Raw genomic sequence first — 56,196 nt, forward strand, 5'->3', positions numbered from 1 at the left:
GTTGGATTTTTATTTAAGAAAGAAATGATTAAAATAAGGGTTTCTCCTCATGTAAAGGAGGTTAAAAAAGGCGGTTTTGAAATTAAAATTGGTGATAAAATTTGTGATAAAATTTTAGAATTTGTAAAAGAAATGCTAATTAAAATGGGATATTCTGTACATTTGGCAATAGAGCCCAAAGAAGGTGGATATGTTAAGATTTCTATTGAAACAGATAGCCCAAATATTTTGATTGGACGAGAGGGTAAAAATTTAGATTCTTTACAGCTTTTAACAAATGTTTATGCCTCTAAGCTTATTGGTGAAAATGGTGCTTTTAATAGGGTTATATTGGATATTGGAGATTATAGAGAACGATTTAAATCTAGATTTATTAATTTAGCAATAAATTCTTTTCATAAAGTCAAAAGAACCAGGCGTTCTATTTTGTTGCCATCAATGAATCCTTTTGAAAGAAGGATCATTCATACAACTTTAAATCGTTATAGTGACATAAAAACTGAAAGCGAGGGAGATGGAAATATAAAAAGAATAAGAATTTCTTATATTAGAAATAATAGGTGTGGTATCAACAATTCTCGCAGTTATCAGAAAAGAAATATTGGCTTTAAAAAATAGATCGATGATGTTTCTTTTTATTGAATTTTAAAGGGGAATAATAGTATGAAGATTTTTTTAACCGGAATTGCGGGGTTTATTGGATTTCATGTAGCTAAAAAGCTTGTAGAAGAAGGGCATGAAGTTTTAGGCATAGACGTATTAAATGATTATTATGAACTCAAATTTAAGCATGAAAGGTTAGAGGCTTTGGGATTTTGTTCTAAGGATGTCAAAACGCATAAAATTATTAAGAGTGAAAAATATAATAATCTATCTTTTTTATATCTTGATATCTTAAATAAGGATAAACTGCTAGAGCTTTTTAAAGATCATAAGTTTACACATGTTTGTCATTTGGCTGCTCAAGCAGGCATTAGAGATAGTCTTGAAAATCCCGATAGCTATGTTTCAATAAATATTGTTGGGTTTTTTAATGTTTTGGATGTGTGCAGGGTTTATAAAGAAAAAATCGAACATTTTGTTTATGCCTCTACGTCATCGGTTTATGGTATAAATGAAAATATGCCGTCTAGTGAAGATTTTATTACGGATCACCCTTTAAATTTATATGCAGCTAGTAAAAAATCTAATGAGATGATGGCGCATGCTTATAGTGCGTCTTTTAATATTCCCACAACAGGGCTTAGATTTTTCACGGTTTATGGGACTTATGGAAGGCCTGATATGGCTTTATATTTATTTTCAGATGGAATTAAAAATGGCAAGCCCATTAATATTTTTAACAATGGAAATATGGCCAGAGATTTTACATATGTGAGTGACATTGCAGAAGGTGTTTACAAAGTGTTGAAAAATCCGGCTAAGAGTGATTGTAATTTTGACGCTAAAAATCCAAATTCGTCAACATCTTATTTCCCTTACAGAATATATAATATAGGAACCGGGCACGCAACCAAACTGCTAGATTTTATTAGCGAGCTTGAAGCAAATTTTGGTAAAAAGGCCTTAAAAAATTATATGCCTATGCAAAAAGCAGATGTTGTGGAAAGTTGTTGTGATATTTTAAAGCTTAAAAATGATGTTGGGTATGAGGCCAAAATTTCTATTAAAGAAGGGATAAAAGAATTTTCACAGTGGTATAAAATGTTAGATTCTACCAAAAAGGCTTGATTTTAGTCTTTTTTATGCAAAATGATAGATTTTTAATAAATTTTATGTTTGTTTTTGATTTAATAATTATTTATTGATTTAAATTCAATTCAACTTCTTAGGTGTATAATTTATTATAGGCATTTGATAAAAGAAAAAATAAAGAAAAGGAGTGATATAAATGGGCGTTTTAGACAAGATTAAACCAGGTGTGGTTTATGGGAAGGAGCTACATTTGTTATATGAAATATGTAAAAAGGAAGGATTTGCTATACCTTCTATTAATTGTATAGGAACAAATTCTATTAATGCAGTTTTGGAGGCAGCAAAAGAAATTAATTCTCCTATTATGATACAATTTTCTAATAGTGGTTCTGCTTTTATTTCTGGAAAAGGCTTGAAGATTGAAAAACCACAAGGAGTTTCAATAGCTGGTGCTATTTCTGGTGCTATGCATGTTCATTTAATGGCAGAGCATTATGGTGTTCCTGTTGTTCTTCATACTGATCATTGTGCTAAAAATTTGCTTCCTTGGGTTGAAGGACTTTTAGAGTATGGAGAGAAGTACTATAGTCAGCACAAAAAACCATTATTTTCTTCACATATGCTAGATTTATCAGAAGAACCTATTAAAGAAAATATTGAAATTTCTAAAAAATTCTTAGAAAGAATGGCAAAAATTGAAATGTTTTTAGAAATAGAGCTTGGAATTACTGGTGGGGAAGAGGATGGCGTTGATAATTCAGATAGGGCTATACACGAACTATTTTCTACTCCCGAGGATATTTATTATGGATATTCAGAACTTTTAAAAGTTAGCCCAAATTTTCAGATTGCAGCAGCTTTTGGAAATGTTCATGGAGTATATAAACCAGGAAATGTTAAACTTACTCCAAAAGTATTAAAAGATGGTCAAGATTATGTCATATCAAAAACAGGGGTAAATATTACTAAGCCAGTTTCTTATGTTTTTCATGGAGGGTCTGGATCTACAATTGGTGAGATCAATGAAGCGCTTTCTTATGGTGTTGTAAAGATGAATATTGACACAGATACGCAGTGGGCTGCCTGGGAAGGAGTTTTAAATTATTACAAAAAAAATGAAAATCGTTTGCAAGGTCAATTAGGAGATGGTAAGGACAGCGATATTCCAAATAAGAAATTTTATGATCCAAGGGTTTGGTTAAGAGAAGCCGAAGTTTCTATGAAAGAGCGTGTAAAGATTGCATGCAAAAATCTTAATAATATTAATAGGAATTAAATAAAAATTAGTGAATTTTTATTTGCAAGCTGCTTTATGAGCGGCTTTTTTATTATTCTAATTATATTTTATATTGAATTGCAAAATTATTGATTGTTTAATATATTTTTTACTATTTATTAGGTATTTTTGTATATTTTTTCAGAACTTAAAATATATTAATTTATTTTTAAAATTATTATTATTATTAAATTAAATATTTTGTTTATGAAACTGTTTTGATTAAAGATTAAGCAATTAGCAAAATTGTATTTAAATTTTTGAAAATGCATTTTGTTTTAGATTGACTTTATGTGTTTTTATATCACTTGTTGTTTGTAAGAAATTAAACTTTGAGATTTAATTTCTTACAAAGAATATACGGGTTAGCTTATTTTTATAATTTTAAAGGCATCTGGCATAGTTGCATTATAAATTAAGTATCATCAGCAATAATGCTGATTCCAAGTTCTTTGAGTTGCTTATTTGAGATTTTAGAGGGAGAATTATCAAGAGGGCTTGCTGCAAAAGAATTCTTGGGAAACAGTATTACATCTTTTATTGAAGCTGATTTTGTCATCAGCATTAGTAGTCTATCAATGCCAATAGCAATGCCACCATGATTAGGGGGCCCGTATTCTAATGCTTTTAGAAAAAATCCAAATCTATCTTCTGATTTTTCTTTTTGAAATCCTATTATGTTGAAAATTCTTTGTTGAAGTTCTTTATTATGTATTCTAATTGAACCTGAGCCAAGCTCTACACCATTTAAAACAAGATCGTAAATTTCACCTATAGTTTTTTTTGGATTTTTTTCTAAATTGGCAATATATTGTTTTTTGGGAAGAGAGAACATATGATGAGCTGGTGAATAGGTTTTTGTATTTTCATCATATTCAAATAGTGGAAAATCGTAGACCCATAGAAATTCAAATTTATTTTCATCTATTAGTCCAAGATCATTTGCAATTTTTAGTCTAATTTGACCCATTGCTTTACAGGCAGTTTCCCAGTTATTATTAGCTGTAAAGAAAATTATGTCATTATTTTCTAGAGAATAGGTTTTTATTAAATTCTGCTCTTCTGTTTTTAAAAATTTTGCAATTCCTCCAGAAAATTTATTGTTTTCAATTTTTGTAAAATAAAGCCCTTGTGTTTTATAAAGCTTTGCAATTTCCTCTAAATTATTTATTTTTGTTCTTGAAAACTTATCGGCTTTATTTTTTACTATTAAAATTTTAATTGAGCCTTTGTTTTTTAGAGTATCTTTGAATATATTAAATTCTGAATTTTTTAGATTGCGACTTATATCTTGTAATTCAAGTTCAAATCTAGTATCTGGTTTGTCGCTTCCATATTTGTTCATTGCCTTTTTGTATGTTATTTTTTTGAATTTTTTAGGTAAGTTAACATTAATGCAATTTTTAAATATTAAAAAAAGCATATTTTCTATTAATTTAAAAACATTTTCTTTTTTGACAAAGCTCATTTCAAGATCAAGCTGTGTGAATTCTGGCTGTCTGTCTCCTCTTGAATCTTCGTCTCTATAACAACGAGCCATCTGAAAGTATTTATCAAATCCTGCTATCATTATAAGCTGTTTGTAAAGTTGCGGAGATTGAGGTAGTGCATAAAAAGATCCTTTGTGAATTCTTGATGGGATTATAAAATCTCTTGCACCTTCTGGTGTTGATTTTACAAAAGTTGGAGTTTCTAGCTCTAAAAATTTTCTTTTTACTAAAAAATTTCTAATAAGATGAGTAGCTTGGGATCTTAAAATGATTTTATTTTTCAAGGAATCTCTTCTTAAATCTAAGTATCTATATTCAAGTTTTGAGTTTTCACTTGCATTATTGTCATCTTCTATCATAAACGGTAATTCATTGCACTTTGAGATAATTTCAATATTTTTTGCCAATATTTCAAAATGTCCTGTTTTCATATTTGCATTTATCATGTTAGGAGGTCTTTTGATCAACAGTCCTTGAATTTTAATACAATATTCAAGTTTTATTTTTTCTGCGATCTTTAAAAGGTATTCTTCGTTTACCAGAACTTGGGCTTTTTCATATCTGTCTCTTATGTTTAGAAAGATAAATTTCCCATGATGTCTAATTTTTTTTACCCAAGCATTTACTTCAACTTTTTTGTTTATTAATTTTTCATTCAATTCATTACATTTGATAACTTTAAACATAATTCAGCTCACTATTATATTATAAATTTCTTTATCTGTTTTTGCATTTAAAATTTCTTTTTTGTATAAATCAACTTTACCCACAACAGATGCTAAAATTCTAGGGTAGCTAACGTAATCTTTTGATGGGCACAATATTAATATAAAAACATGACTTAAGTTTTTGTCAAGAGCATTAAAGTCAATTCCCTCGTGACTTATTCCTATTGCAATATGTATTTTTGATATTAAATTTGTTTTTAAATGGGGAATGGCAAAACCTTCTTTTAGTGCAGTAGTAATTAATTTTTCTCTTTCCATTAAATCTTGGAATATTCTTTCTTTGTCAATTTCAATGTTTATTACGCTTAGAAGCTCTCTTATTACATCAGCCTTATTACTTGATTTTAATTCTAGAATAATGTTCTCCTTTTTTATTCTTTTATTTAGTTTGATATTGCTAAGGATTTTATCATAATTTATTGAGTAATCTAGTTTTTTTGCTCTTAGGGAGACCGTTTCAACTTCTTTGGTTATTTTTTCTAGGTTTAAGATTGTTTCTCTAAAAAGATCTTGTATTATAATTAAGTGATTATTTGGGCATTCGAATGTGATTTTACTACCTTCTCGCTTTATTGAGAAGGATATATTGTTTTTTCTTGCATTAATATATTGTGAAGAATCATTTTTAATTTGTTGTGTGTAAAATCCTTCTTTTCTTAGCTCATTTTTAAAGTCCCATATAAGAATTTTGGCTAAATTATCATATTCAAATGATACGCACATGTGTGTATTTTGATCTGTTGGGAGTTCTTTTTTAAGTCCACTTTTATTTATTTTAAATAAAAAATTTATTATGGGTGTTGCAACGATTGTTGGCAGAAATACCATTATTATTATGATTCCAAATATTTTTTGGCTAATAAATCCTGAAGATAATGCTACATTTGCCATAATAAGTGAAACTTCTCCTCTTGGGACCATTCCGGTTGCAATTTTTAAGGCTCCAAGTTTGTTAAATCCCAAAAAGAGTGCTGGAATAAAGCAAAATATACTTTTAGTAATTATTGCTATTGCGCTAATTGCTAATCCTAAAATAAGAACTTCTTTTGAGAGTATTTCATTAATATCTGACATAAGTCCAATTGATGTAAAAAAGATCGGTATAAAAAATCTTTCAAAGATTGTTAGTTTATCTTGAATTACATATACAATGTCTGTTTTTGACATGGCAAGTCCGAATACATAAGCTCCAACAACAAAAGACATTCCTAAATTTTGGAAAATGCTTGCAATAGTAAGGGCTAAAGAGAGTGTTATTACGGTTGCTAAGGTGACACTGTTTAATTTTTTCAACAGGCTTGAGAGTGTTTCTGATATGTATATTAAAGAGAAAGTTAAGCATAGCCAAATTACTATGTTTTGAATTATGGTTTTGATCGAGCTTGCTATATCAAGATCTGATATAGATCTTGATATAGTTATTACACTTGTAAGCATAAGCATTGAAAGAACATCATCAATAATTGAGGTTGAAATTATTGTCACTCCTTCTGAGGTGCTCATTTTTTTCTTTGCCGAGAGTATGCTTGCTGCGATTCCTGCTGATGTTGGGGTTCCAATTATCCCAATAAAAAGTGAGGTTGGACTTATTAAAGGAACTTTAAAAATTATGCTTGCCATTAGTACGAAACTTGTGAAGGTGCCAACAACTTCTGTTATTCCAATAATTCCTCCGCGTGGCAAAAATTTGATAAACAATTTTAAGTCAGTTTCAAGGCCTGCTGTGAAAAGCAATATTATTGAAGCTATGGTAGAAATTGCAAATATTTTTTCATTAATTAAATAATTTTCTCCAATTTGAGTTATTCCTAATGGGAATAATAAAGGTATTTGAATTTTTCCAAAGGCATTTGGACTTAGAATTATTCCTGCTGTTATTTGTCCTATTACTTTTGGAATTCCTATTTTACCTACTAGATTGCCTATTGAAATAGATGAGATTACAATGATTGCCAGACTCATGACAAAAGCTGACATGTTTACCTCAATGTCGTATTTTGTTGAGTATGAAAATAGAAGATTGGGCAAGTGCATCAATATTGTTATGTAAAAAATTTTTTTGTTCATTTTTCAAGCTCTTTTGAAAAGGTATATTTTAGCAAATTTAATAAATTTACAATTGCCAGTTTTTCTTTTTTTTCTTCGACTGTTATTTTTACTTTTTCTTTGTATATTATTCCCAATATGATAATTTCGATTGTGAACTTTGTGTTAGCTTTTCTGCCATCTTTTGTTGTTATTTTTATATCGCAGGAATAGTTTTTATTTGCGAATTCAGCAATTATGTTTGCCGATCTTGAATGTATTCCATTTTTATTTATTATCTTAATTTCTGCTTTTTGCATTTTTTACTTATCTTATTTGTTGTTTTTTTTCTCTTTCTCTTTAGTTGCTGTTTTGTAAAGTCTTGCTATTGCGCTATCAATAAGATTAAGAAGTATTTTTCCATCTTCTCTTATGTGTATTATTTTTCCCCAATTAAAGTGAATATGTGCGTCCAATTCAAAAAGCTCATGTTCTTTTTTAATTGTAATTTTTAAATTATCAATATGTTTTTTAATATGAATATCAAATTTTTCTAGTTTTTTGAGAATAAAAATTTTTTCATTCTCATTTAAGCTATAATTAACCGCTTGAATTTTAGGTTCCATAATATGTTCTCCCTTTCTCAGATTTCAATTCATTTCTATACTTGTTCACTGTTCTTCTAGAAATAGAGATTCCTTTGGATTTCAGTATAGCAGAAATCGCTTCATCTGACATCTTTTTATTTGTTTCTAACAACTTTTTTACTGTTATCTTAATGCTTAATTTTGAAAATTCATTTGTTTTTGCTCCACCAACAGAGCTAAAAAGCTCTTTGATTAATATTGTACCCCATTCGCATTTTAAGTATTTATTTTTTATTGCTCTTGATATTGTTGATTTTGACACACTAATTTTTTCTGACAAAATGTTCAAGTTCATTGGTCTTAAGCTTTTAAAACCTCTTCTTAGAAATTCTTTTTGCAATGTATATATAGCTATTCCTATTTTTGCAAGTATTTCATCTCTATATCGTAGAGATTCGATTAACCACTTTGCTTTTTTTTGTTTTTGGGGATTTTCAGCTATCTTTTTAAGTTCTTTTTTAAAGATACTAACTTCTTTGATTTTAATTTTAAATTTGTTATTGTGATTAATTATTAATATATCTGGATCGACATAGAAATTAGTGTCGTTTGGATCTTTAAATTCGAGTGTTGGGTTGGGGTTAAGTTTTTGTCTGATAATTTCTAAAGCTTTGTTAAATTCTTTGCTTCTTATTTTGAGCTCTTCTTTTAACTTTTCTTGAGTTTTTTCAAGAAGGTCTGCTTTTTCAAGAATTTTAATAATATTAGTTTCTAATTTATGATGCTTTGCTTGCAAAATTAACGATTCTATTATGTTGGGGACACAAATTCCAATTGGATCAAATTTTTGAATAAGTTCAATTATTTTTTTTACTTTTTCTTTTTCTTCCTTTTTAAAAAGATCGTAAGGGTTTATTATATGGAAACCTTTGCTGTTTAGATTGTTTATTAGTATTTCACCTATTTTAAGTTCATCTTCATTTATTCTTTGAATTCTTAACTGTAGTAAAAGGTGTTCTTTTAAAGAAGTATTTGTTTGCGTTTTTTCAAGAGCTATGTCGTGTTGATTTTTTATCAGGCTATCTTCTTTATAAAAAACTTTTTTAAACTTATATGTTTTCAATGTTTCAAAAAATATTTTATTTGAGTCTATTTCTAGGCATTCGTTGTTTTCGCTTTCGTTTAGTATAAGCTTTATTAATTCTTTTTGATTAAGTCCTAATATTTTTATTGTTTGTATTTGAATTGAGGTTAAATTTTGGGATAATTTTAATTTTTGTTTAATCATATTTATATTAATGTATAAAAAAATCCACTAAGTATAATTACTAATGCGGGACTTATTTTATTATAAAAAAATAAAATAAAAAAATTAATTCCCACAATAGCCAAGGTTCTCAAAAGTTCTGTGTTGTTGTTTTCTATCTTTAAATATGTGTGTTCAAGCAAAATCATTATTGTAATTATCCACAGTGCAACAATAATAGGTTTTAGATTCTCTAGGCAATAATTTAAAAAGCCGATTTTGTGTAGTATTAGAAGAATTATAATCATTATTATTATTGGAGCTGTTATTAACGCCACTGTAGCAGTTATTGCTCCTGCAATTCCTGCAGTTTTCATTCCAACATATGTTGCTATGTTTGTTGCAATAGGCCCAGGAGTTATTCTTGATATTGTAATTATATTGACAAATTCTTTTTTTGTTATCCAATGTTTATTATTAATTATTTCGTTGTTTATTATTGCGGCAATACCATTGCCGCCTCCGAAATTTAATAATCCGATTTTTAAAAATGTAATGAATAAATTTATTAAAATCAACCGATATCCTTTTCTTATTTAGTTAATATTTTTTTTATTGTTATATATTTAAATGTGTATACTAAAAAGAAAATTAACAATATGTATGATATTCTTATTTTTAATTTAAAAATTGCAAAAATTACAAGAAAACATATTGTCCATTTTATTATAGAATTATTCAACATTTTTTTGGAAAATTTTAAAACAACGGTTATCATTATGATAATTGAAGATATTTTTGCACCTTCGAGAAATTTTTCAACATGTATGTTGTCTGGTACTAATTTTAGGTAAAGGAAAACCATTATTATTGCAACAATGGAAGGTAAAATTCCAGCAACAACAAGCAAAAGTGCGCATGGAAAGCCTCCAAATTTTTTTCCTACTAGGAACACAAAATTAATCGCTGTAACCCCAGGAATTACATTTGATGTTGCTAGTATTTTGTTAAAATCGTCCTCAGATATTATTTGTCTTTTTTTTACAAATATTTTTTTAAGCTCAGATATAATTATTAATCCTCCGCCAATTGTAAGTGTTGTTGTTTTAAAGACAAGTAAAAACAAGTCCAAAATTTCATATATTTTTTTTTGTTTCTTTTTATACATTTGTTTTGTCAAATTTAGTAAAAACCTTTGAATACTAATTCTATCACAAATATTGTTGTAATGTTCATTTTATTGTTAAGTGGTAGTGATGAAAACATGCTATATTGTGGCTTTAAAACATTGCCTTATTGTTTTTATTAGGGTTTTTCTTTTAAGGCTTGTTTGTTTTTTGTGCTATAATTCAATTAATTTATGTAAAGCTTGGAAGGAAAGTTTAATTTGTTTAAGGAGTTTTTTATATTTCAAGATTATTTTAATTATATTATTGAGGGTGTGGTAGGTTATGGTTTAAAAGTTACGATTGCTATAGCGCTATGGTATTTTTTAAAGTTAATTGTTAATAAAATGGGAAAAATTTTATTTAAGACTTTAGAAAAGTCTAGATTAGAAGAGAAGTTAGAGGTTACGGTTTTTAACTTTTTAAAATCTTTTTTCAAAATATTAACAGATTTTGTTATTATTTTAATAATATTGCCATATATTGGGGTGCCCATAACATCTATTATTGCTGTATTTGGATCATTGGGGATTGCCATTGGGCTTGCTGCTCAGGGTATTTTATCTAATTTTGTTAGTGGATTTATTGTTTTGAATTCTAATTTTTTTAAGTGTGGAGATCATATTCAATGTGGAGATGTTGAAGGTTTGGTTGAGGATGTCCAAATTTTTTTTACTACACTTAAAACATTTGACGAAGAAATTATTAAAATTCCAAACAGCAAGCTTACATCCAATTTTGTTGTTAATTTTTCAGCAAATCCCAGAAGAAGGGTTGTGTTTTCGTTTCAAGTTCCCTATGATACGAATATTGGTTTATTAAAAGATAAAATAGAGGATTTAATGATTTTCAATAATAAGAAATTTAATGTTGAGATTTGTTCTCCTACTCTTATTGTCAAAAAATACACCCCCTATTATATAGTTTTGCAGGTTCGATTTTTTGTTAATACAGAGGTTTTTTGGGATTTTAAATATTTTATTGGGGAGTCTATTAAAAATATTTTATTGGATATGAAAATTAAGTTTCCAATTTGTTTTATACCTTTTGATAAGCTATATTAATGATTTTTTCCTGCAATAATTTCTGAGTAATAATTTTCAATTTTTTTTGTGAAAAAATGACTTGAAAATTTAGTAGAGTATTTTTTTGCATTTTGTTTAAATGTTTTTAATATTTCATCGTCTTTTATTACTTTGTCTATGTACTGAGATAAGTTTTCGTACTTTTTTATTAAGAATCCGTTTACTCCTTCTTTAATTACGTCTTTATATATATAATCATTTATTAAAATAGCAGGTATTCCAGCCGTTAGTGCTTCTATTACTGTCATTGGATATACTTCGCTTCTTGATAGACTGGCAAAAATATCAGAAATTTTGTAGTAATAGCATATTTCTTCCCATGGAATTGTTCCTATTAACAATATTTGTTTTTCAAGTCCATGTTTGATGCTAAAATTTTTTATTTCCTTTTCTTCATTTCCTTTGCCAATAATGATAAGCTTGTAATTTTTATTTTGTATTAAAAGGTCTTTTAAGTGTATTACTAATGAATGTATGTTTTTTTCTTTATTTATTCTGCCAACAAAGATGATTATTTTGTCTGTTTGCTTTATGTTGTGTTTTTTTAAAATTTCATCTTTTTTTTCTTTGCTTAGAGTTTTTATAAAAAGCTTTCTGTCAACTCCATTTGGAATTATTTTATAGTTAGAATTATTTGAAAATTGAAAATACCTTTCTTTTGCCTTGCTTGATGGGTAAATAAAATGTTTTATTTTGTTATAATGTTTTTGCATCATTTTATCGGGTTTAATAAAATATTTAAAAATTCCCAAGTAATGCAAATAATAATCCCACATTGTATGGCTCGTGTGAACTATTGGTATGTTTTGTTTTAATGCAATTTGTTTTCCAATTTTACCCATAGAAAACTCGGAGTGAGTATGAATGATGTCTGGTTTGTAGCTTTGAATTATTTTAGATATTTTTCTTTTGTTGGGAAAAGCTATGACAGCATCAAGTTTTTTATTTATTTGAATAGATGAACATCTGTAAACGTTTTTTTCGTTTAAAGGTGCTTTGGATTTTGGACAAAATATGTAAACTTCATATCCATTTTTTTCTAATCCTTCTTTAATTTGTTTTATTGACGTTGCCACTCCATTTTTTTCTGGGATATACGTATCTGTAAATATTGCAACTTTCATATTCTCCTCCTAGCTTAAGTATAATATATTTGGTACTTGGATTATAATTTACTTTAATGCAAGTGGTTTATTTGTTGTTGGGTAATGAACAAGGTTTGAAAGAAGCTTATTTAAAAGAGCTGTTAATCAAGATGGATGCTTTTAAATCCAAAGTTTCAGTTACTAAAATTTTTTTGTCAGAACTATCGGCTGTAGGATTTGCTGAGAAATTATTTTCTAATTCTTTTTTTTCAAAAAAAGAAATTTTTATTGTTTATGAGTCTGAACTTTTAAAAGCAGGAAAAGATTTAGAGCTAGTATGCAATGCAATTTTAAAGTCTAATAATAAAACTGTTATTTTTGTTTCTAATAGTAATACATGTAGCATTGATTTTAAAAATAAACTTAAGATTATAAAAAAAGTTTTTTATGAGATTTCTGATGATGATAAATTTACATTTGTAAGAAGAAATTTTTTTAATCTTAATATTAAAATTACAGATTCTGCAATAAACTTAATGCTTTTAATGTTAAATTCAGATACTAAAATTTTGAAATTTTATATAGATTCTTTTGCGCTTTTTGCTAAGAACAATACCATTGATGAGGAAGATATAACTTCTTGGATTAGTTTTATTCGCTTTGAAAACACCTTTTCCTTATTTAATTCAATTTTGAAAAAAGATATGACGCATTCTTTGATCAAGATTAAGTCTATTTTGGATCAAGGAGAAGATTTGCTCAATGTTTTAATGAGTCTTATTTGGCAATTTAAAAGATTGTTAAAGGTGCAAATAGATTATAGTGTATGTGGTAGCTTACAGAGTGCATTGAATAAAAATAAAATCTTTTTTTCATTAAATAAAATTTATAGAGTGGGAATTAAAAATTATTCAATTCCAGAAATTAAAATTGTTTTGAAAATTTTATATAAGTTTGATTTATATTCTAGAATTTATTCTAAAAATATTCATCAAAATTTGTCGTACTTTTTGATATTTTCAATTTTAAAGCTTAATGATAATTTTTTAATGCAATATTCTGCAGAATCAAAATTTAATTTTTAATGTATGAAGCAAAAATTAAGTTGGATTGTATTGTTTTGTTTTTTGTCTTGTAGATCTGAATCTAGATTGGCAGAAATTGTTTTAATAGAGTTTTTTGATTCTATTAAAAGTTTTCAAAGCAGTCCTGAAATATTTTTTAATTATTTAAATATTCCAAATGATGATGATCTGAGAGCAAAAATTCGTGGGTTAAAGTCTCAGGCAAAGGATGATTTCATTTTTTATCCTTTGTTTTTTAATAATCTAAGATACGAGATAATAAGTAGAAAAAATATTTTTAAGGGTTTTGAATTTGAAGTTGTTATTAAAAATATTAATTTTCAAAATGGGATAAAAAAATTTTTGGCCAAATTAAATAAAATTGAAGAGAAATCTTTAAACATTAAAAATTTAGAAAAAAAAGAGCGTAAAAAAATATTTGACAATTTAATAAATGAAGTTATTGAAGAATTGGATAATTTTGATTACACTGAAATTGTTCATTTTTTTAGAGTAGTTAAAAGTTCTTCTAAAAGTTATAAAATAGAGCTTTTAGGAGATGTTTTAAATATGCAGGTTAGAAATAAGCTTATTAATGATCTTTTTTTGGTTTTATCACCTGGGATTTCAAATGGTATTTTATTTTAAAAATATTAATAAAAAATAATCTAGTTTAAAATTTTATAATTTTACCGTTAATTTAGAATTTATATAAAATTTTAATTAAATTTAAAATTTATTTATCTTGATTATAATTTTTTATTGCGTTTTCTTTTGCTGCAAATTCTTTTATTCTTTTTGCAAGTCGCATATTTACTTTTATTTTTTCTGAAATTTCGGCTTCACTTAAAGGTAATATATCCTTATAGGTTCCAATTGATTTTAATATTTTTTGGGCTGTTTTTTCTCCAATTCCGTTTATTTTTGTATAAAATAGGGTGATTTTTTCCCTTCTTTTTTTGTTAAATCCGTTGGCCTTTCTGTGTGCTTCATCTCTTACATTTTGCAGTATCCTAAGTGCAGGATGTCCTTGGGGCAGATTTATTCCTTTTTTATTAGTTGTTAAGAATATTGTTTCTTGTTTTTTTGCCAACGAGCAGACTTTAACTTTGTTTTCTATTTTTAAGCCTTTTAAGATAGAAAAAGCAGCATTTAATTGTCCCTTGCCTCCATCAATTAAAATTAAATTTGGTAGTTCTAAGTTGTTATTGATTATTTCTGAATATCTTCTTGAGATTACTTCTTTTATTGCTTTAAAGTCATCAATTTCTCCTTCCAATAGCGAGTTTAGCTTGTAAAGCCTATAGTTTTCTTTAAAGGGTATTCCCATTTTAAAAGTAACCATAGAAGCTACTGTTTCTTGTCCTTTAAGATGAGCAATATCAAATCCTTCAATTATTTTGGGAAGTTTGTCCATTTCTAGGAAAATTTTCAAACTCTCAAGTGCTTTGGTGCTTTTATTTTCATATTCTCTTAAAGATAGTTCGGCATTAGATATGGCCATTTCCATTATTTTTAAAATTTCTTCTGTTTCTTTGTAAATAATTTCTGTTTTTGTATTTTTAATTTCATTTATTAGTTTTTCAACATTTTTAGTGTCGATATCTTTGATAAAAATATGAATTTTGTCTGGTACTATCATATTAATAGATGTGTAATATTGAGTCAAAAATTGTAAAATCAGTTCATTTTCTTTGCATATACTCTCATCAAAGTTTGCATCTCTTTCAACCAATTTCCCATTTCTGTATTTTAATACTATTATTGTATTTACATTTTCTCCTGGATGAACATGTACATAGTCTATGTTTAAATTGTTGGTTTTTGTAACGATTTGTATTTGATTGATTTCTATTAAAGAACTTTTAATTTCTTTTAATTTGATAGCGTTTTCAAAATCTTCTTTTTGTATGGCAAGTTTTAATTTGGTATCAATTTGGCTTAATGTTTCGGATATATTGCCGCTTAGTATGGATTTTGCCTTATCTAGTTCTTTTTGATATTCTTTTTCAAGGTTTTCCTTGTAGCATACTCCAAGGCACTGTCCCATATGGTAATATAGACAAGGAGCATTGGATTTTTTTTTGCACTTTCTAATTTTAAATGTTTTGTTAATAAAATCTAATACTTGGTCTAATTTTTTTACGTTGGTAAATGGTCCAAAATATTCGCTTTTGTCATTAATTATTTTTCTAGTTTTGAAAATTCTTGGATATTTTTCATGGGTTACTCTGATCATGGGATAACCTTTCCCATCTTTTAATTTGACATTGTAATCAGGTTTGTGAGTTTTTATTAGATTGCACTCTAGAAGCAATGCTTCGTATTCGCTATTTGTTGTAATAACTTCTATTGATTTTACATTTTTCATTAATATTTTGATTTTATGGCTATTTTTTTCTAAAAAATAACTTTTTACTCTTGATCTTAGATTCTTTGCTTTTCCAATATAGAGTATTTTTTTATTTTCATTTAGCATTTTATAGCAACCGCTTGTGGTTGGCAATTTTATTACTTTTTCAAATAAATTTGTTAGGCTCTCTTTCATAATGTCAGGTAGTTTTTAGATTTTAAAAATCATCTTATGATATAATATTGTATCATAATGCAGCTTGTTTTATGTTTTGAAGCATTTAAAAATATAAATAATAACAAATAAAAGGTCAAAAATGAGATTAATTTTAATGCTCTTGCTATTTTTTTTGTGCTTTTCTATTCTTTTATCTCAAGAATTGAAGTTAATACTTGATTCGAAAAAAAATTTTAAATTTATTCAAGATTCTAACAATGTTACTTTTGAAAGGGATATGAGAGGTTTACTTGGCATTTATTTGGATAGATATAAAGCTGTTTTAGATTTGAATAATATTGATTTACGCTTAGAAATAGGAAGGGATAGTAAATTAAAAGACACATCTTTAAATTATTTAGTTAGTGCAAAAAGTTTGAGAGTTTCAAATGAATTTCGCAATGTTTCTAATGGGTCTTTAATTTTTTATTCAAATCAAAATCCTGTTAAGTTTAAGCCGCTGACAAAGAAAGCTTTCTTTTTTTCAGGCAACACTGTTTCTGATTTTACTATTAAGTTTTGGGTATATAGAACAACTTCTGTTACAGGGGAAATTATTTTTAGTTGGGATGGTTATAAAAAGATTAATAATTCGTGGGTAGATCAGTCTATTAGATTAGAAAGTGATGAGGGAAATTTTGTTTGGGTTTTAAACAATGTCTTTTTAAAAGATAATCAAAACCCTATCAAAATTAGAATGAAAAGTAATGATGATTTTATTCCAAAGAAATGGCATTTGCATACTTTAAGATATAGGCAAAAGGACGGCATGCTTGAATATTTAATAGATTCTAAACCGCAGGCAATAGAATATATAACGGATAATAAGAAAGAAGGATCAGGATATTTATTAAGTATTGGCAATTTTATTGATTTTACCTTGGGAACTTATTTTACTGGTGCGGTTGAAAATTTGGAAATACATAAAAGCTTTGAAGAAGTTAGTAATGCTTTTTTTTCAAAGAATATGGGATACATTATTACAGAGCCTATTAAACTTTCTAAATATTATTCTCAAGTATTATCCTTTGATGTTGATTCCAATGTTCCTAAGGATACAGAGATTGTTTATTATTACAGATTGGATAATAAGGTATTTTATGATACAGATAGTCATGGGAATATTAAAAAAAATTTAACTGGGGCATGGATTCATTTTGATCCTAAAAAAGATTTTCCAGATTCAAAGATATCAAAATATATTCAAATAAAAGTTGAATTTTATCCTAGTGGAGATTCTGTAAGTAGCCCTTCTCTTTATAGTATGTCAATTACTTACGTTCCTGAAGCAGCGCCATTTCCTCCTGTGATAACAAAAGTTATTCCAGGTTCTAGAGAGGTTTTTATTGAATGGATTCCTGTTGTTAATAGCAATGTTGAAGGGTATTACATTTATATTGGCGTTGCTTCTGGTAATTATCATGGAAAAACCAGCGGCGTTTTAACTTCTCCTATTGATGTTGGAAATCAAACTTCTTTTAAGATTACAGGACTTGAAGATGGAAGGCTTTATTATATTAGTATTGCTGCTTACAATTTGGATAAAAGTGTTAATAATACTTCTTTTTCAAAGGAAATTTCTGTAAGGCCTATGGAGATTTTTAAAAAATATGAATAACTTTAGTTTTGAGAAGGCTTTAAATTTTTATAAAGATGGTGATTTTAAAAGTTCTCTTGACAATTTAGATGTTTTTGATGAGAATTTTGATTCTCTTGCACTTAAAGCACTTGTTTATTTCAAAAAAAAGGATTATAAGGCTCTTTTGTATGTTTTAAATACTTATCCTGCTGTTTTGAGTGAATATAATTTTTTAGTTAAACTCATAGATTATGGCAAAATTGAAAAAAATAAAGATGATTTAGGTCCTTTTGAGAATTATAATTTAGGTGTTTTTTATTTTAATTTAAAAGAATATGAGCTTGCTTTAAATTGTTTTTTAAAAGCTAAAGAGCAAAAATCTGATTTTGTACAAGCTTTAAACAATAGTGCTGTCTTATTTGAAATGCTGGGCAACAGGGATGAAGCTTTAAAATTATTTTTTGAGGCTAGAGATTTGGATCACAACAATTCTCTAGTTAAGCTTAATATTTGGATTTTAAAAAAAAGTGAATCTCTTCAAGCAGCAAGTTTTTTAAAAGTAGATAAAATTTTTTTTGATGCCAATCTTGCTCTTGTTGTTAATTATTTAATGTATTATTTCTATTCTGTTGGGGAAATAAGCAGAGCAATTAGGCTTTCTGAGAAATTTTTAACAGATTCTCATTATTCTAAGTATATTTGGCACAATAGGGCAACTATTTTTCATAAAATAGGCAACATGACTCAAGCAACAACATCTTATGTTAAAGCCATTTTAAATTTTCCCAATATTTATACAATTTACAATATGCATATTGCAACAGTTGAACTTTTAAAATTTTCTCCTAAAAAGTCTATTGAGAGAATGGTTGATGATTATTCTAACCTAGATTTGATATATTTATATGCAACCTTATTTTTTCTTAGGAATCGCGATCTTGAAGATGCCTATTTTTACATGAAAAAACTTTGTGAGCTTAATCCAGAGCCGTATTCAAAGTTTTTAAAATTACTTGAGTCTAGCGAAGATATGTTGATTGAAACTCTGCTTGAAGAATTTGCGGTATCTTTAAGAGTAAATTGGTATTTAGAGTATTTATTTTTTATTGATAATTCTTTAAATTTAAGAGATCCCATTTTTGTTTTTGATCACAATATAAGAGTAAATACATATATTTGGAGAATTAAAGATGAGTGCATTGAATTAAAATTTAGCAACAATGAAGAAAAAATGGTTCAAGAGATTTTGCACGAAGCATGTATTTTGCCCGAAATTGACATTTCTATTGGGGATTTGCAAAATTTAATAGAAGCTTATAAAGAGTTTAGAATAAATTGCTAATATTTATAATTGATTTGGTTGACAATAATAATATCTCTAAGATAATATGTATTAATGTTATAGGAGAGATGCCAGAGTGGCCGAATGGGGCTTCCTGCTAAGAAGTTGTCCTTTTAAAAGGGGACCATGGGTTCGAATCCCATTCTCTCCGTAATTATTTAATCTTGACAGCGTGTACTTTATTTATTAAAATTTGTTTTAGCTCTGGAGAGGTGGCAGAGTGGTTTAATGCTACGGTCTTGAAAACCGTTGTAGGTGTAAGCCTACCGTGAGTTCGAATCTCACCCTCTCCGTAATTAACATTTGATCTTAAGTGTTAAGAATGAAAGTGAAGTTTTTTATTTGTCTGATATTCATTTTCTGTGTTTTCATGTATAGGGAATTGAAACTCAATTTTATCGCAACTATTGCAGTCAATTGAGAATGGATCATAAAAAACTATAATTTGGTTATTTTTAAAGTAATATTTATATCTTGGAAAGATTGTTGTGAATTTTTTCCCCAATTCTTTTGGGCTGTGTTGTTCTTTAACATAAAAATCTTTAATTCTGCCTTTTAACTGTTCTTTTAATACGTTTATTAGAGAATCTAGCTGGTCTTTTGATATTATTTCTGAAATTTCTATTTTTTTATTTCCTTTTAAGTTTAAAGAATAATATCTCAAGAGAGTGTTTGATTCTTTTTCTCTTAAAGATTCTTTGTATAAAATAGATGTAATTCCAATATTTTCATTTTTAAATATTGTAAAGTTAGAAAAATAAAAATATTCATTTTTAGAGTTTTCGGGTTTTGATATTTTATTCTCGACATCTTTTTTCCATTTTTTTATGAGATTTTCAAATTCAAAGTTTGTATTTTCCATAAAGGGAATTTTTGCATCTATATGGATAATATTATTGTTTTTTAGTATTTCATTTTCTTTAATATTTTTGGTTTTAATTTCAAATTCAAAATTAACTTTACTTGAGACTGATTTAGAACATGATAAAATAGACAATATTGAAAAAAAAATGATTATTTTAGTTTTCACAACTTCTCCATTTTCTGTTGAATGTTTTTATTGTAATAAATAGTAATTTTTATTACAATAAAAATTAATTGTTTGTGTCCATAGCTCAGTTGGATAGAGCGTTAGATTGCGATTCTTAAGGTCGGAGGTTCAAGTCCTCTTGGACACGAAAAGATTGTTAGTTTGGAGAGATGGCCGAGTGGCTTAAGGCGCACGCTTGGAAAGCGTGTATACAGTAAAATGTATCATGGGTTCGAATCCCATTCTCTCCGATTCCTAGGACCCGTACTATCAAGTATTGCCGAATCCCGTCAGGACTGGAAGGTAGCAGCGGTAAGCAATTTCTTTGGTGAGTACGTAAGTCTTAGGTTTAATTTTGAGCCAAAATGCCGTGCTTTGCTTTATGCTAAAATGTAGATTTATCTTTTTGAAATTTTCAGTTTTATTCTACTTTTTAGAAAGCTTTTTTTTGTTAAATATTTTTTATGTTTTGTAAAATTCTTTGTTAGCTCTTTTAAAGCAGTAGTTTTGAGATATAAATATGTTGTATATTATATATTTACTAATATTTTACTTATTAAAGCATAGGGAGGTAAAAAGTTAATGGCGTCTTCAAGAGGCACTGCTCTTAAGAAGCGACCCAGAGATTTCAACTCTCTTGAAGGACAAGACTTTGTTGTTGAAACTCTAAAGCATTCTATAGAGAAAAATAAAATAGCCAATGCTTATATTTTTTCAGGGCCAAGAGGTGTTGGCAAGACCTCATCAGCTAGGGCTTTTGCCAGATGCTTAAATTGCAAGAATGGTCCGACAGTTATGCCATGTGGGGAGTGCAGCAATTGCAAATCTATTGAGAATGACAGCAGTCTTGATGTTATTGAAATTGATGGTGCTTCAAACACTTCGGTCCAAGATATTAGACAAATCAAAGAAGAGATAATGTTTCCTCCTGCAATTTCTAAATATAGAATATATATTATTGATGAAGTTCACATGCTTTCCAATTCCGCTTTTAATGCTCTTTTGAAGACAATTGAAGAACCCCCAAATTATATTGTTTTTATTTTTGCTACTACAGAATCACACAAGCTTCCAGAGACAATAAAAAGCAGATGTCAACATTTTAGTTTTAAACTTTTATCTTTAGAAAAGATTTATAATATGCTTAAGAAAGTTTGTTTGGAAGATCATATTAAATATGAAGATGAAGCTTTAAAATGGATTGCATATAAAAGTAGCGGTAGCGTAAGAGATGCGTATACCCTTTTTGATCAGATAGTTTCTTTTAGTGATTCTAACATTAAATTAGATCAAATAAGATCCAAGATGGGTTTAACCAATGATGAATTTTTGGAAAAGTTGTCAGTTAGCATTCTTAGTGAAGATGTAAAAGAGTTAATTTGTATTCTTGATTCTATTTTTTCATCTGGAGTATCTTATGAGCAATTTCTTTTAGATTCAATTGAATTTTTTAGAGAGGCATTATTTTTAAAGATAGGTATTAAAAATTTTGAGTTTATTGGAATTAAATCTGAGGATTTGAGAAAAAAATTAATTGAGTTTGATTTGAACTATCTTGAGAGAATTATTGTTGTTTTGCTTGAAACTTACAGGGATTTGCAATTTTCGGTTAATCCAAGATATGAGCTTGAGATTAATTTTATTAAAATTTTAAGACTTAAAAATTATATTCCAAATCATATTTTAATAAATCAAATTCAAAATCTTGAAGACAATTTGTTAGAAAATATTGCTGTAGATTCAAACAATTTTGATGTTTTAGCAAATAATAAGAGCCAAGATGATTTAGCTTTTATTCCAGCAAAATCTAGCTTAAAATGTGAATTTTTCGAAGCCGGATCTTTAGGAAAAGAGGAAACCGATCATGATGAAAATTTGTCAACAAAAATTGATAAAAATTTTATAGAAACCAATAGTATTGACGAGATTGATGAGATTTTTATTGAAGATGATAATCCAAGTAAAGCAAATGATTTTATTGATATAAGAGATAAATTTATTTATATTGTTTCAAGATATGTTCAAACTTTAATTCATTCAGGAGAAGTTGCTATTGATGACAATGTTCTTTATTATAAGGTGTTTAGCGAGTTTGAATATAATGAGCTTCAAAATTATAAAGGTGAGATAAGATCTGAATTTTATAAAGAATTTCCCAATTTAAGCATTGTATTTCAGAAAAATTTTCAAAGCCTTGAAAAGGATTTTGAAAAATTAGAAACTGTAAAAAATATTTTTGGAGCAAGTGAAGTTCTGGAGGGATAAAATATGGCAGTAAATCCATTAGATTTTTTAAAAAATATGTCTAGTGTTAAGGATAATATTGATAGTATTAAAAAGGAAATTTCTAAAATTACGGTTTGTGGTAAAGCGGGTAGCGATATTGTTATTATTGAAATGGATGGCGAATTTAATGTTAAAAAAGTTTCAATCAATAAGGAATTTTTTGATGATTTAGACAATGATGCTTTTGAGCAAATGATTAAATCTGCTTTAAATGATGCTGTTTCTAAGGTTAAAGAAGAGATAAAATTAAAAACCATGGGAGTTCTTCCTTTTGGAATGTAGTTTTTAATTTTGTAAAAGTTATATTTTGATTTTTCAATATAATTTTAGGCGCTTTATAACTTGTAGTATTCCATATAAATGTAATTAATCAGATATAATTTTTGTATTGAGCAAGTGTTTTTATTTATTTAATTATTGTAAAATAAATACCCTAAATTTTAGGAGGATTTATGTCAATGTTATTACAAAAAACTTTATGTATTATTAAGCCAGATGGAGTTAGGAGAGGTTTAATTGGTGATGTAGTTTCTAGATTTGAAAGAGTAGGTTTAAAGATAGTTGCTGCTAAAATGCTTATTGTTGATGAGGGTTTGGCAAAAAAACATTATTTATATGATGATATTGTCTTTAGGCATAGTGAGGCGGTTTGGAATTCTTTAATTAAATTTATTTCAAATTCTCCTGTTTTTGCATTTATTGTTGAAGGGGTTGAAAGCATCGAGGTTGTTAGAAAGCTTTGTGGTGCTACTGAGCCAAAATTAGCTATTCCTGGAACAATACGGGGAGATTTTTCTTATCATAGTTTTAAGTATTCAAATGAAAAAGGTTTTTCGATTTACAATGTGATTCATGCATCTGCAAATGAGGCAGATGCTATTCGCGAAATACCAATTTGGTTTAAAGATAATGAAATTTTAAACTACAAAAGAGATGATGAATGTGAGCATTATTATTGTTAATTTTTATAATCTATTCCTTAAAAGGAATAAAATGTAAATTGCTTTTATGCTAATCTAAAGTAAGAGCAATTTTTGTACTTTTGTTTGAATTTTTGCATTTTAAAGAGAATTCTTATGCTGAAGATTGTTCTTAAGGGCGGTGTTTTTACTTTGGTTTTGTGTTTTACATTATAATTGATTATATAAATAAATTTTGTTTGATAAAGTTTTTAACATCGTGTTGTTACGTTTAACATATTATCAATTAAAATAGGAAAAATTTCTATTCTTGTGAAAAATATTTATGAAAATACTTAGACTTTATTCGTTATTTTTATTTTTTTCTTGTACTTTCGATTATGATGAATATTCTAATAGATCTGATGCTGCCAAAAAGTTTCCTTCGATACAAATATTAGGAATCAAGTATTATGATGTTGTATACAATAAAGAGCAAACCGTTTTAGATTCTTTAAGTTTTAGCTATTTTAATGACTATAAAATTTATAAGGCAGAGAATGGAAGATTTTTGTATCATTCACTAGATAATGAAATTTCAGGGAAGTTTAACAATTTAGAAAGTTCTTATATTACAAAGGATTTGGATATGAGAGATTCTGTAGAATTTAAAATAGAAGATAAAAATAATTATTATTTGCTTAATTCAAATAGGCTTTTATGGAAGAATAAAGACAAGAAGTTGCAATCTCCCCCAAATGAGCTAGTATTAATTAGATTTAATCATAGCAAAATAAAAGGAAAAGGATTTTCTTATTTTTTAAAGAGCAATGTTTTTTATTTTGATTCTGGAGTTGAAGGAATCATGAATTGAGGGATTTAATTTTAATATGGATTTTTATTATTTTTGTTAACCATATTCAAGCAGTACAGATGGAATCTAGTCTTAAGCCCAAAAAACTTAAGGAAAGCGAAGAGAGAAATATTAATTTCACCTTTAAGTCAGATTTTGCACAAGGCATAGTGTCTTCTTTTTATAAAAAAATTGTTTTAAAAGGAAATTCAGAGGTTATTTCCTCAGATTTTAATCTTAGGGCAGATGAAATTGAAATTTATGGAGAAAATGGCTCTTATCTTGAAGCTAGAGGAAATGTTTTTTATAAAGATTATAAGAATAAAATGCACGTTAAAGCTCAATTTTTGTTTTTTAATAGAAAATTGGATAATTTTTATCTGCAAAAAGGGGTTGAACTTGAAGACTTAGAAAATAATATGCTTATTAAAGCAGAAAGAGTTGAAGGCAGCAATAAAGCTAATGTTTATATTATGCAATATTCTGTTAAAATATATAAGGATGATACTTTTGCAAGGGCTGAGAATGGGACTTATAATAAAGAAGAAAAGGAAATGATTCTTGAGGGTGTTCCAGTAATTTACCAGAAAGACAACTATTATTCTGCTTCAAGAATAATTTTTAATACAAAAACTAATAGGTATAAACTTGAGGGAAGTGTTGAGGGAGAGTTTACTCAAGTTGAGAATGATGTTTCTGAAGAAAAAAAATAAAATAAAAGAGATTAAGGAAAGTCTTAACCTTAATTCTATCAACAATGTTGTTTTAAAAGCAGACAACATTATTAAAAAATATGGTGAAAAGTTTGCCGTTAATGGCATTACGATTGACATTCATAAAGGTGAGGTTGTGGGGCTTCTTGGTCCAAATGGGGCTGGCAAAACAACAACATTTTATACAATTGTGGGCTTTATTAAGCCTAATGCAGGCAAAGTTTTAATAAATGATTATAATATTTCATCTCTTAATATGTATGAGCGTGCACGAATAGGAATTGTATATCTTCCCCAAGATGCTTCAATTTTTAGAGAACTTACGGTTGAAGAGAATATTATGGTTGCTTTAGAGAGAAGAGAAGATCTATCTAATGCTGAGCGCAAGATAGAACTTGTGAATTTACTTAAAGAATTTGAGATAAAAAGAATACAAAACCAAAAAGCTTATACTCTTTCTGGCGGAGAGAGAAGGCGAGCAGAGATAGCAAGAGCTTTAGCTGTAAATCCCTATTTTTTACTATTAGATGAACCTTTTGCTGGTATTGATCCTATTGCTATTGGGGATATAAAGAATATAATAAAAATTTTAAAAGAGAGAAACATAGGTGTTCTTATCACTGATCATAATGTAAGAGATGCTTTTGATATAATTGACAGAGCTTATATTGTTTATCAGGGGCAAGTGCTTGATGCGGGTGGTGTTGATTATATAATAAGTAGTGAAAAAGCCAAAAAGCTTTATTTGGGAGAAGAATTTAGATTATGAAAACAATAGATCATGAACTTTATTATGAATTTAAGATAGCCGATGATGTTAAAATGATTTATACTAAAAAGCCCTTTAATCTAAATTTAAAAGAACTTAGTAATGATAATTTCAACTTTGTTCCTAAGTCTAAGAAAATAAAATATTTAAAGCAATTGCATACAGATATTATTTATAAAGTCGAATATGATTTTATTAATTTTCAAGAAGGAGATGGTCTTATATCTACTTCTTTAGATGTAGCTCTTGTTGCTTACTTTGCAGACTGTCTTCCGATATATCTTTACGATTCGGTGAAAAAAATTATAGGACTTATTCACAGCGGATATAAAGGAAGCTTTAATTTGATTATTTTAAAAATGTTGTTTATGTTTGAAAAGATGGGATCAACTTTTAAGGATTTAAAAATTGTTTTTGGGCCTTATAACAGATCTTGTTGTTATGAAGTTTCTGAAATTTTCTTAGAAGAAGTAAGTAATAAATTTAGCAAAGGTTTATTAAATGCTTCTTTTGTTACAAGAGATGGTAAAATGTACTTTGATAATGCTAATTTTAATTTAAATTTACTTTCTAGTTTTAATTTAAATATTTATAATTCAAAGCTTTGTACGTATTGTTTGAAAGATCTTTATTCTTATAGAAGATTAAGAGAAAGTCAAAGTTATGCTTTAATTTGGAGAATTTAGTTTGAACGTAAGAGATTTATCTTTTAAGCTTAATTCAATTTTTGATATAAATAAATATGAGCATATTGATAAAAGTTTAAACGGTCTTCAAGTGGGAAATCTTAATGCCAAGGTTAACAAGGTTGCTTTTGCTGTTGACGCTAGCTTTTCAACTTTAAAAGAAGCGAAAGGAAATGATTTTTTAATTACCCACCATGGTATTTTTTGGTCAAAAAAAGAACGCATTGTTTTTAATATGTATGATAAAATCAAGTTTTTGATTGAAAATAATTTAGCTCTTTATTCGGTGCACTTACCTATGGATGCTCATTCTGTTTATTCGCATAGCAAAGTGTTCTCAGATTTTTTAGGATTAAAAAATTCTTTTGTTTTTGCAAATTATGGGGGTGTTAATTTAGGAATTATTGCTGATTCTGTTTTTAGCTTTTCTGAAATTTTAGAAAAAATCAAAAATCAAAATAAGCATATTCTTTTTTCGAAAAAGTTTAAAGAATCGATAAATAAGGTTGCGATTGTTAGTGGTTCTGGGTACTCTTTTTTTGAAGAAGCCTTATGTTATGATGTAGACTTATTTATAACTGGTGACACTTCTCATCAAATATATTCTTTGGCAGAAGAATTCGGTGTGAACTTGATTTTTGCGGGTCATTATTTTACTGAAACTTTTGGCTTAATTAAATTAATGGAAGATTTCAAAATTCAAGAAAATTTAGAAGTTAAATTTATTTATAAAGATACTAATTTATAAGGATTTTTGTATGGGCGCTAGAAGTAAGCAATATTTCAATATTTTTATATTTATTATTAGTTTGATTTTTTTTGATCAACTTTCTAAGTATTTGGTTGTAAAGTATGTCAAATTGGGTTCAATATATTTTTCTCTTTTTGATGATTTTTTTAGGATAATACATGTAAGAAACACAGGTATTTTATTTTCTATAGGTTCTAATATCCATTATAGCTTGAAAAAAATTTTTTTTCTTGCAATGCCTATTTTCATTTTAATATTTGTTTTTTATCTTTCTTTAAAAGAAAAAAACTGTATTGCTAAAATCTCACTTTTATTAATTTTTTCAGGAGGAGTTGGAAATGTTATTGATAGATTGTTTAGACCTTCTGGGGTTGTAGATTTTTTAGATTTGAAATTTTATGGAATTTTTGGACTTGATAGATGGCCTACTTTTAATTTTGCAGATAGCTATGTTGTTATAGGCATGATTTTATTTTTGGTTTATGATTTTTTTATAAAAAGAAAAGCGCTTAATAAATGAAGATTTTGGGTTTTATTTTATGCATGTTAATGAACTTATTTTTTATGTTTTTAGTGTTCTTTTTCGAGTTTTTTTTAGTTGTTAAATTTAGCATTATTGTAAAGCCTTATTTGCAATTTATATTGATTTTTATGATGATTGTTTTTGCTGTTTTTGCGGGGTATTTTGTGTCAATTTTTATTGTAAAAAGTTTTCTTATTAAGTTGTTTGAACTAGATCAATAAAAAGAGAGGCTTTGTGTCTTTAAGGGTTTTAGTTGCTGGGGAGATTGTCGGCAAAGCTGGGATTATTGTTATAAAGTCCTTTTTATCATCCTTTAAGGCTGAAAAAAAGATCGATTTTGTAATATCTGGCAATAATTTTACTACAGGTTTAAGGGGTCTTGGCAAGAGACATGCTTTTTTATTAAAAAAGTATGGAATTGATGTTTTGACTTTAGGTGAAAATGCTTTTGCAAGGGCTGATTTGTCTGATGATCTTGATAAGTATAATTTTATTTTAAAACCTTTAAATTGTCCTGCAAAATTAAAAGGATATTCTTATTTTATTTATAATATTAATGGCAAAAAATTGGCTGTGATTAGAATTGTAGGTCAAACAGGAATAACTAAATATAAATTTAATCATCCTTTTTATAGTTTTGATTTTTTTTATCAAAGAATCAAAATGCAAACAAATAATATTATTGTTCTTTTTGATTCAAATACTACAGCCGAAGTTAATGCTTTGTTTTTTTATTTAAAATCAAAAGTTAGTGCTTGTCTTGGAACCGGGAAAAGGATCTTAACAGCTGATTTAAGAATTTTAGATAATACTGCTATTATAACTGATTTGGGCAGAGTTGGGAGTTTGAACAGTGTTATTGGATATTCTCCTGATTTAGAGGTAGATAAATTTTTGAAAGGATTTTTAAATCAGAGATTTGATGAATCTTGGGAAGGTCTTGGTTTTAACGGCGTTTTAATTGATATTGATGAAAATGGACATTCTTTTTCTGTAGAGACTGTCAGAGAATATATAGATTGTAAGTTGAGTTTAAAAGATATGGATATTGTTTGATATTTATATTTTTAGATATTTTTAAATTTTAATAATCTTATCTGTGTGATTTAATTTTATTAAGTTTTTATGTATAGGAGGATGTATTGTGTATAGCTATATTGTAGAAGGTGGTTATAAGATAGGTGGTCAAATTACAGCTAGTGGGAATAAGAACGCTGCTTTGCCTTGTATTTTAGCTGCTTTGCTTACCGATGAAGAGGTTATTTTAGAAAACATTCCTAATATTAATGATGTAAAAGTTGTTTTAGATATTTTAAGTGATATAGGGGCAGATATTGTAAGAGAGGGGAATACTTTAAAAATAAAAGTTTTAAATATTGTAAAAACAGAAATAGATTCCTCTCTTACGGATTTAATTAGGGCTTCCATACTTTTATTAGGACCTTTTGTTTCTCGGTTTGGGGAAATAGATATGGCGCTTCCAGGAGGGGATGTAATTGGAAAGAGGCGGCTTGATACTCATTTTTACGGACTTTGTAAGTTGGGGGCCAAATTAATTACAAAAGACGGAAGAATTGTTTTAAAGGCTAACAAGCTTGTTGGAGCTGAAATGTTTTTAGATGAAGCTTCAGTTACAGCTACAGAAAATATCATTATGGCTGCAGTTCTTGCTGAGGGAAATACTGTTATTATGAACGCTGCTTGTGAGCCGCATGTTCAAGACTTATGTAATATGTTAAATTCAATGGGTGCTAATATTTTAGGAATTGGTTCGAATATTTTAGAAATAAGAGGTGTTAAAAAATTAAGTGGGACTGTATTTAGAATAGGGGCCGATTTTATGCAAGTTGGTTCTCTAATTAGCCTTGCTGCATTAACAGGGGGTGAGCTGGAAATTAAAAAAGCAGATCCCCATCATTTCAGATTAATTAGGTATGTATATTCAAGGCTTGGAATTAATTTCGAATATGACAGGGAAAATGTATATGTAAAAGATAAACAAGAATTAAAAGTTAAGTTAGATTTTGGTGGACATATTCCAAAAATTGATGATGGTCCGTGGCCGGCCTTTCCAACAGACCTTATGAGTATTATTATAGTCACCGCAACTCAAGTAGAAGGCACGGTTTTAGTTTTTGAAAAAATGTTTGAATCTAGGATGTTTTTTGTAGACAAATTAATAAAAATGGGTGCTCAAATTGTGCTTTGCGATCCGCACCGTGTAGTAGTTACGGGTAAATCTTCTCTTAAGGGCAATGTTTTGTCTTCTCCGGATGTGCGAGCGGGAATGTCTCTTCTTATTGCGGCTTTTGTTGCTGAAGGTCGCAGCGAAATTCAAAATGTTTATCAAATTGAAAGAGGATATGAAGATGTAGCTAGCAAATTAATTAATTTGGGTGCAAAAATCAAGAAAGTTAAAAGTCAATAGCTTGTTTTGGGCTTTATTATATGTATGATTTATGGACAATGTTTTTAATAGAAGATAAAGATAAAGTATTAAGAGATTGAATTATGAATGAAAATATATTACATTAATTTTTATTGTTGGGATTTTTTGTTATTTTATTTAGTTCATCTGTAATTTAAAAGATTATTAGATTTTTAGTATTTTTATCTAATATTGTTAATTTTTTTATTTTATAGTTTAAAGATCTTAGCGTAAAAAATAATATTGAAAGATTGATAAAAATTTGAATAGAGGTGTTTCTGATTTTGAATTTTTGTTTTTATAATATTAGTTAATTTTTAAATAAAGTATTTATTTTTCTGCTTTAATTTGTAAGAATGGTTTTAATTTTTCTGTTTTTGGTTATGATTTTTTTGGTGTTGCAGGTTAATAGGTTTTATTTATATCTTAGTCATTTAATGCATACCATATTGACTGTTAATGGTTTTAACATTGTATATTAATATTTAATTTTTGAAATTAAATATTAAATACTTTTTTCTTACTGATGAATAAATTTGAGTTTAGATTTTTTATAAAAAATATTTTAGATAAGGATAAAATTTTATGTCTACAAATAAGATTAAGACTAGAGAATTAATATTAAATGGCAATTTATATAAGGTTCTTTTTTTAATAAGTTTTCCTATTGTTATAACCAATATTATTCAAGCTTTTTATGATCTTACCGACATGTTTTATGTTGGCAAGCTTGGAGCCATGCCTTTGTCAGCACTTTCGCTTGCTGGTCCTGTAAATTTTTTTATTATGGCTATTGCTATGGGAATGGCTACAGGAAGCATTTCTTTGATGTCAAAATGCATAGGAGAGGGAAATTTTTCTCGTTTTTCAAGGTATGCAGGGCAACTTATTGCTTTAAACCTTGTTTTATCCTTATTTGTTACTATTTGTGCTTTTTTTTTTATTGATCATCTTTTAGATTTGTTGGGTGTAAAAGGTGGGCTTAAAGAGCTCTCAAGAGTTTATTTTTATGTGACAATTTTTGGAATACCTATTATGTTTTTGAGTATTTCAATTACATATATTTTAAATGCTCAAGGAGAAACTATCCTTTCAATGATAATAGTTATATTTGCTAATATTGTCAATTTTATTCTTGATCCAATTTTAATATTTAGTTTTAATATGGGCATTACTGGGGCTGCTTGGGCCACTTTATTTTCAAAATTGTTAACCGTTGCTTTTTATTTATTTTTGACTTATAGGCTAAATTATGGATTAAAAATTTATCTGAAGGACTTAATGATAGATATAAGATCCATTAAAGAAATTGTTAATCTTGGATTACCTTCAACTTTTGGACAAATAATGGTTTCGTTGTCTTTTTTTATTTTCAATTATATAGTTATTGATATTAGCTCGAAATTTCTGGCTGCGTATGGACTTACAAACACCATTATTTCTTTTTTATTTCTTCCTGCTATGGGAATCGGTACCGGAGTTATTTCAATTGTTGGTCAAAATCTTGGTGCCAAGAAAATCAATAGGGTGGGAGAAGTTTTGAAAAAAGGGTTTTTTATTTCTTTAGCAATTTTATTAATAATAAATTCAATTGTTATTTTTAATAAACAGTTTATACTAAGGCTGTTTACAAATGATTTAGAAGTTTTAAATTATGCTAATAATTATTTATTGTTAACAACTATTGGTACTTTTGGATATGGATTGCAGCAGGTATTTTTTGGAGGACTTATTGGGTCTGGCAGGACAAAAATTGCAATGATTGTTATTTTTATTAGGTTGTGGCTTATTCGTCTTCCAGTAGTTTTTATTTTTCAATATTTTGGCATAATTGAAAATTCCTTAGGTTATGCTTTTATAATTTCAAATTATTTAGCAATTATAATTTTAGTTGCAGTTACTTGCACTCGTTATTGGGCTAAGCCTATTTTAATTAAAAAATATAAATAGTAATGAAGATTTATATATGTATTTTACCAAAGTAAATAGCTGATTTGTTTTCAATAATTTTAATATTTTAGTTTTAAATCATTTATTTTTGTTATTGTTTTTCAAAGATATATAATGTGTTTTTTCTTTTGGTGTTGATTTTAGTTTTTAAATGGAAAGTTTTTGTCTCAAGTCCATTAAGTTTTTCTCTAATTAATTCACCTGTTTTGCTGCCTTCTTTAAAAATTGCCAATGAATTTGCATTTATATCTTCTGTGCTTTTGTTTTTAAGAGTAATTATTAGATTATTTTTGCTGTCGGATTTGTAGTTTACTATTTCTATTTTTTTGTTGGTTTTTATAGTGCTAATAAGATAGGTAATTTCTTTTGCATTTTCTTTTGATTTTATTGTACTTGTTTTCATGCAAGATGCAAAAACAATTAAAATGCCAGAAATTGCAAGTATTAGTAGTAATTTAAGCTTAAATTTTTGAGCTTTCACCATTTTTATTATATTTTTTTATTTGAGTAGTGTTAACCTTTTTGATAAATAAATGTGTGTGATCAATTTTAAATAGCTGCTAGATTTCAAAAACTATTTACTATTGCTTTGAATTTTGTGCTTTTCTTTAATGAATATAAAGTTTATGTCAATTTTTGATGCTATTGTATGTGTGGTTAATTGAGTTTAAAAGTTCAAGCGTATTGACTATATTTTATAAAATGTGTAGAATTTTAAAGCTATTAAAATTTTTTAGAAAAACACGTGTAGTGCGGGTCAATTTCTAAAAATTGATTTTTTTATTTTTTTGATTATTTGTAGCTATTTTCTTATTTAAATAAGAAAAAATTCGTTTAAAATTTTTTAAAGAAATTAAATGTAAGTAGCTATTTAGAATGTGAAATTTAGGAGGTTAGTCATGGCAAAAGAAGTTTTTCAAAGAACAAAGCCACACATGAATGTTGGAACAATAGGTCATGTTGATCATGGTAAAACAACATTAACAGCGGCTATTAGTATTTATTGTTCAAAAGTAAATAAAGATGCAAAAGCATTAAAATATGAAGATATTGATAATGCGCCCGAGGAGAAGGCAAGAGGAATAACAATTAATGCTAGACATATTGAGTACGAAACAGCTAATAGACATTATGCTCATGTGGATTGTCCAGGCCATGCTGATTATATAAAAAATATGATTACAGGAGCAGCTCAAATGGATGCAGCTATACTTTTAGTTGCTGCCGATAGTGGTGCTGAGCCTCAAACAAAAGAACATTTGCTTCTTGCTCAAAGAATGGGAATAAAGAAAATAATAGTTTTTTTAAATAAATTAGACTTAGCAGATCCTGAACTTGTTGAGCTTGTTGAAGTTGAAGTTTTAGAGCTAGTTGAAAAATATGGTTTTTCAGCTGATACTCCAATAATAAAGGGTTCGGCTTTTGGTGCTATGTCAAATCCAGAAGATCCTGAATCTACAAAATGCGTTAAAGAGCTTCTTGAATCTATGGATAATTATTTTGATCTTCCAGAAAGAGATATTGACAAACCATTTTTGCTTGCTGTTGAAGATGTATTTTCTATTTCAGGAAGAGGTACTGTTGCTACTGGGCGTATTGAAAGAGGTGTTATTAAGGTTGGTCAAGAAGTTGAAATAGTTGGTATTAAAGAAACCAGAAAAACCACTGTTACTGGTGTTGAAATGTTCCAGAAAATTCTTGAGCAAGGTCAAGCGGGGGATAATGTTGGTCTTCTTTTAAGGGGAGTTGATAAAAAAGATATTGAGAGAGGACAAGTTTTGTCAGCTCCGGGTACAATTACTCCACATAAAAAATTCAAAGCTTCAATTTATTGTTTAACTAAGGAAGAGGGCGGTAGGCACAAACCATTTTTCCCAGGATATAGACCACAGTTCTTTTTTAGAACAACCGATGTTACTGGAGTTGTTGCTTTAGAAGGCAAAGAAATGGTTATGCCTGGTGATAATGTTGATATTATTGTTGAGCTAATCTCTTCAATAGCTATGGATAAGAATGTAGAATTTGCTGTTCGAGAAGGTGGAAGAACTGTTGCTTCAGGAAGAATCCTTGAGATATTGGAATAGGTTAAGAAACTTTAAGGATATATTAAATACTCTCTAAAGTTTAGGAGAATAAATTGATTGCTAAAGATAAGATACGCGTAAGATTATTTAGTTTTGATGTTAAAATATTAGACCAGAGTGCCGAATCTATTGTTAAAGCTGTTCAGAAGGCCAAGGCTCAGATTAAAGGCCCAATTCCTTTGCCGACAAAAATAAAAAAATATACTGTTTTACGTTCTCCTCATGTCAATAAAAAATCAAGAGAGCAATTTGAGATGAGAACTCATAAAAGGCTTATTGATATCTTAGAGCCCACTTCTGCTTTAATGGATTCTTTAATGAAATTAGAGCTTCCAGCGGGTGTTGAAGTAGATATTAAGCAGTAAATGATATTTTAAGTATATGAATTTGAGGTGTTTTAATGTTGGGATTGATTGGAAAAAAAGTTGGCATGACTCAGATATTTCAGAAAAATGGCATTGTGGTTCCTGTTACTGTTATAGAGTTTCAGCCCAACTATATTATAGGGAAGAAAACAGTCGATAGAGATGGTTATAGCGCTCTTATAGCAGGTTCTGTTGATCTTAAGAATTCTAAAGTTTCAAAGCCTATAAAAGGTCAATATAAAAGTTTAAAAGATATTGAGCCTAAAAAATATGTGATAGAGCTTAAGGGGCTTGATGGGTATGATGCTGGTGATGAGATTAAAGTTGATGTTTTTAAGTCAGTTAAGTATGTAGATGTTACAGGTACTACTAAAGGCAAGGGTTTTCAAGGGGCTATGAAAAGACACAATTTTAGTGGTGGGCCATCTTCTCATGGATCAAAATTTCATAGACATCTTGGTGGAACAGGACAAGCTACTACTCCCGCAAGAACATTTAAAGGAACCAAAATGGCTGGTAGAATGGGTGGAAATCAACAAACTATTCAAAATCTTGAAGTTGTTTTAATTGATGAAGAAAATAGAGCCCTTCTAGTAAAAGGGGCTGTGCCTGGTGCTAAGGGTTCTTTTGTTGTTGTTAAGAAATCTAAAAAGTAGGTATTTAGTATGGAAAGAAAAGTTTTTTCTAAAGATGGGAAAGAGATTGGAACTATAAATTTGGATGATAGAGTTTTTAATATAGAAATTAGTCATGGGTCTATTTATAATGCTATAAAAAATGAGTTGTCTAATCTTAGGGTTGGAACATCTTCAACTAAAACCAGATCAGAGGTTAGGGGGAGCTCTAAAAAGCCTTGGAAGCAAAAAGGAACTGGTAGAGCTAGAGTTGGTACAAAGCGAAATCCAATTTGGATTGGTGGAGGCATAGCATTGGGACCAAAGCCTAGAGATTATAGCTATAGACTGCCTAAAAAGGTGAAAAAGCTTGCATTTAAGTCTGTATTAAGTTTGCGGGCTGCTGATGAAAATAGTTTTAAAGTTATTGAGAATTTTAATATTGAATCTGGAAAAACTAAAGATCTTGCCTTAATAATAAAAAACTTTGCAAGTTTTAATGGTAAGGTGGTTGTTCTTTTGGGCAATGATGATCAGATGATAAAAAGGGCCGGTAAAAATATAAGAGATTTAAAGATTTTATCTTTTGATAAACTTAGGGTTGTTGATTTGTTTTATGCTAAGAATTTAATAGCTTTAGAATCTGCTGTTAACAAGCTCAATGAGTTTTACATTAAATAAAAAGGATGTTGAGGATAAGTATGAAGGCTTATGATATAATAATTTCACCTATGCTTACTGAAAAAACTAATACTCAAAGGGAAAGTATTAATGTTTATGTTTTTAAGGTTAATAAAAGGGCAAATAAAAAAGAGGTTGGTGCAGCAATAAAAGAACTTTTCAATGTTACTCCAGTATCGTGTAATTTGCTCAATATTAAAAGTAAAGCCAAGGTTGTGGTGTCTAGAAAAGGGTATCCTATAGGTAAGGGAAAAACTTCTTCATGGAAGAAGGCATATGTTTATCTCAAAAAAGAAGATAAAATAGATATTTTTTAGTGGTTTTGGAGAAAAATAAATATGGGTATTAAGACTTATAAGCCAAAAACTTCTTCTTTGCGCTATAAGACGACTTTATCTTTTGATGATTTGAGCAAAGGTAATGATCCTTTGAAATCTTTAACAAAAGGTAAAAAATTTAAATCGGGCAGAGATTCTTCTGGTAGGATTAGTGTTAGAAGAAGAGGTGGTGGGCATAAGAGAAGGTATAGGTTGATTGATTTTAGTCGAAGGGATAAATTTAGCATTCCTGCTCGAGTTTCGTCTATTGAATATGATCCTAATAGAAGTGCTAATATAGCTTTACTTGTTTATAAAGATGGAGAAAAAAGATATATTATTTCTCCTAAAGGCATTAAGGTTGGAGATGTTTTGGAAAGTGGTCCGAATGCCCCAATTAAAATTGGCAATGCCTTGCCTCTTGAAAATATTCCTATTGGAAGAACTGTTCACAATATTGAGCTTAATGTGGGAAGGGGTGGGCAGCTTGTAAGAAGTGCTGGTGGATATGCTATGATACTTGCTTCTGACGGGAATTATGTCACTGTAAAATTATCATCTGGTGAGATGAGGTTGATTTTTAAAAAATGTATTGCAACAATTGGTGAGATTGGAAATGAAGATTATGCCAATATTTCTATAGGGAAAGCTGGTAAAAGTAGGTGGCTTGGTAGAAGGCCCAAGGTTAGAGGTGTTGCTATGAATCCTGTTGACCATCCACATGGTGGTGGTGAAGGAAAAACCTCTGGAGGTCGCCATCCCGTGTCTCCTTGGGGACAGCCTACTAAGGGCTATAAGACTCGTAAGAAGAAGAGATATTCAGATAAGTTTATTATTAAAAGAAGAAATAAATAGGAGAACATAGTGGCAAGATCTATTAAAAAGGGGCCTTTTATAGAAAAGAGTCTTTATCAAAAAGTTTTATCATCTTTTGGAAGTGATAAGAGGGTTGTTATTAAAACTTACTCCAGATCTTCAACAATAATTCCTGAAATGGTAAGTCTTACTATATCTGTTTACAATGGCAAAACTTTTATACCTATTTATATTACTGAGGATCTTGTGGGGCATAAGCTTGGCGAGTTTTCACCTACAAGGATTTTTAGAGGGCATGCTAAGTCAGACAAAAAGGGAAGGAAGTAGGTAGTTATGTTGGTAAATAGAAGATATACAGCAAGGGGCAAAAATTTGCCCTCTTCTCCAAAAAAAGTTAGGCCAATAGCTGACAATATACGGGGAGAGTCTTATATTAAAGCTATTGCAGTGCTTTGTTCTATGCCTAATAAAGGAGCTAAGCTTTTAGAAAAAGTTGTTAAATCAGCAGCATCAAATGCGATGTATCACAATAAAAATCTTTCCGAAGACATGATATTTGTTAAAACAGTTATGGTTGATGATGGGCGTCGTCGTAAAAAGATTTGGCCTAGAGCCAGAGGTAGGGCTGACAGGCTTGTTAATAGAAATTGTCATATTTTTGTTGAAGTTGATGAAAAAAAAGATATTAAAGGATAAAGCATGGGCCAAAAAGTACATCCATATAGCTTAAGGGTAAAAATTAATAAAGATTGGAAATCAAAATGGTATTTTGATAAAAAATTGTATTCTGCAATTCTTCATGAAGACTTTTTAATAAGGCGAGAAATTATGAAGTTTCTTAAAGGGATTAAATTTGATATTTCTGATATAGAAATAATTAGAAATAATCCTCAAAAAGTAACAGTAGTAATTGTTACTCCAAGGCCTGGTTCTGTGATAGGGCTTAAAGGTTCTAATCTTGAAAAAATTGGCCAATTGTTAACTAAAAAAATTTCTAAAAAGATTAGCATTAAGATTAAAGAGGTTAAAAGACCAGAGCTTGATGCCCAAATTATTGCTAATGGAATTGCAAAGCAAGTAGAAAATAGAGCGTCTTATAGAAAAGTTTTAAAATCATCCCTTGCTTCTTCTATGTTAAAAGGTGCTCAAGGGCTAAAAATTAAGATTGCTGGTAGACTTGGTGGGGCAGAGATTGCTCGAAGCTTTGAGGTTAAGGAAGGTCGGGTTCCTTTGCATACTCTTAGAGCTAATATAGATTATGGATTTTCTGAGGCTCAAACCACCTATGGCATTATTGGAGTTAAGGTTTGGTTATTTAAAGGTGAAGTTTTGGGAAGGCAAACTAATTCTGATGCTGGTCAGGTAATAAATAAAAAGCCTTTTAGGGAAAGAGGCGATGCTGTTAAAAATTTTGATAAAATTTTAAATAATAAAGAAAAGACTAATGAAAAGCAAACCAGGCTTTTGAATAAAAAAGATGGACCATCTAAAGATGAAGTAGATCTTTTGAATAAAAAAAAACCTAATTCGTCTTTTTCTAAAGAAAGAGACGATTTTAGTGAGCAGGATATTGGAGGATAATTAGATGTTAAGTCCAAAAAAGGTTAAATATAGAAAGAAGCAGAGAGGAAGATTGTCTAGAGAGGCTCAGAAGGGCAATAAAATTTCTTTTGGTGAATATGGACTTGTTTCTTTGGAAACAAATTTTATTACTGCTCGTCAAATTGAGGCTGCTCGTATTGCAATGACTCGTAAAATAAAAAGAGGTGGAAGGGTTTGGATAAGAATATTTCCCGATATTCCTTATACTAAAAAGCCAGCTGAAACTAGAATGGGTAAGGGCAAGGGGGGTGTTGATCATTGGAATGCCCCTGTTAAGCTTGGTACTGTTATGTTTGAAATGTCAGGAGTTGTAGAGGAGCTTGCTCAAGAGGCTATGTCGCTTGCGAGTTCTAAACTTCCAGTAAAAACCATGTTTGTTGTAAGGCGAGATTTGAGGTAATTATGTTAAAAAATTTTAAAAATTTTACTCTTGAGGACATGAAGGCTAAAAGGCTAGAATTAAAGAAAGAATATTTAGATTTAAGGTTTAAATCTGTTGTTGGGCATGTTGAAAATCCTTTAAAGAAAAGAGAGATTAGACGTGATATTGCAAGGCTTAATACAATAATTTATGAATATGAATTAGGTATTAGAAAGGTTTAGATATGGCAAGAGAAAATAAAAAAGAATTAATTGGTAAAGTTGTTAGTGATAAGATGTCTAAGACTATAGTAGTAGAAATTGTTCAAAGAAAGATGCATCCAATTTATCACAAGTATTTAAAGATTAGTAAAAAAGTTAAAGCACATGATGAAAAAGAAGTTTCAAAGGTTGGCGATAAAGTAAAAATTATTGAAGTTCGACCTATTAGTAAAGACAAAAGATGGTCTCTTGTTGAGGTTTTAGAAAAATTAAAATAGTTTTGATTTTTCTAAAGGAGGTTGATTATGATTCAGATGCAGACTTATTTAACAATTGCGGATAATACTGGTGGCAAGGTGGCTCAATGCATTAAGGTGCTTGGTGGTAGTAAAAGGCGTTATGCCAAAATTGGGGATATAATAACTATTGTAGTAAAACAAGCAATTCCTAATTCTTCTGTTAAAAAAGGAGATGTTTATAAAGCCGTAATTGTTAGAACTTCTAAAGAAGTAAGACGCAAGAACGGGACTTATGTTAGGTTTGATGATAATGCTTGTGTGATACTTGATGCTAATTTAAGTCCTAGGGGCAAAAGGGTATTTGGACCTGTTGCAAGAGAGCTTAGGGATGCTAATTTTATGAAGGTAGTATCATTAGCCTCAGAGGTTATATAGCAAAAGGGGGTTTTGTGAAGACAAAGTTGAAGATAGGAGATAGCGTAAAAATTCTTTCTGGAAAAGATAAGGGAAGAATAGGTAAGATTGCTAGTATAAATAGAAAAAAGAATAAAGTTATTGTTGAGTCTTGCAATATGGTTAAAAAAGTCATTAAAGCTAGGACGCCCCAAGAAAAAGGCAGAATAATAGATAAAGAGGCCGCTATAGATATTTCAAATGTGATGATATTTGTTAAGGGAACTTCTTCAAGATTAGGCATTAGATTTGAAAATAATGAAAAAATAAGGTATCTTAAAAAAAATGGACAGAGGATATAGAGTTTATGAATTATGTTCCTGAATTGAAGAGGTATTATAAAGACAGCGTTATAAAAGAGCTTGTTAAGGAATTTGAATATAAATCTATAATGCAAGTTCCCAAGCTTGAGAAAATAGTAGTTTCTGTAGGCGTTGGAGAGGCCGTTAGAAATAAGAAGTTATTAGATTCTGCTGTTTTAGAGCTTGCTCAGATTACTGGTCAGAAAGCGGTAAAGACAAAAGCAAAAAAGGCAATAGCTGGGTTTAAAATTAGACAAGGACAAGAAATAGGCGCTAAAGTTACACTTAGGGGTAATGCGATGTATGAATTTTTATATAAGCTTATTCATTTAGCATTGCCAAGAGTTAAGGATTTTAGGGGAATCAATGGGGATGCTTTTGATGGTAATGGAAATTATTCTTTTGGGATAGCGGAGCAAATAATATTTTCTGAGATAGACTATGATAAAATAGAGAGAATATCTGGTTTGAATATTACAATTGTGACAACAGCTTCAAATGATAAAGAAAGCAAAGCTTTGCTTTTGAAATTTGGAATGCCGTTTAGTAATTAGGGGATTTATAAGGTATATGGCAAAAAAATCAATGATTATTAGGGCTTTAAGAAAGCCTAAGTATAAAACAAGGCAAAATAATAGATGTAGGTTGTGTGGTCGTCCAAGAGGATATTTGAGAGATTTTTGTATGTGTCGAATATGTTTTAGAAAGTATGCGTCTGAAGGATTAATTCCTGGCGTTTCAAAATCAAGTTGGTAAGGGAATTTTATGGCGATTACTTATTCAGTAGGAGACATGCTAACTAAATTAAGAAATGCAAGTAGAGTTAGGCATGGATCTGTAGATTTAAAGATGTCTAATATGAATAAATCAATATTAAACATTCTTAAAGAAGAGGGTTATATTAAGGATTTTAATTTTTTAGAAAAGGAAGGAATTGCTTTTATTAGGGTTTTGCTAAAGTATGACAGCAAAAGAAATCCTGTTATAAATAAAATAGATGCCATTTCCACTCCTGGTAGAAAAATTTATTCTTCATATAAAAATATGCCAAGGATAAAGAATGGATATGGAATATTAATTATATCTTCTTCTCAGGGTGTTATTACTGGCAAGGAAGCTAAAGATAAAAAAATAGGTGGTGAGTTGATTTGCTCAGTTTGGTAGTTTAATAGGGGGATGTATGTCACGTATTGGAAGACTTCCAATAAAGATTCCAGATACTGTTAAGGTTGATGTTAAAGACAACTTAGTAATAGTTGAAGGTATTAGGGGAAGATTGGTTCAAGATATAAAAGACAGTATTAATGTTAAAGTTGAGAATGGTAGTGTTATTGTTGACCGAGTTGTTAGTGATAAAAAAGCAAAAGCTTACCACGGTCTTTATAGAAGTTTAATTTTTAACATGGTAAAAGGAGTGACTGAAGGATTTTCTAAGTCTCTTACTATAAATGGTATAGGATATAGGGTAGAGCAACAAGGCAATAGCCTTTTTTTAAGCCTTGGTTATTCAACTCAGTTTGAATATGTTGTTCCAGATGGTATTAGTGTAAAGCTTGACGGAAATACTAAAATTTCTGTTGAAGGGATAGACAAGTTTAAGGTTGGTCAGGTTGCTGCTGAGATTAGAAGTTTAAAAAAACCAGAGCCATATAAAGGAAAGGGCATTAAATATGATAATGAACTTATTAGAAGAAAAGTTGGAAAATCTGGTGTAAAAAAATAAATTTTGGGTTGGTAGTTATGAAAAAAATAAAAGAAGCAGAACAGAGAAAGCTTAGACGTAAAAAAAGAATAAAGGACAAAATAGGGCGTGGAATAGCTAGTAGGCCGCGAATTACCATATTTAAATCTAATAGGTATTTTTATGCACAAGTTATAGATGATACTAAGGGGCATACTGTTGCAAGTATTTCTACTATTGAAAAAAGTCTTAATTTAGGCAAAAATATTGATGATGTAAAAAAACTTGGAGAAGTTCTTGCTAAAAGGCTTAAGGAGAAAAATATAAATAATCTTATTTTTGACAGAAATGGTTATAAGTATCATGGGCTTATTGCAAGTTTTGCAACTTCTTTGAGAGAGTTTGGTATTAATATTTAAGGGAGTGTATTTATGGTAGATGTTCAGGCTCAGAGAAAGCAGATAGAAAAATTAATATCACTCAATAGAGTTACTAAGGTTGTTAAAGGCGGGAGAAGATTCTCTTTTGCTGCTTTTATGGTTGTTGGAGATGGAGAAGGACATGTTGGTTGGGGCTTTGGTAAAGCTAATGATGCTAGTGATGCAATAAAAAAAAGTTTAACAAGTGCTAGAAAAAATTTAAGATTTGTTCCTATTAGAAAAGGAACATTGCCACATGAGGTTCTTGGTTGCTTTAAAAAAGCTAAAGTTTTAATCAAGCCGGCTACTCATGGTACTGGTGTTATTGCGGGGGGTCCTGTTCGTGCTGTAATGGAGGCTTTAGGAGTGCATGATATTTTGAGCAAATCTCTTGGCTCTAATAATTCTATGAATGTAGTAAAGGCGACTTTTAAGGCATTTGATTTAGTTTTGAATGCTGAAAAAGTGGCAGAAATGCGAGGAAAAACTTTGAAAACTTTATGGGGTTAATGTATGATTAAAAGGAAATTAAGATTACAACTAAAGAAAGCTAGGTTTAATGCTTCAAGGTCTAGGTCTAAGAATAAATGTTTTATTAGAAGAATGGAAAATAATAGAAAAATTATTTCTAAAAATAATATTAATGTGCAAGTTTTTCTTGTAAGAAGTCTTATTGGGAAATTAAATAAAAAAGTCAAAGTTTTAAAAGCATTAGGTTTGAATAAAATAGGCGATAAAAAGGTGCATTTTTTAAATGAATCTATTAAGGGCATGCTTAACGAAACTATTAATATGATTTTAATAAGCGAGGTAATGTAATGTTTAACCTGTTAAAGCCTAAGGGAGCTAGCAAGCGACGTAAAATTGTTGGCAGAGGTCCGGGTTCAGGACTTGGTAAAACTTCTGGGAGAGGTCAAAAGGGTCAAAAAGCAAGAAATACTTCGCCAAGACTTGGATTTGAAGGTGGACAGACTCCTCTTTATAGAAGGTTGCCAAGAAAAGGTTTTTCTAATAATGATTATAAATTGGAATATGCAATTGTTAGTCTTGGAGATATAGATAAAAAATTTAAGGATGGACAAGTTGTCAATTATGATACTTTGCTTGAAAATAAACTTATAAAAAAGAAAAATAAAGAAATTAAGATTTTGTCTAATGGTAGGCTTACAAAAAAAGTTTCTTTTGAGGTTTCTAAAATTTCTAAATCGGCTGAAAGCCTTGTAATAAAAATTGGCTGTACTATTAAATTGGTTTAAAGTGGAATAAAAATGAAAGAATTGTTTTTAAGTTTATTTACCGTTAAGGATTTGAGAAATAAGTTCTTATTTACTTTGTTTGTTCTTTTTCTTTTTAGAGTTGGTTCATATTTGCCGATACCGGGAATAGATTCTGTAGCTCTTAAAAGTTATTTCAAGTCGCAATCAGATTTTTCAATTGCTAATTATTTTGATTTTTTTTCAGGGGGAGCTTTTAGTAATTTTTCTATCTTTATGCTTAGTATAGGGCCCTACATTTCAGCATCTATTATTGTTCAACTTCTTATTTATTCTTTCCCTTCTTTGAAAAAAATGCAAGAAGGGGATGGTGGGAGACAAAAGACTAAAAAATATACAAAATATTTAACAATAGTTGCAGCTGTAGTTCAAGGATACGCAACAAGTCTTTATGCTAAAGGTATTCCGGGTGCTGTTACCATTCCCTTTTATAGATATATATTTATTGCTATTTTAACAGTTACTACGGGAACATTTATCCTTTTGTGGTTTGGAGAGCAAATTAATCAAAGAGGTGTAGGCAATGGAACATCTTTGATAATTTTTTCTGGCATAGTGGTTAGACTTCAAGCAGCTTTGTTTAATTTATTCCAAAGTATGCAGGATCCCTCTCAAAATGTTAATCCTGTTTTTGTTATACTTATTATAAGCATATTTGTTTTGGTTGTTATATTAATTATATATGAATACAAGGCTCAAATGCGAATTGCTATTCATTATGCTAGGGCAAATTCTAATAGCACAGTTAGTTCGTATTTACCAATCAAGTTGAATCCATCGGGCGTTTTGCCTGTTATTTTTGCCTCTGTTTTAATTACCTTGCCTTTACAAATTTTAAGTGGTTTCGCAGAAACTTCTTCTATAGCTAGGCAAATTTTATCTTATTTAAGGCCCAATGGTTTTTATTATACTTTTTTGAATGTAATTTTGATAATTGGATTTACATATTTTTATTCTAAGATTCAGCTAAGTCCTAAAGATATAAGCAATAATATTCGTAAGAATGGGGGTGTTATTCCAGGAATAAAGTCTGATGAGATGGAAAAGTATTTAGATGAAATTATGAATAAAACTTTATTTTCAGGATCTATTTTTTTGTCAATTATTGCAATTATTCCATTTTTAGTGCAAAATATTTTTAGATTTCCACACGATGTTTCTAGGATAATGGGGGGGTCTTCTTTGCTTATTATGGTAGGAGTTGCTCTTGACACATTAATTCATATTGATGCTTATTTGAAAACTCAGGGATTTTCTCATGGAAATAGAAAGAATTATGCATTTTTGCAAAAAATTTAGGAGTGTTTGATTATGAAAGTTAGAGTAAGTGTGAAGCCAATTTGTGAAAAATGTAAGGTTATAAAAAGAAAAGGTGTATTAAGAATTATTTGTGATAATTTAAAGCATAAACAAAGACAAAAGTAAAAATTAGGAGAAATGAAATGGCTAGAATATCGGGAATAGATTTACCAAATAATAAACAATTAAAGATAGCGCTTACTTCTATTTATGGTATAGGTAGAACAAGAGCTTTGGAAGTTTGCAATAAATCAAGTATTTCTCCAAGCAAAATTGCTAAAGATTTAGACAATGATGAGGTTAATCGACTTAGGAAGGTAATTGAGAGTGATTATGTTGTAGAAGGGAAACTTAGAAGTGAAGTTGCAATGTCTATTAAAAGACTTATAGATATAGCGTGTTATAGGGGTGTTAGGCATAGAAAAGGACTGCCTTTGAGAGGCCAGAGAACTAAAACGAATGCAAGAACTAGAAAAGGAAAAAGAAAGACTGTAGCTAATAAGAAAATAGCTAGCAAATAAAATAGTTTTTAAGATTTGGAGGGTAAGTTGAGCGCAAAATTATCAACTAATAGTAAAAAAAAAATTAAGAGAAATATCGGAGAAGGAAACGTTTATATACAAGCTACTTTTAATAATACCATAGTTACTGTATCTGATATAAAGGGGAATGCTTTAGCGTGGGCAAGTGCTGGTGGAATGGGTTTTAAAGGGGCTAAAAAGTCAACCCCATATGCTGCTCAAATAACAGCAGAGTCTGCTTTAAATAAAGTTAGAGATTTTGGAATTAATTATGTTCATGTGTATATAAAAGGGCCAGGCATTGGCAGAGAATCTGCAATAAGAGCTATTGGTTCGATTGGTATGACTGTAAAATCGATTTCAGATATTACTCCAATTCCTCATAATGGATGCAGACCGAAAAAAACCAGACGAGTTTAGCTAGAAGGAGTTATGATGTCTGTGGAAAAATTTTTGAAAGATTTCACTATACCTGAAAAAATTGAATTTTTGAAAAGCCAGGGTGATGGATCTTATGGTAAATTTACGATATATCCTTTTGAAAGAGGCTTTGGGATTACTATAGGTAATACTTTAAGGCGAGTGTTACTTTCTTCTATTGAAGGATATGCTATTACTGCTATGAGAGTTCAGTCTAATAATAAAGACTCTTCGTCAAAGGTTGTTTCAAGTGAATTTGATTTGATTCCTGGAGTTTCTGAGGATACTCTTGAGGTTATTGCTAATATTAAAAATATCCATTTGAAACTTGGAGAAGGAGAGCAAAGCAAGACAATAAGCTTTAGTGTTAGTGGCAAAGATACCAATGTTTTGAAAGCTTCTCATTTTGAAAGAGATGGAGTTGAGGTTTTTAATAAAGATTTAGTTATAGCCACTTTATCACATGATGTGAATTTAGATCTTGAATTTCAAATTAATTATGGTAGAGGCTATGTGTCTTCTGAGCAAAATGCTAAGTATTTAGAAGAAATTAATGTTATTGCTTTAGATTCTATATTTTCTCCTATAGAGAAAGTTTCGTATTCTGTAGAAGATACTAGGGTTGGGCAAAGGTCAGATTATGACAAACTTGTAATGGAAATTTGGACTACTGGTGTGATTTCTGCCAAAGATGCCATCAAAAAGGCTGCATCAATAGTAAGAGAGTTTTTATTTCCCCTTGTTGATTTTGAAGACAATGTTAATACATCTTTTGAAAAATCAAAATCAGAAAGTTCTGATTTACTTGATATGAGTATTGAGAAATTAAATTTGTCAGTCAGATCTTTAAATTGTTTAGCCAAAGAAAATGTTAGAACTTTGGGGGAACTTATTAGCAAAAGTGCAGAAGAGCTTTCTAAAGCTAGAAATTTTGGGAAAAAAAGTTTAGAAGAAATAATTGAAAAACTTGGTTCTTATCGATTATATTTGGGAATGTCTAAAGAAGATGCTCTATCTGTATTGAGTAAAAATGTTAAAATATCTGAATAAAAGGAGAGTTTAGACTGTTTCATGAAAACAAAATTAGGTTTTAATAGATTAAGTAGGAAGGCCAGTCATAGAAGAGCACTTTTAAAAAATATGGTAATTTCTTTTTTTAAGTATGAAAAAATTTCTTCTACTAAGGCAAAATTGTTTGAAGTTAAAAGATTTGCTGAAAGATTAATTACAAGGGCAAAAGTTGATACTGTGCATAATAGGCGAGAATTATCAAAATTTATACATGATAAGTATATTTTAAATAAGCTGTTTACCAAAATTTCTCCTGTTTTTAGACAAAGAAGTGGTGGGTATACTCGGATGATTAAATTAGGAAAAAGATATGGAGATGCGGCTGAAATGGCTATCCTAGAATTAGTTGAAAAGCCTTTAAAAGTTGAATAATTAATAAATTTGAGCGCACTGTTTTAAAGATTAAATTTTAAATTGCTTTTAAACAGCATAGGAGTTAAATGATATGATATATATTATTTTTTCTTCTATTTTTGCTGGCTTTATATTAGGATTTTTAGTAAGAGTTTTTTTAGGTAGATTGTCTTTATTGGATTTAGAAAAAAATCTGAAAAAAGTAAGAGTAGAATCACAATTAGAGATAGAAAATGAAAGAAGGCAAATTATTGCTAATGCAAAATCTCAAATGCTTAAAGAAAAAAACCAGCAAGATAGGGATATAAGAGATCGGAAAAATGAAATTGTTAATCTAGAAAAAAGATTATTACAAAGAGAAGAAACCTTAGATAAGAGAATATCTGCTCTTGATAAACAGCAGTCCAGAGTTGATTTTAAAATTAAAGAATTTGAACAAAAAGAAAAAGTAATAAGAGAAAAAGAGGCCGATCTTGTTAAAAGATTGGAAAATATTTCTGGTCTTACAAGAGAAGACGCAAGAAAAATTGTAATTGAAAAAGTTGAACATGAGTCTAAAAGAGATGCTCAAGTTATTATTAATAAAAGTGAACAGGAAGCTCAGCTATTAGCAGATAAGGTTGCAAAAGATATTTTAGTGTCTACCATGCAGCGTATTGTTACAGAGGTAAGTTCTGAGTTTACAGTGGCTTCTGTTGAACTACCTAATGATGAGATGAAGGGTAGAATTATAGGTAAAGAAGGGCGTAATATTAGGGCTCTTGAGACTTTAATAGGAGCAGATATCATTATTGATGATACGCCTGAAGCTGTTGTTATATCTTGCTTTGATCCAATAAGAAAAGAGCTTGCTAAGAGGACTTTAGAAAGACTTGTTACAGATGGCAGAATTCATCCTGCTAGGATTGAAGAAGTTGTGTATAATGTTACCAACGAAATAAATAGCATTATCCAAGAAGAAGGTGAGAAGGTAGTTTTTGACCTTAATATACATGGGCTTGATAAGAGACTTATTAGAGGTTTGGGAAGGCTTTACTTTAGAAGTAGTTATGGTCAAAATGTTTTAAGTCATTCTAAAGAAACGGCTATAATAGGAGAAATTTTAGCTAAAGAGATGAAGTTAGATCCTGTTGTAGTAAAAAGAGCATGTCTTTTGCATGATATTGGTAAAGGGATGGAAAGTATTTCTGATAATAGCGAGGGACACGCTATTACTGGTGCTGAACTTGCTCAAAGTTGCGGAGAGAGCGAGATTGTTGTTAATGCAATTGCTGCACATCATAATGAGGTTAAACCAGAGAGTCTTGAAGCCATTGTAGTTCAAATAGCAGATGCTATCTCTGCATCTCGTCCTGGAGCAAGACGGGAAAGTTTAAATAACTATATAAATAGACTTAAAAGACTTGAAGACATTGCTTATAGTTTTGAGGGTGTTCAAAAATGTTATGCTATTCAAGCTGGTCGTGAAGTTAGAATTATTGTTGACAATGCTGTGATTAATGATGAAAAATCAATTTTACTTGCAAGAGATATTGCTAAGAAGATAGAAGCTGAAATGAGATATCCTGGGAAAATTAAAGTTACAATTATTCGCGAAACCAGAGTTATTGAATATGCAAGATAGCACTATTAAAACTTTGATAATTGGGGATATAATAGGCGAGAGTGGATTAAAAAAAGTTTTTTTTAATCTTAAAAACATTAAGAACAAATATAGAATAGATTTGGTAATTGCTAATGGAGAAAATTCTTCAAAAGGCTTTGGAATAACCCCAGAAATAGCAAATAATCTTTTTAGATCGGGTGTTAATGTCATTACTACTGGCAATCATGTGTATTCTAATTGCAAAATAAATGATTACCTAAATAAGCAAACATATATCTTAAGACCAAATAATTTTTCAAATTTGTTAGATGGGCATGGCTATTGTTTTTTAACTATTAAGGATGAAAAGGTTGCTGTTGTTAATGTTCAAGGGGTTTTAAATATGAATTTTATTGTTAAGAATCCTTTTGATAATACAAAAAAATTGGTTAATATGCTTAGTAATAAGACCAGAACCATTTTTGTAGATTTTCATGCTGAGAGCAATTATGAAAAGGAAAGTTTTGGATATTTTTTAAATGGTTTTGTAACAGGTGTGGTTGGCACTCATACTCATGTTATGACTCAAGATGAAAGAATATTGTCAAAAGGGACAGCCTATATTAGTGATATTGGGATGACAGGTGGATTAAATTCTGTAATAGGATTTAATCCCGATATTTCTCTTAAAGGCTTGCTTGAATATGCCTCTTTAAGAGCCGAAGTTGTAGAAGATGACATAATTTTACAAGGAGTTATTATTACTTCTAATTTAAAGACAGGCCGTGCTTTAAAAATTGAAAGGATTCAGAAATAATTTATTAAATATACTTTGCAAAAGGTATCCAGAAAAAACACGAGAAGAATTAATGATCTTAATTCTAAAAGGGAATATATATGTAAATTCTCATAAAGAAAAAAATCCTAAAATGTTAATAAACAAAACAAGTAAAATAGATTTAGTTGAGGATGATTGTCAAACATTTGTATCAAGGGGAGGATACAAGCTTTTAGAGGCTCTTAAAGATTTTGAGATTGAAGTTAAAAATAAAATTTGTGTTGATGTTGGCTCTTCAACTGGCGGTTTTACCGATTGTTTGTTGCAGTGTGGGGCTAATTTTGTTTATTCAATTGATGTAGGCATTAATCAACTTTCTTATAAATTAAGAATTGATCCAAGAGTTAAAGTTTTAGAGAGAACTAATATTTTTGATGTTACAGAATTTAAGATTGTTCCCAATTTTGCCGTTGTAGATGTTTCTTTTAGATCATCAATAAGTATATGTGTAAATTTAATAGATAAACTTTTTGATAATTTTATTATAGTTTTGATTAAGCCCCAGTTTGAGTTTAAAGGTTTAAATTTAGATATTAAAAATTTTAATGGTGTTGTGAATGGCAAGTATTTAAAAATAATTTTGCAAAGTGTAATTGAAAAATTCTATAAAAATAAATTACAAGTTAAAAATATATTAAAGTTAAAAACCAAAGGCAAGAAAGGTAATCAAGAATTCATGTTTTTAGTTGTTAAGTCAAGTGTTTTAAATATTGCAAGTTCTATGCAATTGCTTAGCAATATTGAATTTTAATATTTGTCTAAAGTCTTTTTATTTAATATTCCTGAGAAATTCAAATTTAATTCTTCAAGTATTATTGGATTATTTTCTATTGTTAAAATTATTCCATTAATTCCTTTAATTTCAAGACATGTTAAAGTTATTTGGGCGATTTGATTAATTATTCCTTCAATTCCGAAACTATTTTCATAAAATTCTTTAGATAAGTTTATTTTGGCAATTCCTTCGCTTAGGCTTAAATTTAAAAGCTTAGTTTTTATAGGGATTAAGCTTAAAAAATTATTTTTTAGCTCGTATTCATTTGGCCCTTTGATTAAAGATTTTAGTGTTTCTTCAAGAATATTTTTATCGTAATATATAGCTCTTTTTACAGTTTGTCTTAAAAAATAACCTTCTGGGGTTACTTTTATAAAATAAAGTTTAATAAATTTTTTGTTTTTAAGGTTGTTATTTCTTTGGTTTTGCTTGAGTTCTTCTTCAAGTTTTTTTATTTCTGGTGGTTGGATTAAAAACCTTTCATTTTTAAGTATTTTTATATTTGTATTTTTATTGGTAGTTTTTTTGGCTTCAATTAATTTATTGTCTTGTGTCTGGCTTGATTCGAATAAACCGCTATCATAATTTTTTTCTTTAAAAATATGCATAATAAGTGAATTTTTGATTATTAATAGCACACTAATTATTGTTAAAACAATAGCAATTAAAATTAAAAATATATCTGATTTGGTTGAGCTTGATTTTTTTTTTCTTTTCAATATAAACACTCACGTGTAATTGGCATAAATATTAATATTTGCTATTATAATGGAAATATCGGAATAAATAAAGAGGTGTATTTGCTTTGCTTAGTTATAAAAAGGTTCTTATTGTTGGTAGACCAAATGTTGGTAAATCTGCTTTATTTAATCGAATTTTAGATACAAAAAGAAGTATTACTGAGAGTACTTACGGTGTTACTAGGGATTTGGTTGAAGAGGTTTGTAAGATTGATTCTTTTAATTTTAAATTAATTGATACTGGTGGGTTTACGATCTTAAAAGATGAGATTAGTAAAATTGTTGTGCAAAAAGTTTTAAGTTCTTTAGAAAAAGTTGATTTAATTTTATTGGTTTTAGATATTAATGAAATTTTACTTGAAGATTATCAAATTATTGAAATACTGAGAAAATATAGTAGTAAGGTGGTTTTGGTTTTAAACAAAGTAGATACTAAAGATAAGGAATGTTTAGCCTATGAATTTCATAATCTAGGGTTCAAGCGATATTTTCTAGTTAGCGCAGCTCATGGCAGAGGCATTACTCAGCTTAGAGATTTTTTAAAAGTAGAAGTTGGTGAAGCTAATATTGAGGGTGGAGTTGATATTAAGGTTGGGATTATAGGTAAGCCCAATTCAGGCAAATCTACCCTTATTAATTATTTATCTGGAAATGAAATTGCAATTGTTTCGGATCAACCTGGTACTACTAGAGATTTTATTAAAACTAAGTTTACTAGAAATGGGAAAGTTTTTGAGGTTATTGATACAGCTGGAATAAGGCGAAGGGCAAGAGTAAATGAAATTGTTGAATATTATTCTGTTAGTAGGGCATTAAAAGTAATTGACATGGTAGATATTGTTTTTTTGTTGATTGATGTTAAAGAAGAATTAACTTCTCAGGATAAAAAAATTGCTCATTATGCTACTAAAAAAGGGAAAGGAATTATTATTGTGTTTAGTAAATGGGATCTTGTGGAGCAATCCAAAGGTTATTTTGAAGCCTTAAAGAGTCGCGTGAAGTTTTTTTTCCCTATTTTAAATTTTGCCCCAATATTTAGAATTTCTGTTCATAAAAAAATAGGTCTAGATTCTCTTTTTAAAGAATCTTTTAAGTTAAAAGCGCAGCTTGAGCTTAAAACCAGCACTCCAGATCTAAATAAAATGTTAAATTTATGGATAAAAGATTATCATTTAAATATTTCTCATAAAATCAAATATATTACACAAGTTAGCACTAACCCCGTTAAATTTATTCTTTTTGCAAATAAAATAAAGAATTTTCCAAATTCTTATTATAATTATTTAGTAAATAATTTGCGTAAAATTGGATATAAAAATATTCCAATTTTAGTAGAATTAAAGGAAAAAATAAGAGATTTAAAGTGAGATATATATTTTTATTTTTAATATTTAAGAGTCTAAATCTTTTTTCGCTTGAGAGTTTTTTTTATGATTTTGATGTAAGAACCAAGTATTCAAAATATTTTAATTCAAGCTATGTGCAAAAAAAAATAAGTCCAGTAAAACATTTTATTACACAAGATTATTACATTGAAGTTTCAAGTGAAGTTTCTTCTGAGTATGTTTATTATTCTTTTTTTAATAAAAAAAAGAATGTGAGTTATATTTTTCCAGGGTCTTATGTGATTAAAGTGGGTAAAGATGGCATTGAACAGATAAAAATATTTTTTATAAACAGAGGGGATACGTTTATTAGAATAAAGTCTGCAAAATTTTCTTCTAATGCTGATTTTTATTTAGTAAATACTTTGATTTATAAAGACGTTAAATTGCCTTTTAAGATTGAAGACATTGCAGTAATTTCTCTTGCTAATATAATAAATTATATTAGTAGAGTTATTGATTTTAGATATTTTATTCCTGAATATTTTGATATTTATAAAGATATTTCTAATATGGCAATTAGTTTAAGGAAGTCTCTTGCGTCTTTTCCTATTGCTGAGATTGTTGATGGTGCAATGGATGAGTATGGCAAAATGGTGCATATAGAAACTGGGTTATTGCAAAAAGATCCAGTGGGGTTTAATTGCTCGGGATTTGTTAAATGGGTGGCGGATTCGATTTATAAATCAATGACAGGACGACTTTTAAAAATTGATGACCTTAAGCTTAGACATATTGGTGTTAGAGGCAGTGGTTTTACTAGGAGTCAAGAATTTAATAAGGATCCTTTTTTTGGTCTTGATTGGATTCGTAATATTGCTTATAGGATAAATAATATTAATGTAGATTTAAATTTATCTAAAATCAAGGAAAATGATGTCAATAATATTAAGTTTTTTGATTATGTGAACAATCGTGGTTATAAAATTGAAAATTTAGAGTTTTTATTATATAGTCTAGCTTTAGATGAGCCTGGGTATATTTATTTAGGATCTATTAGCACGGGTGTTAACAATTTATCAAGTATGGTGCTTCATAAACATGTTGTTTTATTTCTTCCATTTCTTGATGAAAATAGGATTTTTAGGGTTTCTGTTAGCGAGGTTAATGCTGAAACTTCAATCAAATCTCTCCAGAAAAGATATCCAAAATCTTATATTCATTTAGTTAGAGTCAAGGTTCCTGAAAATTTATCAATAGTACCTATGCCTATAAAGGCAAATAATCAATCATCATGATTAAAGCTGTAGTATTTGATTTAGATGGCACCTTGTATCCTGAGGCGGCTAGAAATAAACTAATGTTTTTTGAATTTTTAACTAATGTTAAGTTTTTTTTAGCTTTTAAACAGATTAGGAAAAAAATACGAATTTTACAAAGTAATCAATTTTCACCTTCAAATAGGGATGAACTTTTTTCTCTTCAGGTTAAAATGCTTTCTGAGCATTTAAATCTTGATGAGAATCGATGTGCTTTTTTATTAAATAAAATATATTACAGTCAGATTTTTAGCGATAAGTTTAAAAAACTTAAGCCATATCTTGGAGTTCAAGATTTAATCTATTGGCTTAAATTTAAGGGAATAAAATTGGGTGTAATGTCAGACTTTCCTATTTTAGGTCGTGTCAAAAATTTATTGGGCATTCAAGACAGTTTTTGGGATATTCTTTGTTCCTCAGAAGATACTGGATATTTAAAGCCACATAAAGCACCTTTTTTAAAAGTTATTGAAGATTTAAATTTAAGTGGTAATAATATTTTGTATGTAGGGAATTCTTATGAATATGACATTTTGGGCGCTAGAAATGTTTCAATGAAAGCAGCTTTTTTTTCAAAAAAAAATATAAATTACAAAGGGATGATTGATTTTATTTTTCATGATTATAAAGACTTAAGAGAATATATACGTTTGAATATATAGAATATGGGTAAAATATTTTATGATAGATTTTGCGACTATTTTAGTTAACCTTTTTTTGGTTTCAATAGTTTTATTTGTTTATAGGCAATATGATAAGCGTTCTAGAGCATTAGATAAAATTAAAAAGTTCGTTGATCTTACAAAGGTTAATCTTGAAGATTTTATTGAAGATAAGACAAAAGAAATTAATGATCTTGCTGTTGATATGGAAGCTTATCAAAGATCTAGTATAGAAATAATAAAAAAAATTGATGAAGTTCAGCAAAAGATTAAAAATAAAAGCAATGATTTTGCAGAGGTTGAAAAAAAGATAGCTTATCATGATTCTATGCTTAAGGATCTTGATGAAATGACTTTTAAAGTTCAAGAGAATATACAAAGATTGCAAGTTGATGGGAAAATAGTAGATAAGCTTTCAAAAACTTTAAAAGGATTTAATACTCAGATTGATTCAGTTGAATCAAATTTGAATTCAGTGTTAGAAAAATTTGACAAAACTAATAAAGAAAATCTCGAATCTATTAAAATTGCTAGTTGGGAAAAGTTTGACACTAATATTAAGGACCTTGTTTTTAAAATGGATAATTTAAATAAAGAGATTAGTCTTTATGAAAAAGATTTAGCAAATATTGAAGAGAGAAAAAATGATATTTTAGTTAAGGGTAATGAGAAATTAGATTTAGAATTCAACGATTTTCTTGAAAAGGTCGAATTTAATATTGACAAATATAGTAAAGAGATTGAAAGTTCTTTTAATTTTTATGAAAACAAATATAAGTTAATAGAAGATTCTATAGAGCTTATTATGGAGAGTGTAAAGAATAAAATTAATGAAAAAGAAGATTTTATTTTAAATAGACTGAATGAAGAATTACAAAATAAATTTAAAGATATTTTTGAATATGTTGATGATCGTTCTAAGGAAATTAAAGATAAGCTTGAGGATAAATTGGTTTTGGTGGACAATGAAATTTCTTCTATGAGTTCTTCTTTTAAAGACAATGTTTATTCAAGAATTAATTCACTTGAGGAGTCAATGCGAATAGAGATGGGAAAGTATGAGGAGCAAGTTGATGATGTTTTTGATAAATTTAGATCTCAGGTTGAGTTGAATCTTAAAAATATTTATGAGGATTATGAAGATAAAATAAGTCAAGTTGATAATAACATTAGAGAAAGGGTAGAGCTTACTTTGTTAGATTTGAATTCTAAAATGGAAAGTGTTCAGGTAGGTGCTATTGATTTAATAAAGAGGCTTGAAGATGATTCTAATGGAATATATCTTGAATTTAAAGATAAGTTTGAAGCAGATATTGAAGTATTTAGTGAAAGTTTTAAGGGTGATATTAATCAACTTAAAATGCAGTTAGAATCTCAACTCTTAGATGTTGATTCAAATATTCAGGGTAAGCTTATTAAACTTAATGATAATTTGATTTCTAATTTTGAAGAAATTAATGGTAAGTTTAATAATAATTATTCAAATTTAAGTGATAGTATAAATGCCAAGTACAAGTCTCTTTTTGAATCTTTGGATTCTAGTAGTTCTAAATTTGAAAATCAAATGGAATCCCAATATAAGAGTTTTACAGATAAATTAACAGCAGAAATGGATGAATTTTCTTTAATTTATGGTGAAAAATTTGATACACTCTCTCAAGATGCAACCAATAATTATCAAGAATTTCAAGATTTAAACAAAAAATTAGAAGATGAAGTTGGATCTTTTTATAATATTTTTGAAAAAACCCAGGAAACTTTAAAAGAAGATTTTAATGCTAGTTTAATTAACATTAAAGATGAAATTGGTAAAAATATAGTAGAGTTTAAGGATAGTTATTACAATGAAGTAAATGTTTTTGTTACTCAACTAGAAGAAAGTAAGCTTCAATATTTAAAGTGGCAAGATGAAATGGATTCTAATTTAAAAAATATTGAATCTCAAATAAATAAAACAAACGAAGAATTTTTAAGCTTAATTCAGATTCAAAAAGACAAAGGAATAGAGCTTAGTGAGAGCGTTTTTAATGATC

At 28.8% G+C, this 56,196-nt stretch carries 68 protein-coding genes, 4 tRNA genes and 1 other RNA gene (2 of these 73 only partly in view); 61 read left to right on the forward strand and 12 right to left on the reverse strand.

Annotated elements, in window-relative coordinates:
- The 3 genes from jag to fbaA form a co-directional block, all read left to right on the forward strand.
- A protein-coding gene (gene jag, locus QIA46_RS02195; protein ID WP_317268283.1) for an RNA-binding cell elongation regulator Jag/EloR crosses the window boundary here: on the forward strand, positions 1–618 show its 3' portion. Its footprint begins 111 nt before the window's first position; 618 of the gene's 729 nt are visible here — the last part of the coding sequence; the start codon falls outside the window, past its left edge; its stop codon occupies positions 616–618.
- Positions 619–663: 45 nt separating this feature from the next.
- Positions 664–1,731 carry an NAD-dependent epimerase gene (locus QIA46_RS02200; protein WP_317268284.1) on the forward strand — a complete coding sequence of 356 codons (1,068 nt, stop codon included), beginning with the start codon at positions 664–666 and terminating at the stop codon, positions 1,729–1,731.
- Positions 1,732–1,891: 160 nt separating this feature from the next.
- The gene (fbaA, locus tag QIA46_RS02205; RefSeq protein ID WP_317268285.1) at positions 1,892–2,971 is read left to right on the forward strand and encodes a class II fructose-bisphosphate aldolase; all 1,080 of its coding nucleotides are present in this window, start codon (positions 1,892–1,894) and stop codon (positions 2,969–2,971) included.
- 415 nt (positions 2,972–3,386) lie between these two features.
- On the opposite strand, the gene aspS is transcribed toward fbaA, so the two are convergent.
- The 7 genes from aspS to QIA46_RS02240 are packed head-to-tail and all read right to left on the reverse strand — an operon-like array spanning position 3,387 to position 10,227.
- Positions 3,387–5,147 carry an aspartate--tRNA ligase gene (gene aspS, locus QIA46_RS02210; protein ID WP_317268286.1) on the reverse strand — a complete coding sequence of 587 codons (1,761 nt, stop codon included), beginning with the start codon at positions 5,145–5,147 and terminating at the stop codon, positions 3,387–3,389.
- A 3-nt stretch (positions 5,148–5,150) separates the two neighbouring features.
- Positions 5,151–7,256: a cation:proton antiporter domain-containing protein gene (locus QIA46_RS02215; protein ID WP_317268287.1), complete on the reverse strand. Its 2,106-nt coding sequence runs from the start codon at positions 7,254–7,256 to the stop codon at positions 5,151–5,153.
- Complete coding sequence (locus tag QIA46_RS02220) at positions 7,253–7,534, reverse strand: HPr family phosphocarrier protein (protein ID WP_317260254.1); 282 nt, start codon at positions 7,532–7,534, stop codon at positions 7,253–7,255. The genes QIA46_RS02215 and QIA46_RS02220 overlap by 4 nt, the downstream gene beginning before the upstream one ends.
- Positions 7,535–7,546: 12 nt before the next feature.
- Positions 7,547–7,840 carry an HPF/RaiA family ribosome-associated protein gene (locus QIA46_RS02225; RefSeq protein ID WP_316256192.1) on the reverse strand — a complete coding sequence of 98 codons (294 nt, stop codon included), beginning with the start codon at positions 7,838–7,840 and terminating at the stop codon, positions 7,547–7,549.
- Positions 7,830–9,089, reverse strand: coding sequence for an RNA polymerase factor sigma-54 (gene rpoN, locus QIA46_RS02230; protein ID WP_317268288.1), 1,260 nt, complete (start codon positions 9,087–9,089; stop codon positions 7,830–7,832). The genes QIA46_RS02225 and rpoN overlap by 11 nt, the downstream gene beginning before the upstream one ends.
- Before the next feature lie 2 nt (positions 9,090–9,091).
- On the reverse strand, positions 9,092–9,625 hold the full coding sequence (locus QIA46_RS02235; protein WP_317268289.1) for a chromate transporter: 534 nt from the start codon (positions 9,623–9,625) through the stop codon (positions 9,092–9,094).
- Between the two features lie 14 nt (positions 9,626–9,639).
- A complete protein-coding gene (locus QIA46_RS02240) occupies positions 9,640–10,227 on the reverse strand; it encodes a chromate transporter (protein ID WP_317268290.1) in 588 nt (195 codons plus the stop codon).
- 207 nt (positions 10,228–10,434) lie between these two features.
- Here QIA46_RS02240 and QIA46_RS02245 point away from each other — a divergent pair, with 207 nt between their 5' ends.
- On the forward strand, positions 10,435–11,277 hold the full coding sequence (locus QIA46_RS02245) for a mechanosensitive ion channel family protein (protein ID WP_317268291.1): 843 nt from the start codon (positions 10,435–10,437) through the stop codon (positions 11,275–11,277).
- Here QIA46_RS02245 and QIA46_RS02250 read toward each other — a convergent pair.
- A complete protein-coding gene (locus tag QIA46_RS02250; protein WP_317268292.1) occupies positions 11,274–12,422 on the reverse strand; it encodes a glycosyltransferase family 4 protein in 1,149 nt (382 codons plus the stop codon). The genes QIA46_RS02245 and QIA46_RS02250 overlap by 4 nt on opposite strands.
- Before the next feature lie 56 nt (positions 12,423–12,478).
- Between QIA46_RS02250 and holA the strand changes: the two genes are divergently transcribed.
- Positions 12,479–13,468 carry a DNA polymerase III subunit delta gene (holA, locus tag QIA46_RS02255; protein WP_317260257.1) on the forward strand — a complete coding sequence of 330 codons (990 nt, stop codon included), beginning with the start codon at positions 12,479–12,481 and terminating at the stop codon, positions 13,466–13,468.
- A 3-nt stretch (positions 13,469–13,471) separates the two neighbouring features.
- Positions 13,472–14,095 (forward strand): hypothetical protein, encoded by a 624-nt coding sequence (locus QIA46_RS02260; protein ID WP_317268293.1) that lies wholly within the window; start codon positions 13,472–13,474, stop codon positions 14,093–14,095.
- An 88-nt stretch (positions 14,096–14,183) separates the two neighbouring features.
- Here QIA46_RS02260 and uvrC read toward each other — a convergent pair whose 3' ends face one another.
- Positions 14,184–15,995, reverse strand: a complete 1,812-nt coding sequence (gene uvrC, locus QIA46_RS02265) for an excinuclease ABC subunit UvrC (RefSeq protein WP_317268294.1) — start codon at positions 15,993–15,995, stop codon at positions 14,184–14,186.
- A gap of 121 nt (positions 15,996–16,116) precedes the next feature.
- On the opposite strand from uvrC, the gene QIA46_RS02270 reads away from it, so the two are divergent.
- The 4 genes from QIA46_RS02270 (at position 16,117) to QIA46_RS02285 (ending at position 19,230) form a co-directional block, all read left to right on the forward strand.
- Positions 16,117–17,634, forward strand: coding sequence for a fibronectin type III domain-containing protein (locus tag QIA46_RS02270; RefSeq protein WP_317268295.1), 1,518 nt, complete (start codon positions 16,117–16,119; stop codon positions 17,632–17,634).
- The gene (locus QIA46_RS02275) at positions 17,627–18,937 is read left to right on the forward strand and encodes a tetratricopeptide repeat protein (protein ID WP_317268296.1); all 1,311 of its coding nucleotides are present in this window, start codon (positions 17,627–17,629) and stop codon (positions 18,935–18,937) included. Before QIA46_RS02270 ends, QIA46_RS02275 begins: the two co-directional genes overlap by 8 nt.
- Positions 18,938–18,999: 62 nt before the next feature.
- Positions 19,000–19,088, forward strand: a tRNA-Ser gene (locus tag QIA46_RS02280).
- A 55-nt stretch (positions 19,089–19,143) separates the two neighbouring features.
- Positions 19,144–19,230, forward strand: a tRNA-Ser gene (locus QIA46_RS02285).
- Between the two features lie 23 nt (positions 19,231–19,253).
- Here QIA46_RS02285 and QIA46_RS02290 read toward each other — a convergent pair.
- Positions 19,254–19,967 (reverse strand): hypothetical protein, encoded by a 714-nt coding sequence (locus tag QIA46_RS02290; RefSeq protein ID WP_317268297.1) that lies wholly within the window; start codon positions 19,965–19,967, stop codon positions 19,254–19,256.
- 74 nt (positions 19,968–20,041) lie between these two features.
- Here QIA46_RS02290 and QIA46_RS02295 point away from each other — a divergent pair.
- The 16 genes from QIA46_RS02295 (at position 20,042) to QIA46_RS02370 (ending at position 31,825) form a co-directional block, all read left to right on the forward strand.
- A tRNA-Arg gene (locus tag QIA46_RS02295) sits at positions 20,042–20,115 on the forward strand.
- Between the two features lie 16 nt (positions 20,116–20,131).
- Positions 20,132–20,218, forward strand: a tRNA-Ser gene (locus tag QIA46_RS02300).
- A 3-nt stretch (positions 20,219–20,221) separates the two neighbouring features.
- Positions 20,222–20,318, forward strand: an RNA gene (gene ffs, locus QIA46_RS02305) — signal recognition particle sRNA small type.
- A gap of 231 nt (positions 20,319–20,549) precedes the next feature.
- The gene (gene dnaX / locus QIA46_RS02310; RefSeq protein WP_317268298.1) at positions 20,550–22,232 is read left to right on the forward strand and encodes a DNA polymerase III subunit gamma/tau; all 1,683 of its coding nucleotides are present in this window, start codon (positions 20,550–20,552) and stop codon (positions 22,230–22,232) included.
- Positions 22,233–22,235: 3 nt separating this feature from the next.
- Complete coding sequence (gene efbC / locus QIA46_RS02315; protein WP_301341622.1) at positions 22,236–22,535, forward strand: nucleoid-associated protein EbfC; 300 nt, start codon at positions 22,236–22,238, stop codon at positions 22,533–22,535.
- A gap of 170 nt (positions 22,536–22,705) precedes the next feature.
- Entirely contained in the window at positions 22,706–23,215 is a 510-nt protein-coding gene (locus tag QIA46_RS02320; protein ID WP_317268299.1) for a nucleoside-diphosphate kinase, read from the forward strand.
- A 283-nt stretch (positions 23,216–23,498) separates the two neighbouring features.
- Positions 23,499–24,026: a hypothetical protein gene (locus QIA46_RS02325; RefSeq protein ID WP_317268300.1), complete on the forward strand. Its 528-nt coding sequence runs from the start codon at positions 23,499–23,501 to the stop codon at positions 24,024–24,026.
- Positions 24,023–24,718, forward strand: a complete 696-nt coding sequence (locus tag QIA46_RS02330; RefSeq protein ID WP_317268301.1) for an LptA/OstA family protein — start codon at positions 24,023–24,025, stop codon at positions 24,716–24,718. Before QIA46_RS02325 ends, QIA46_RS02330 begins: the two co-directional genes overlap by 4 nt.
- Complete coding sequence (gene lptB, locus QIA46_RS02335; protein WP_301611642.1) at positions 24,696–25,487, forward strand: LPS export ABC transporter ATP-binding protein; 792 nt, start codon at positions 24,696–24,698, stop codon at positions 25,485–25,487. Before QIA46_RS02330 ends, lptB begins: the two co-directional genes overlap by 23 nt.
- Positions 25,484–26,173 (forward strand): peptidoglycan editing factor PgeF, encoded by a 690-nt coding sequence (pgeF, locus tag QIA46_RS02340; RefSeq protein ID WP_317268302.1) that lies wholly within the window; start codon positions 25,484–25,486, stop codon positions 26,171–26,173. Before lptB ends, pgeF begins: the two co-directional genes overlap by 4 nt.
- A gap of 1 nt (position 26,174) precedes the next feature.
- Positions 26,175–26,921, forward strand: coding sequence for a Nif3-like dinuclear metal center hexameric protein (locus QIA46_RS02345; protein ID WP_317268303.1), 747 nt, complete (start codon positions 26,175–26,177; stop codon positions 26,919–26,921).
- A 10-nt stretch (positions 26,922–26,931) separates the two neighbouring features.
- On the forward strand, positions 26,932–27,444 hold the full coding sequence (gene lspA / locus QIA46_RS02350) for a signal peptidase II (protein ID WP_317268304.1): 513 nt from the start codon (positions 26,932–26,934) through the stop codon (positions 27,442–27,444).
- A 44-nt stretch (positions 27,445–27,488) separates the two neighbouring features.
- Complete coding sequence (locus QIA46_RS02355; protein ID WP_071983435.1) at positions 27,489–27,668, forward strand: hypothetical protein; 180 nt, start codon at positions 27,489–27,491, stop codon at positions 27,666–27,668.
- Positions 27,669–27,681: 13 nt separating this feature from the next.
- Positions 27,682–28,503, forward strand: coding sequence for a TIGR00282 family metallophosphoesterase (locus tag QIA46_RS02360; protein ID WP_317268305.1), 822 nt, complete (start codon positions 27,682–27,684; stop codon positions 28,501–28,503).
- Between the two features lie 88 nt (positions 28,504–28,591).
- Complete coding sequence (gene murA / locus QIA46_RS02365) at positions 28,592–29,875, forward strand: UDP-N-acetylglucosamine 1-carboxyvinyltransferase (protein WP_317268306.1); 1,284 nt, start codon at positions 28,592–28,594, stop codon at positions 29,873–29,875.
- 585 nt (positions 29,876–30,460) lie between these two features.
- Complete coding sequence (locus QIA46_RS02370; RefSeq protein ID WP_317268307.1) at positions 30,461–31,825, forward strand: MATE family efflux transporter; 1,365 nt, start codon at positions 30,461–30,463, stop codon at positions 31,823–31,825.
- Between the two features lie 91 nt (positions 31,826–31,916).
- On the opposite strand, the gene QIA46_RS02375 is transcribed toward QIA46_RS02370, so the two are convergent.
- Positions 31,917–32,306, reverse strand: a complete 390-nt coding sequence (locus QIA46_RS02375) for a hypothetical protein (RefSeq protein WP_301341974.1) — start codon at positions 32,304–32,306, stop codon at positions 31,917–31,919.
- Positions 32,307–32,724: 418 nt separating this feature from the next.
- Between QIA46_RS02375 and tuf the strand changes: the two genes are divergently transcribed.
- The 31 genes from tuf (at position 32,725) to QIA46_RS02530 (ending at position 50,093) form a co-directional block, all read left to right on the forward strand.
- Positions 32,725–33,909, forward strand: coding sequence for an elongation factor Tu (gene tuf / locus QIA46_RS02380; RefSeq protein ID WP_014023706.1), 1,185 nt, complete (start codon positions 32,725–32,727; stop codon positions 33,907–33,909).
- A gap of 53 nt (positions 33,910–33,962) precedes the next feature.
- Entirely contained in the window at positions 33,963–34,274 is a 312-nt protein-coding gene (gene rpsJ / locus QIA46_RS02385) for a 30S ribosomal protein S10 (protein WP_002557068.1), read from the forward strand.
- A 35-nt stretch (positions 34,275–34,309) separates the two neighbouring features.
- Positions 34,310–34,930 (forward strand): 50S ribosomal protein L3, encoded by a 621-nt coding sequence (gene rplC, locus QIA46_RS02390; RefSeq protein ID WP_317268308.1) that lies wholly within the window; start codon positions 34,310–34,312, stop codon positions 34,928–34,930.
- A 9-nt stretch (positions 34,931–34,939) separates the two neighbouring features.
- Complete coding sequence (gene rplD, locus QIA46_RS02395; RefSeq protein ID WP_014023708.1) at positions 34,940–35,569, forward strand: 50S ribosomal protein L4; 630 nt, start codon at positions 34,940–34,942, stop codon at positions 35,567–35,569.
- Positions 35,570–35,589: 20 nt separating this feature from the next.
- On the forward strand, positions 35,590–35,886 hold the full coding sequence (rplW, locus tag QIA46_RS02400; protein ID WP_316257262.1) for a 50S ribosomal protein L23: 297 nt from the start codon (positions 35,590–35,592) through the stop codon (positions 35,884–35,886).
- A gap of 21 nt (positions 35,887–35,907) precedes the next feature.
- The gene (gene rplB, locus QIA46_RS02405; protein ID WP_317260279.1) at positions 35,908–36,741 is read left to right on the forward strand and encodes a 50S ribosomal protein L2; all 834 of its coding nucleotides are present in this window, start codon (positions 35,908–35,910) and stop codon (positions 36,739–36,741) included.
- Between the two features lie 9 nt (positions 36,742–36,750).
- A complete protein-coding gene (gene rpsS, locus QIA46_RS02410) occupies positions 36,751–37,029 on the forward strand; it encodes a 30S ribosomal protein S19 (RefSeq protein WP_014540695.1) in 279 nt (92 codons plus the stop codon).
- Between the two features lie 6 nt (positions 37,030–37,035).
- Complete coding sequence (gene rplV / locus QIA46_RS02415) at positions 37,036–37,398, forward strand: 50S ribosomal protein L22 (protein WP_071983452.1); 363 nt, start codon at positions 37,036–37,038, stop codon at positions 37,396–37,398.
- A 3-nt stretch (positions 37,399–37,401) separates the two neighbouring features.
- Positions 37,402–38,283 carry a 30S ribosomal protein S3 gene (gene rpsC / locus QIA46_RS02420; protein WP_317268309.1) on the forward strand — a complete coding sequence of 294 codons (882 nt, stop codon included), beginning with the start codon at positions 37,402–37,404 and terminating at the stop codon, positions 38,281–38,283.
- 4 nt (positions 38,284–38,287) lie between these two features.
- Positions 38,288–38,704, forward strand: a complete 417-nt coding sequence (gene rplP, locus QIA46_RS02425; protein WP_317268310.1) for a 50S ribosomal protein L16 — start codon at positions 38,288–38,290, stop codon at positions 38,702–38,704.
- Between the two features lie 2 nt (positions 38,705–38,706).
- Positions 38,707–38,907, forward strand: coding sequence for a 50S ribosomal protein L29 (gene rpmC / locus QIA46_RS02430; RefSeq protein ID WP_014023713.1), 201 nt, complete (start codon positions 38,707–38,709; stop codon positions 38,905–38,907).
- A 2-nt stretch (positions 38,908–38,909) separates the two neighbouring features.
- On the forward strand, positions 38,910–39,164 hold the full coding sequence (gene rpsQ, locus QIA46_RS02435; RefSeq protein WP_317268311.1) for a 30S ribosomal protein S17: 255 nt from the start codon (positions 38,910–38,912) through the stop codon (positions 39,162–39,164).
- 27 nt (positions 39,165–39,191) lie between these two features.
- On the forward strand, positions 39,192–39,560 hold the full coding sequence (gene rplN, locus QIA46_RS02440) for a 50S ribosomal protein L14 (RefSeq protein WP_002557079.1): 369 nt from the start codon (positions 39,192–39,194) through the stop codon (positions 39,558–39,560).
- Between the two features lie 14 nt (positions 39,561–39,574).
- Positions 39,575–39,880 carry a 50S ribosomal protein L24 gene (gene rplX / locus QIA46_RS02445; RefSeq protein ID WP_014023715.1) on the forward strand — a complete coding sequence of 102 codons (306 nt, stop codon included), beginning with the start codon at positions 39,575–39,577 and terminating at the stop codon, positions 39,878–39,880.
- 5 nt (positions 39,881–39,885) lie between these two features.
- Positions 39,886–40,434, forward strand: a complete 549-nt coding sequence (gene rplE, locus QIA46_RS02450; protein ID WP_317260282.1) for a 50S ribosomal protein L5 — start codon at positions 39,886–39,888, stop codon at positions 40,432–40,434.
- A gap of 16 nt (positions 40,435–40,450) precedes the next feature.
- Positions 40,451–40,636 carry a type Z 30S ribosomal protein S14 gene (locus tag QIA46_RS02455; protein ID WP_317268312.1) on the forward strand — a complete coding sequence of 62 codons (186 nt, stop codon included), beginning with the start codon at positions 40,451–40,453 and terminating at the stop codon, positions 40,634–40,636.
- Positions 40,637–40,645: 9 nt separating this feature from the next.
- Positions 40,646–41,044, forward strand: a complete 399-nt coding sequence (rpsH, locus tag QIA46_RS02460; RefSeq protein WP_184107264.1) for a 30S ribosomal protein S8 — start codon at positions 40,646–40,648, stop codon at positions 41,042–41,044.
- 16 nt (positions 41,045–41,060) lie between these two features.
- On the forward strand, positions 41,061–41,603 hold the full coding sequence (gene rplF, locus QIA46_RS02465) for a 50S ribosomal protein L6 (RefSeq protein ID WP_317268313.1): 543 nt from the start codon (positions 41,061–41,063) through the stop codon (positions 41,601–41,603).
- A 17-nt stretch (positions 41,604–41,620) separates the two neighbouring features.
- A complete protein-coding gene (rplR, locus tag QIA46_RS02470; RefSeq protein ID WP_317260284.1) occupies positions 41,621–41,980 on the forward strand; it encodes a 50S ribosomal protein L18 in 360 nt (119 codons plus the stop codon).
- Positions 41,981–41,992: 12 nt separating this feature from the next.
- The gene (gene rpsE / locus QIA46_RS02475) at positions 41,993–42,490 is read left to right on the forward strand and encodes a 30S ribosomal protein S5 (RefSeq protein WP_014023720.1); all 498 of its coding nucleotides are present in this window, start codon (positions 41,993–41,995) and stop codon (positions 42,488–42,490) included.
- Positions 42,491–42,493: 3 nt separating this feature from the next.
- Positions 42,494–42,799 carry a 50S ribosomal protein L30 gene (rpmD, locus tag QIA46_RS02480; RefSeq protein ID WP_014023721.1) on the forward strand — a complete coding sequence of 102 codons (306 nt, stop codon included), beginning with the start codon at positions 42,494–42,496 and terminating at the stop codon, positions 42,797–42,799.
- Positions 42,799–43,236 (forward strand): 50S ribosomal protein L15, encoded by a 438-nt coding sequence (gene rplO, locus QIA46_RS02485; RefSeq protein ID WP_317268314.1) that lies wholly within the window; start codon positions 42,799–42,801, stop codon positions 43,234–43,236. Before rpmD ends, rplO begins: the two co-directional genes overlap by 1 nt.
- Before the next feature lie 12 nt (positions 43,237–43,248).
- A complete protein-coding gene (gene secY, locus QIA46_RS02490) occupies positions 43,249–44,553 on the forward strand; it encodes a preprotein translocase subunit SecY (RefSeq protein WP_317268315.1) in 1,305 nt (434 codons plus the stop codon).
- 12 nt (positions 44,554–44,565) lie between these two features.
- Positions 44,566–44,679 (forward strand): 50S ribosomal protein L36, encoded by a 114-nt coding sequence (rpmJ, locus tag QIA46_RS02495; RefSeq protein WP_002557090.1) that lies wholly within the window; start codon positions 44,566–44,568, stop codon positions 44,677–44,679.
- A 17-nt stretch (positions 44,680–44,696) separates the two neighbouring features.
- Positions 44,697–45,074 carry a 30S ribosomal protein S13 gene (gene rpsM / locus QIA46_RS02500; RefSeq protein ID WP_317268316.1) on the forward strand — a complete coding sequence of 126 codons (378 nt, stop codon included), beginning with the start codon at positions 44,697–44,699 and terminating at the stop codon, positions 45,072–45,074.
- A 27-nt stretch (positions 45,075–45,101) separates the two neighbouring features.
- Positions 45,102–45,494 carry a 30S ribosomal protein S11 gene (rpsK, locus tag QIA46_RS02505; RefSeq protein WP_002557092.1) on the forward strand — a complete coding sequence of 131 codons (393 nt, stop codon included), beginning with the start codon at positions 45,102–45,104 and terminating at the stop codon, positions 45,492–45,494.
- Between the two features lie 15 nt (positions 45,495–45,509).
- The gene (locus tag QIA46_RS02510; RefSeq protein ID WP_317268564.1) at positions 45,510–46,544 is read left to right on the forward strand and encodes a DNA-directed RNA polymerase subunit alpha; all 1,035 of its coding nucleotides are present in this window, start codon (positions 45,510–45,512) and stop codon (positions 46,542–46,544) included.
- Positions 46,545–46,565: 21 nt separating this feature from the next.
- Entirely contained in the window at positions 46,566–46,937 is a 372-nt protein-coding gene (gene rplQ, locus QIA46_RS02515) for a 50S ribosomal protein L17 (RefSeq protein WP_014023726.1), read from the forward strand.
- A 73-nt stretch (positions 46,938–47,010) separates the two neighbouring features.
- Positions 47,011–48,543: a ribonuclease Y gene (rny, locus tag QIA46_RS02520; protein ID WP_301611686.1), complete on the forward strand. Its 1,533-nt coding sequence runs from the start codon at positions 47,011–47,013 to the stop codon at positions 48,541–48,543.
- On the forward strand, positions 48,533–49,321 hold the full coding sequence (locus tag QIA46_RS02525; protein WP_317268317.1) for a TIGR00282 family metallophosphoesterase: 789 nt from the start codon (positions 48,533–48,535) through the stop codon (positions 49,319–49,321). The genes rny and QIA46_RS02525 overlap by 11 nt, the downstream gene beginning before the upstream one ends.
- Positions 49,302–50,093, forward strand: coding sequence for a TlyA family RNA methyltransferase (locus QIA46_RS02530; protein ID WP_317268318.1), 792 nt, complete (start codon positions 49,302–49,304; stop codon positions 50,091–50,093). The genes QIA46_RS02525 and QIA46_RS02530 overlap by 20 nt, the downstream gene beginning before the upstream one ends.
- Here the strand turns inward: QIA46_RS02530 and QIA46_RS02535 are convergent.
- Positions 50,090–50,836, reverse strand: a complete 747-nt coding sequence (locus tag QIA46_RS02535; RefSeq protein WP_317268319.1) for a GerMN domain-containing protein — start codon at positions 50,834–50,836, stop codon at positions 50,090–50,092. The genes QIA46_RS02530 and QIA46_RS02535 overlap by 4 nt on opposite strands.
- Positions 50,837–50,922: 86 nt before the next feature.
- Between QIA46_RS02535 and der the strand changes: the two genes are divergently transcribed.
- The 4 genes in view from der to QIA46_RS02555 are tightly spaced (at most 19 nt apart) and all read left to right on the forward strand, a layout consistent with a single transcriptional unit that may run on beyond the window.
- Positions 50,923–52,224: a ribosome biogenesis GTPase Der gene (gene der, locus QIA46_RS02540; RefSeq protein WP_317268320.1), complete on the forward strand. Its 1,302-nt coding sequence runs from the start codon at positions 50,923–50,925 to the stop codon at positions 52,222–52,224.
- Positions 52,221–53,480, forward strand: coding sequence for a hypothetical protein (locus QIA46_RS02545; RefSeq protein ID WP_317268321.1), 1,260 nt, complete (start codon positions 52,221–52,223; stop codon positions 53,478–53,480). Before der ends, QIA46_RS02545 begins: the two co-directional genes overlap by 4 nt.
- Positions 53,477–54,163, forward strand: a complete 687-nt coding sequence (locus QIA46_RS02550) for an HAD family hydrolase (RefSeq protein ID WP_317268322.1) — start codon at positions 53,477–53,479, stop codon at positions 54,161–54,163. Before QIA46_RS02545 ends, QIA46_RS02550 begins: the two co-directional genes overlap by 4 nt.
- A 19-nt stretch (positions 54,164–54,182) precedes the next feature.
- A protein-coding gene (locus tag QIA46_RS02555) for a SpiroCoCo family coiled-coil protein (RefSeq protein ID WP_317268323.1) crosses the window boundary here: on the forward strand, positions 54,183–56,196 show its beginning. It continues 4,487 nt past the right edge of the window; 2,014 of the gene's 6,501 nt are visible here — the first part of the coding sequence; its start codon is at positions 54,183–54,185; its stop codon lies beyond the right edge, outside the window.

The organism is Borreliella carolinensis (assembly GCF_032595855.2).
In the GTDB taxonomy this organism is placed as follows: Bacteria; Spirochaetota; Spirochaetia; order Borreliales; family Borreliaceae; genus Borreliella; species Borreliella carolinensis.

What these genes read in the sequence shown, in the direction of transcription:
- QIA46_RS02200 (WP_317268284.1), top strand. Translation starts at nt 664, where the DNA reads ATGAAGATTTTTTTAACCGGAATTGCGGGGTTTATTGGATTTCATGTA.
- fbaA (WP_317268285.1), top strand. Translation starts at nt 1,892, where the DNA reads ATGGGCGTTTTAGACAAGATTAAACCAGGTGTGGTTTATGGGAAGGAG.
- aspS (WP_317268286.1), bottom strand. Translation starts at nt 5,147, where the DNA reads ATGTTTAAAGTTATCAAATGTAATGAATTGAATGAAAAATTAATAAAC.
- QIA46_RS02215 (WP_317268287.1), bottom strand. Translation starts at nt 7,256, where the DNA reads ATGAACAAAAAAATTTTTTACATAACAATATTGATGCACTTGCCCAAT.
- QIA46_RS02220 (WP_317260254.1), bottom strand. Translation starts at nt 7,534, where the DNA reads ATGCAAAAAGCAGAAATTAAGATAATAAATAAAAATGGAATACATTCA.
- QIA46_RS02225 (WP_316256192.1), bottom strand. Translation starts at nt 7,840, where the DNA reads ATGGAACCTAAAATTCAAGCGGTTAATTATAGCTTAAATGAGAATGAA.
- rpoN (WP_317268288.1), bottom strand. Translation starts at nt 9,089, where the DNA reads ATGATTAAACAAAAATTAAAATTATCCCAAAATTTAACCTCAATTCAA.
- QIA46_RS02250 (WP_317268292.1), bottom strand. Translation starts at nt 12,422, where the DNA reads ATGAAAGTTGCAATATTTACAGATACGTATATCCCAGAAAAAAATGGA.
- holA (WP_317260257.1), top strand. Translation starts at nt 12,479, where the DNA reads ATGCAAGTGGTTTATTTGTTGTTGGGTAATGAACAAGGTTTGAAAGAA.
- QIA46_RS02260 (WP_317268293.1), top strand. Translation starts at nt 13,472, where the DNA reads ATGAAGCAAAAATTAAGTTGGATTGTATTGTTTTGTTTTTTGTCTTGT.
- uvrC (WP_317268294.1), bottom strand. Translation starts at nt 15,995, where the DNA reads ATGAAAGAGAGCCTAACAAATTTATTTGAAAAAGTAATAAAATTGCCA.
- QIA46_RS02270 (WP_317268295.1), top strand. Translation starts at nt 16,117, where the DNA reads ATGAGATTAATTTTAATGCTCTTGCTATTTTTTTTGTGCTTTTCTATT.
- QIA46_RS02275 (WP_317268296.1), top strand. Translation starts at nt 17,627, where the DNA reads ATGAATAACTTTAGTTTTGAGAAGGCTTTAAATTTTTATAAAGATGGT.
- dnaX (WP_317268298.1), top strand. Translation starts at nt 20,550, where the DNA reads ATGGCGTCTTCAAGAGGCACTGCTCTTAAGAAGCGACCCAGAGATTTC.
- efbC (WP_301341622.1), top strand. Translation starts at nt 22,236, where the DNA reads ATGGCAGTAAATCCATTAGATTTTTTAAAAAATATGTCTAGTGTTAAG.
- QIA46_RS02320 (WP_317268299.1), top strand. Translation starts at nt 22,706, where the DNA reads ATGTCAATGTTATTACAAAAAACTTTATGTATTATTAAGCCAGATGGA.
- QIA46_RS02325 (WP_317268300.1), top strand. Translation starts at nt 23,499, where the DNA reads ATGAAAATACTTAGACTTTATTCGTTATTTTTATTTTTTTCTTGTACT.
- lptB (WP_301611642.1), top strand. Translation starts at nt 24,696, where the DNA reads ATGTTTCTGAAGAAAAAAAATAAAATAAAAGAGATTAAGGAAAGTCTT.
- pgeF (WP_317268302.1), top strand. Translation starts at nt 25,484, where the DNA reads ATGAAAACAATAGATCATGAACTTTATTATGAATTTAAGATAGCCGAT.
- lspA (WP_317268304.1), top strand. Translation starts at nt 26,932, where the DNA reads ATGGGCGCTAGAAGTAAGCAATATTTCAATATTTTTATATTTATTATT.
- QIA46_RS02355 (WP_071983435.1), top strand. Translation starts at nt 27,489, where the DNA reads ATGTTTTTAGTGTTCTTTTTCGAGTTTTTTTTAGTTGTTAAATTTAGC.
- QIA46_RS02370 (WP_317268307.1), top strand. Translation starts at nt 30,461, where the DNA reads ATGTCTACAAATAAGATTAAGACTAGAGAATTAATATTAAATGGCAAT.
- tuf (WP_014023706.1), top strand. Translation starts at nt 32,725, where the DNA reads ATGGCAAAAGAAGTTTTTCAAAGAACAAAGCCACACATGAATGTTGGA.
- rplC (WP_317268308.1), top strand. Translation starts at nt 34,310, where the DNA reads ATGTTGGGATTGATTGGAAAAAAAGTTGGCATGACTCAGATATTTCAG.
- rplD (WP_014023708.1), top strand. Translation starts at nt 34,940, where the DNA reads ATGGAAAGAAAAGTTTTTTCTAAAGATGGGAAAGAGATTGGAACTATA.
- rplW (WP_316257262.1), top strand. Translation starts at nt 35,590, where the DNA reads ATGAAGGCTTATGATATAATAATTTCACCTATGCTTACTGAAAAAACT.
- rplB (WP_317260279.1), top strand. Translation starts at nt 35,908, where the DNA reads ATGGGTATTAAGACTTATAAGCCAAAAACTTCTTCTTTGCGCTATAAG.
- rplV (WP_071983452.1), top strand. Translation starts at nt 37,036, where the DNA reads ATGTTGGTAAATAGAAGATATACAGCAAGGGGCAAAAATTTGCCCTCT.
- rpsC (WP_317268309.1), top strand. Translation starts at nt 37,402, where the DNA reads ATGGGCCAAAAAGTACATCCATATAGCTTAAGGGTAAAAATTAATAAA.
- rplP (WP_317268310.1), top strand. Translation starts at nt 38,288, where the DNA reads ATGTTAAGTCCAAAAAAGGTTAAATATAGAAAGAAGCAGAGAGGAAGA.
- rpmC (WP_014023713.1), top strand. Translation starts at nt 38,707, where the DNA reads ATGTTAAAAAATTTTAAAAATTTTACTCTTGAGGACATGAAGGCTAAA.
- rpsQ (WP_317268311.1), top strand. Translation starts at nt 38,910, where the DNA reads ATGGCAAGAGAAAATAAAAAAGAATTAATTGGTAAAGTTGTTAGTGAT.
- rplN (WP_002557079.1), top strand. Translation starts at nt 39,192, where the DNA reads ATGATTCAGATGCAGACTTATTTAACAATTGCGGATAATACTGGTGGC.
- rplE (WP_317260282.1), top strand. Translation starts at nt 39,886, where the DNA reads ATGAATTATGTTCCTGAATTGAAGAGGTATTATAAAGACAGCGTTATA.
- QIA46_RS02455 (WP_317268312.1), top strand. Translation starts at nt 40,451, where the DNA reads ATGGCAAAAAAATCAATGATTATTAGGGCTTTAAGAAAGCCTAAGTAT.
- rpsH (WP_184107264.1), top strand. Translation starts at nt 40,646, where the DNA reads ATGGCGATTACTTATTCAGTAGGAGACATGCTAACTAAATTAAGAAAT.
- rplF (WP_317268313.1), top strand. Translation starts at nt 41,061, where the DNA reads ATGTCACGTATTGGAAGACTTCCAATAAAGATTCCAGATACTGTTAAG.
- rplR (WP_317260284.1), top strand. Translation starts at nt 41,621, where the DNA reads ATGAAAAAAATAAAAGAAGCAGAACAGAGAAAGCTTAGACGTAAAAAA.
- rpsE (WP_014023720.1), top strand. Translation starts at nt 41,993, where the DNA reads ATGGTAGATGTTCAGGCTCAGAGAAAGCAGATAGAAAAATTAATATCA.
- rpmD (WP_014023721.1), top strand. Translation starts at nt 42,494, where the DNA reads ATGATTAAAAGGAAATTAAGATTACAACTAAAGAAAGCTAGGTTTAAT.
- rplO (WP_317268314.1), top strand. Translation starts at nt 42,799, where the DNA reads ATGTTTAACCTGTTAAAGCCTAAGGGAGCTAGCAAGCGACGTAAAATT.
- secY (WP_317268315.1), top strand. Translation starts at nt 43,249, where the DNA reads ATGAAAGAATTGTTTTTAAGTTTATTTACCGTTAAGGATTTGAGAAAT.
- rpmJ (WP_002557090.1), top strand. Translation starts at nt 44,566, where the DNA reads ATGAAAGTTAGAGTAAGTGTGAAGCCAATTTGTGAAAAATGTAAGGTT.
- rpsM (WP_317268316.1), top strand. Translation starts at nt 44,697, where the DNA reads ATGGCTAGAATATCGGGAATAGATTTACCAAATAATAAACAATTAAAG.
- QIA46_RS02510 (WP_317268564.1), top strand. Translation starts at nt 45,510, where the DNA reads ATGTCTGTGGAAAAATTTTTGAAAGATTTCACTATACCTGAAAAAATT.
- rplQ (WP_014023726.1), top strand. Translation starts at nt 46,566, where the DNA reads ATGAAAACAAAATTAGGTTTTAATAGATTAAGTAGGAAGGCCAGTCAT.
- rny (WP_301611686.1), top strand. Translation starts at nt 47,011, where the DNA reads ATGATATATATTATTTTTTCTTCTATTTTTGCTGGCTTTATATTAGGA.
- QIA46_RS02525 (WP_317268317.1), top strand. Translation starts at nt 48,533, where the DNA reads ATGCAAGATAGCACTATTAAAACTTTGATAATTGGGGATATAATAGGC.
- QIA46_RS02550 (WP_317268322.1), top strand. Translation starts at nt 53,477, where the DNA reads ATGATTAAAGCTGTAGTATTTGATTTAGATGGCACCTTGTATCCTGAG.